This window comes from Comamonas sp. JNW, from assembly GCF_003105075.1.
Classification (GTDB): domain Bacteria; phylum Pseudomonadota; class Gammaproteobacteria; order Burkholderiales; family Burkholderiaceae_C; genus Comamonas; species Comamonas squillarum.
Genome location: NZ_QETI01000010.1, coordinates 1 through 57,671 on the forward strand (window position 1 = coordinate 1; position 57,671 = coordinate 57,671).

Here is a 57,671-nt window from a genome sequence, read left to right on the forward strand (position 1 = left end):
CGGCGCCCAGGGCCACCAGCGCATCGCCGTTGGCGGCACGCGGGCGAGCACCAGGTGGCTGGCATTGCGCTCGCGCGCAAAATCGACCAGCGCCGCGGCGACCTGGGCGCCGGGTATCGTTGCGGTATCGGCCCCCAGGCGCGCGGCCAGCGCCAAGGTTTTGAGCACGGCCTGCTGCGACTGCGCCGAGCGGTGCTGGCGCGCGGGCGCATCCACATAGACCACCATCCAGTCGGCCTCCAGCCGCCGGGCCAGGCGCGCTACCTGGCGCACAAGCGCGTCGTCCCCCGCCTGACCGCCTACTGCAACCAGCAGACGCTCGCGCGTGGGCCAGACATCGCCGATGGAGCGCTCGCGCCGGTAGTCGCGCATGTCCTCATCGACCCGGTCGGCCGTGCGGCGCAGCGCCAGCTCGCGCAGGGCCAGCAGGTTGCCCAGGCGGAAGAAATGGTGCGAGGCCCGCTCGGCCTGCTCCAGCGGGTAGATCTTGCCGGCCTTGAGGCGCTTGAGCAGCTCCTCGGGCGGCAGGTCAACGACGATCACTTCGCTGGCATCGTCAAAGATGTGGTCGGGCACGGTCTCATGCACCTGGATGCCGACAATGCCGCCCACCACATCGTTGAGGCTCTCCAGGTGCTGCACATTGAGCGTGGTCCAAACATCGATGCCGGCATCGAGCAGCTCCTGCACATCCTGCCAGCGCTTGGGGTGGCGCGAGCCGGGCGCATTGCTGTGGGCCAGCTCGTCGAGCAGCAGCACCTGCGGGTGGCGCGCCAGCGCGGCATCCAGGTCAAAGGCCTCGCGCTGGCGGCCCTGGTGGGGCAACAGGCGGCGCGGCAGCAGCTCCAGGCCATGGAGCTGTTGCACGGTCTCGGCCCGGCCATGGGTCTCCACCAGGCCCACCAGCACCTGGCGGCCGGCCTGGCGCTCGCGCTGCGCCGCTGCCAGCATCGCATAGGTCTTGCCCACCCCGGCATTGGAGCCAAAGTAGATGCGCAGCTTGCCGCGGGCCGCTTGCTGCTGGTCGGCCTTGAGCTGGGCGACCAGTGCGTCCGGGTCGGGCCTGGCTGCAGGTACGCTGGGGGTGTTGCTGGGGTTGGGCATGGTGGCGCTATTGTGGGCCAAGCCCTTAGACCAAGCCAGTGGCGGTCAGCAGCATGTCGATCAGCTTGATGCCGGCAAACGGCACCAGCAAACCGCCCAGACCGTAGACCAGCAGATTGCGGCGCAGCAACGCAGCCGCGCCCACCGCCCGGTAGCGCACGCCACGCAAGGCCAGCGGCACCAGCGCGATGATGATCAGCGCGTTGAAGATGACAGCGCTCAGAATCGCTGAATCGGCGCTGTGCAAGCCCATGATGTTGAGCGAGGCCAGCTGCGGGTAGGTGGCGACAAAGGCAGCCGGGATGATCGCAAAGTACTTGGCCACATCGTTGGCAATGCTGAAGGTGGTGAGCGCGCCGCGCGTCATCAGCATCTGCTTGCCGGTCTCCACCACCTCGATGAGCTTGGTGGGGTTGCTGTCCAGGTCGACCATGTTGGCAGCTTCCTTGGCCGCTTGCGTGCCACTGTTCATCGCGACCGCCACATCGGCCTGGGCCAGCGCGGGCGCATCGTTGGTGCCGTCTCCCGTCATGGCCACCAGGCGGCCAGCGGCCTGGTGGCTGCGGATCAGCTGCAGTTTGTCCTCGGGCCGGGCCTCGGCCAGGTAGTCGTCCACCCCCGCCTCGGCGGCAATGGCAGCAGCGGTCAGCGGGTTGTCGCCGGTCACCATCACGGTCTGGATGCCCATGCGGCGCAGCTGCGCAAAGCGCTCGCGCATGCCGGGTTTGACGACATCCTTGAGCTCGATCACGCCGAGCACCCGCGCGCCATCGGCGACGACCAGCGGCGTGCTGCCCTTGCGCGAGACGCTCTCCACCGCCAGCTGCACCGCCTGCGGAAACTGCCCGCCCAGCGCCTCGACATGGCGGCGCAGCGCATCGGCCGCGCCCTTGCGCAGGCTGCGCGGGCCTTGGGCTGTGGCGATGTCCAGGCCGCTCATGCGGGTCTGGGCGGTAAAGGGCACCGGCTGGGCCTGGGCGGGATCGAGAGCCGCGGGGCTCAGCCCATGGCGCTCCTGGGCCAGCGCCACCACACTGCGGCCTTCCGGGGTGTCGTCGGCCAGTGACGAGAGCTGGGCGGCCTCGGCCAGCTGCGTGGCGCTCACGCCAGGCGCTGGTAAAAATTCGCTCGCCTGGCGGTTGCCCAAGGTGATGGTGCCAGTTTTGTCCAGCAGCAGCACATCCACGTCACCGGCGGCCTCCACCGCGCGGCCCGAGGTGGCAATCACATTGGCCTGCATCATGCGCCCCATGCCGGCCACGCCAATCGCAGACAGCAGGCCGCCGATGGTGGTGGGGATGAGGCAGACCAGCAGCGCCACCAACACGGCCACGCTGACGGCGCTGCCACTGCCCGATTGCGCCACGGCAAACACCGAGAACGGCCAGAGCGTGACGATGACCATCAGGAACACCAAGGTGAGCCCCACCAGCAGGATGCCCAGTGCCAGCTCGTTGGGCGTCTTCTGGCGCTTGGCCGATTCGACCATCGAGATCATGCGGTCCAGAAACGACTCGCCCGGGTTCACCGTGACCTCGACCACCAGCCAGTCGGACAGCACACGCGTGCCACCGGTCACCGACGAGAAATCGCCACCGGCCTCGCGCACCACCGGGGCCGATTCGCCGGTGATGGCACTCTCATCGACCGAGGCCACGCCTTCGACCACGGTGCCATCGAGCGCAATCACATCGCCCGCTTCCACCAGCAAGAACGTGCCCTTGGTCAGGCTGCTGGCGGGCTGGGCCGTCCAGGCGGCACCATGCTGCGCTTGCTGCAGCACCTTGGCGACGGTGTCGCGCTTCATGCCGCGCAGGCTGGCCGCTTGCGCGCGGCTGCGCCCTTCGGCCAGCGCCTCGGCAAAGTTGGCAAACAGCACGGTGAACCAGAGCCAACCGGCAATGGCCAACGTAAACCCGCTGTTGCCCTGTGCCGTCAGCAGATTCTGCAGCCACAGCAGACTGGTGAGCCAGGCGCCCAGGTAGACCACAAACATCACCGGATTGGTCCATTGCAGGCGGGGCGAGAGCTTGCGCAGCGCATCCCAGGCGGCGGCCTGCAGCAGCGCCAGATCACCCAGTCCGGCCGAGGCCGTCAGTTTTTTCGTGTTCATGGTTGGCTCCGGGTTGGCGGCGCATCGAGCGCCATATTGAGCGCCAGGACGTTCACGCGCGGCTCACTGAGCAAGTAGCCGGTGCGCTGCTGCGTGGCCTGGTCCAGCAACTGCTGCACCTGGGCGGGGGGCAACTGCCGCTCGCGCGCCACACGGGCCAGTTGCAAGTTGGCATTGGCCACCGAGATATGCGGATCCAGGCCCGATGCCGAGGCGGTTACCGCATCGACCGGCACGGCGGCATCGGCAGCCAGGCCATTGGTCGTGCGGTACTGCGCCACACGTTCGGCCACGCTATCGGCCAGCCCCTGGCTGCTGGCGCCCTGGTTGCTGGCGCCAGACAGGCCCGCGTTATAGGGCGCAGCGATGCTGGCACCCTCCTGATTGGGATCGGGCGCCGTCGTGGCGCTGGGCCGGCCATGGAAGTAGCGGGCGCTGTCAAAGTACTGGCCGATCAGGGCCGAGCCCACGATCTGCCCATCGCGCAGCACCAGCGAGCCATTGGCGGCATGGGGCAGCAGCGCCTGGGCGACGCCGGTCGTGGCCAGCGGGTATGCCACGCCGCACAGCAGCAGCACCAGCACGGCGGCGCGGGCACTGCTGCCCAAAGTGCGGCCAAAAGTGCGGCCCCAGCCTGCGTCGGCGGGGGCGGCGGCCTGCTGCGCGCTGGGCGTAGGCAGGCGTTTATCGGAATCAAGGCTTGTCATGTTTTTCTCCTGCGGGCACGGCCTGGCCGTGCCCCGGTTCGCGTCAAATCAGTTGGGATATCAGGTCAAAGAGAGGGGGCTCAGGGGTAGAGCTGCCCAGCCAGCATCTGCAGGTGTTCGACCACCGGCCCCAGCGCCAGCGCTGGCAAAAAGGTGAGCCCGCCGACCACCAGCACCACAAACACCAGCAATCCGGTGAACAGCGGCGTGGCGGTGGGGAAGGTGCCGGCTCCGGCGGGCACACTGGCCTTGCTGGCCATGCTGCCGGCGACAGCCAGCAGCGGCAGCAGGGTCAGGTAGCGCCCCATCAGCATTGCCAGGCCCAAGGTGGTGTTGAAGAAGGGCGTGTTGGCATTGAGGCCGGCAAAGGCCGAGCCGTTGTTGGCGGTGGCCGAGGCATAGGCGTAGAGAATTTCCGAAAAGCCATGCGGGCCCCGGTTGTTCAGGCTGTCGGCCGCGCCCGGCCAGAGCATGGCCAGCGCCGTCCAGCCCAAAAGGCAGGCCGGGTGCGCCAGCACCGACAGCATCACCAGCTTCATCTCGCGCACCTCGATCTTCTTGCCCAGGAACTCTGGCGTGCGCCCGATCATCATGCCGGCCAGGAACACCGTCAGGATGGCGTACTGCAGCAGGTTGATGAGGCCAACGCCATCGCCGCCAAACACGCAGTTGAGCATCATCAGCGCCAGCGGTGTGATGCTGCCCAGCGGCGTGAGCGAGTCATGCATGGCATTGACCGAGCCGGTGGTGGCAGCCGTGGTGGTGGTGACAAACAAGGCGGTATCGGTAATGCCAAAGCGCAGCTCCTTGCCCTCCATATTGCCGCCCGCTTGCGTGGTGCTCCACTGCTGGTCGGCACCGGCGCGGGCCAGCAGGGCGCTGCCGTTTTGCTCGCCTGTCCAGACCAGCGCCAGAAAGCATAGGAAGATGATCAGGCTGGCGCCAAAGAACACCCAGCCCTGGCGGCGCTTGAGCAGCATCGATCCCAGCGCATAGGTCATGCCCGCCGGGATCAGCAGCATCGCCAGGATGTGCAGCATATTGGTGAGCGGCGTGGGGTTCTCAAAAGGATGGGCCGCATTCATGCTGAAAAATCCGCCCCCGTTCGTCCCCAGGTGCTTGATGCTCTCCAGACTCGCGACCGGCCCCATCAGCAGCTGCTGCGTGCGGCCGCCATCGATGGTATGGGCCAACACCTCGGTGCCCAGGGTCTGCGGCACGCCCTGCCAGACATAGACCAGCGCCAGCAGCAGTGACAGCGGCAGCAGCACACGCCAGAGCATGCGCACAAAATCTACCCAGTAGTTGCCAATGTCCTGGCTGCCCGCGCGGGCCAGCCCACGCACAAAGCCGGCAGCCGCAGCCAGGCCGGCGGCGGAGCCTGCAAACATCAGGCCGGTGATCACGACCATCTGCGTGGCATTGCTCAGGCTGCTCTCGCCCGCATAGGCCTGCCAGTTGGTGTTGGTGATGAAGGAGGCTGCGGTATTGAACGCCAGATCCGGCGTCTGCGCGGCGTTTTGCAGCGGATTGAGCGGCAGGCTGCCCTGCAGCCGCAACAGCAGGTAGCCCAGCAGCATCAGCAGGCCATTGCTCATCACCAGCACCGCGCCGTAGCGCTGCCAGCCCATGCGCTCTTGCGGATCCACGCCCATGGCGGCGTAGGTCCAGCGCTCCAACCGGCTGTCGTGCGCGCTGGTAAAGCAGCGTGCCAGCCACCATCCCATAGGGATGGTGAGCAGCACCAGCACCGCCACAAAGGCGGCATATTCGATCCAGACTAAACCCATGTCAGCCCCCGCTCAGATGCGCACCAAGGCGCGAACAAAGCCCAGCAGGCCGACAAAGCAGGCCAGCGTGAGCCCGACAAATACGAGGTCTTGCAGCATGTACATGGCCCTCTCCCCTTTTTTCAGAATTTTTCGGGCCGCAACAGCGCGTAACCCAGATAGACAAACAGCGCAGCACTGACCAGCGCGGCCAGCACCTCCACTCCATGGAACAACATCGCTCTCTCCTCTTGCGCCGCCGGGCCGCCCAATGCGGAGCGGCGGCGCGGTGGTGTTGCGCAGGCAAAACGCCTGCCGTAGAGCCAATGTAGGTTTGCGCGCATCAAGCAGGCGCTGAGAATGCGCGGGGGGATATCAAGATGGCATCAAGATGGTGTTGCGCAAAGGCAATGGGGACCCGCTAGGGCCATGTATAGTGGTGCCGCGCTCTCATCCGCCCCCCACCTATGCAGCCTTCCATGCCCCATCGCAGCAACTCTTTTGACATTCTTCGAATCTGCGCGGCGCTGGCGGTGATCTTTTGCCACCACTACTACATCAGCGGCCGTGAGGGCCCTGCCTGGATGAATGTGGGCATGATCGGCGGCGTGGCCGTGATGACGTTCTTCACAATCAGCGGCTACCTGGTCACCACCAGCTGGCTGCGTGAGCCGCATGTCGTCAAGTTCTGCGCCAAGCGCCTGCTGCGCCTGTGGCCGGGCATGATGGCTGCCGTCGTGCTGAATATCTATGTCTTTGGCGTGGCATTTACCGATCTGCCCGCACGCAGCTTCTTGACCCATGGGCAGACCTTGGAGTACTTCAAGAACCTGCTGCTCTACCGCGCCTACGTCAACCTGCCCGAGGTGTTTTCCAGCAATCCGCTGAGCAACTTGATGAACGGGCCGCTGTGGACCATTCCGATCGAGACCATGTGCTATGCCGCTTTGGCGGTTGCAGGGTTGGTAGGCGTTTTCCGCTACCGCTGGCTGGCCAGCCTGGTGCTGGTGGCCTACATCCTGCTGTTCATTGCGCGCTACAACGCCGACTTCACTGGCACGATGATGCATTGGTGGGAGTACCCGGCCTACTTTGCCTGCGGCGCGCTGATCGCGCTGCACCGGGATCGCTTTTTGGCCCATGGCGCTGCCATCACGTTCGGGCTGATTCCGGTGGCCCTGTTTTTCTGGCTGACGGGCTTACAGCATACGTCGGGCCTGGTGGTGCTGCCGGCTTTGCTGATCTTTCTGGGCAGCTGCAGTTCCAGCTTTTCAGGTGGAGTCAGCCGCCTGGGTGATCCCTCCTACGGGGTCTACCTCTCAGGCTGCCCGATCGCGCAGGCGGTGTTTGCCGTCTCGCCGGGCATGGACTTCTATGCCAGCATGGGGCTGTCGATGCTGCTGTCCATGCTGCTGGGCTATGCGCTGTGGCATTTGATCGAGTCGCCCGCGTTGCGCCTGAAGCGCTATCTGTAGCCCGCCCCCCCAAGCCCGGGTAAAACGCTTTCCGTTAAAATGCCCGCAGTCCCAGCCAGCACCTGCTGGCTTTGTTTTTTGGCAGCCCAGTCCCGGGTCTGCGCCCTTTGCTCTTCCGTACTGTGTCCTACGCTCCCGAAACCCAACGCCGCCGCACCTTTGCGATCATCTCCCACCCGGACGCGGGTAAGACCACCCTGACCGAAAAGCTGCTGCTGTTCTCCGGTGCGATCCAGATCGCAGGAGCGGTGAAGGGCCGCAAGGCCTCGCGGCACGCCACCTCGGACTGGATGGAGATTGAAAAGCAGCGCGGAATTTCGGTGGCATCGTCGGTGATGCAGATGAGCTACCGCGACCATGTCATCAACCTGCTCGACACCCCCGGCCACAAGGACTTCTCGGAAGACACCTACCGGGTGCTGACGGCCGTGGACTCGGCGCTGATGGTGATCGATGCGGCCAACGGTGTGGAATCGCAGACCCGCCGCCTGATCGAGGTCTGCCGCCAGCGCGATACGCCCATCATCACCTTCGTCAACAAGATGGACCGCGAAGTGCGCGATCCGCTGGACATCATGGATGAGGTCGAGCGCGAGCTGGGCATGCCCTGCTGCCCCATCACCTGGCCCGTCGGCCAAGGCAAGAGCTTTGGCGGCATCATCAACCTGCTGACCCAAAGCATGACCGTGTTCGCGCCAGGCAGCGACCGCGGCCCCAAGGACTTTGAAGTCATCCCGCTGAGCGAGGCCGACAAGCTGCGCAGCCGCTTTGGCCAGGCCTTTGACGATGCGCTCGACTCGATGGAACTCGCCCAGGGCGCCTCTGCCGAATGGAACCATGCGGATTTCCTGGCCGGCAAGCTGACCCCCGTGTTCTTCGGCTCCGGTGTGAACAACTTCGGTGTGATGGAAGTCCTGGACGCGGTGGTGGACATGTCGCCACCGCCCGGCCCGCGCATCGCCTACACCGAGGTCAACCGCAATCGCGAAGAAAAAACCATCCACCCGGAAGACAGCAGCTTCTCGGGCGTGGTGTTCAAGGTGCAGGCCAATATGGACAGCAACCACCGCGACCGCATCGCCTTTGTGCGCGTGGCCTCGGGCAAGTACACCCCCGGCATGAAGATGAAGGTGCAGCGCACCGCCAAGGAACTGCGCCCCACCAGCGTGGTGACCTTCATGAGCCAGCGCCGCGAAGCCGTGGACGAGGCCTATGCCGGCGACATCATCGGCTTTACCACGCACGGCGGCGTGCAGCTGGGCGACACCATCACCGATGGGCCCAACCTGCAGTTCACCGGCCTGCCGTTCTTCGCGCCAGAAATGTTCATGACCGTGGTGCTGAAGAACCCGCTGCGCACCAAGCAGCTGCAGCAAGGCCTGATGCAGCTGGGCGAAGAAGGCGCCATCCAGGTCTTCAAGCCCGATGCCGGCGGCAATATGCTGCTGGGCGCCGTGGGCCAGCTGCAGTTTGAAGTGGTGCAGCACCGCCTGAAGACCGAGTACGACTGCGAAGTCCGCCTGGAAGGCTGCCAGTACACCGGCGCCCGCTGGATCACCGCCGACACCCCCGCCGAGCTGCGGGAGTTTGAACACGCCTACCCGCTGCGCCTGGCGCATGATGCCGCCAATACCCTGGCGTATCTGTGCACCAGCCCGTATGACGTGCGCCTGGCGCAAGAGCGTTTTCCGAAGATCCACTTCCATCCGCTGCGCGAGCATGCGGGGTTGGAATTGCAGACCTCCTGATCGCGCCGGTACCAGATACCGATGGCCTACCGCCACGCCAGCCCCCAACTGCCTTTGCAAGCCTATGTCACCCGGCATAGCGACTTGCAGGCCTTGGAGGGTGGCCGACGGGTGACGAGAAGCCTGCCCCGATCAGGATGGCGCTGATCGGCTTTGTCCTTGGCCAGTACGCGCAGCTGCTGGTTTTCATAACTGCTTGCTGGGGACTTGGCACCCTGCTCTGGCCCGCCTCCGATCTGCCCACACGGCAGCCTTTGCGCATCGCGCTGGGTATGGGTTTGGTCATTTGTGCGCTGCAAGGGCTGGCCATTGCAGGCTTGCTCAACACCGCATCGGTGCTGCTCGTCATCGGCTGCGGGCTGGTGGCTGCTGCGCTGCAAATCTGTCAGATGGCCTGGCCCCGGCTTGCACCGGGATGGCCGCTGCTGCTCTTGCTGCTGGCCACGTTGCCAACCTTGTTCGCCCCGCTGCGCCCGCCCCTGGCCTGGGATGCGCTGATGTACCACCTGCCCCATGCGCGGGAGTGGGCGTTGACCGGACATCTGGGTGTGCACGAATGGCTGCGCTACCCCTGGTTCCCCTACAACTTTGACCTGCTGTTTGCCGCCGCGCTGGTGTTGGGCAACGATGTGCTGCCCCAGCTGATCCATGCGAGCACTGGCTGGGTAACAGCCTGGTTGCTCTACCGGCTGGCTATGCAATACCTGCCTGCGCCTGCTGGCGCCGCAGCTGCTCTTGCCACCGTGACCTCGCTGGTCACCAGCCGCAGCCACTACAGCGCCGCCTATGTGGACATGGCCGTGGCCATGTTTTTGACCGCTGCTTTCACCGCCATGCAGGTCAGCATCCGGCCCGCTGGCCGACGAGCAGTATGGCTGGCGGCATTTCTGCTAGGCGTAGCCGCTGGCAGCAAATACCAGGTGCTGGGGCTGCTGCCGCTGTTTGGTGCTGCGCTGCTGTGGCGCCACCGCATGCAAGGCCCTGGCTGGCGCATCCGCAGCGAATGGGACACCTGGCTGGTTACAGCCCTGTGCTTTGCGCTGCCATGTCTGTACTGGTATGCCCGCAACGCCTTGCTCACAGGCGATCCCTTCAACCCGCTGGGCGGGCGCCTGCTGGGCTTTACGGATTGGAATCTGGGCGACTACCTCTGGCAGCTGCAGGACCTGCGCAACCATGCGGGCTGGCCACATTGGGCACTATGGCCAGCCTTGGCCGCCCCCCTGCTGCCGTCTCTGCGACGCATTCCGGCGCTGCGCGCGGCTTGGCTGGTGGCGGCCTATATGGCGTTGGTCTGGCTGCTGAGCTCGCGCTACCCGCGCTACCTGCTGCCTGCCTATCCACTCATTAGCTTGCTGTCAGCAGCCGTTTGCGTGCGACTGTTGCATCAACTGCCTCCCAAGCTCTGCCAGCGCCTGGCAGCCTTGTTGGTTGGATTGTTGGTGCTGACACTGGGATTCATCGGTGCACGCAGTATCGCCAAATCCTGGCTCTTGATCGCCCCATCCTCTGAAGCACGCGATGCCGTGCTGCAACAGCAGGTCGCTGGCTACAAAGTCTGGCAGTACCTGCGGGAACACCCCGAAATCAAGCTGTATCAGATGGGCCTGGAAGACAGCCTGTACTATGCGCCACGTGCGACATGGGGCGATATCTTCGGCCCATGGCGCTACCGCGACTACCAAAGCCTGGCTGCGCAGCCACTGCACCATAAACTGAGGACCGAAGGCTTTAATGCTTTGGTGATCCACACTGGCCGGGTGCCGACTGTGGCACAACAGCCTGCATTTTTGCAATATTTTGAATTAGTGCTGGCTGATGGTGAGGTCAGGCTGTATCGTTTGAAGCTCTGAGCTGATTACACAAGCAGTACCTTCCCCAGATATTTTTGAGACATATTGATACACTCGCATGAAACATTTCAAAGCTGATACTGATTACCAGAAATAGCTTTAGTCACCGCGTGCTCAGCATAGATTCCTTTAGTGCCCATCGACATATTCAGGATATGCCCGATGGGCTGCACCCCAGGTCGGGCACAATGCAATAGCCGATTGAATGATAAAAATAATTTCTGACATGCCCGACATCTCATCCAGCGCTACAGCAACCAGCCCATCGCGGACGCATTCACCTGCCGCAACGAAGAGATGACAGTGTGCCGAGTGATAGACGCCCTCCAGATAGCCTTGCCAGAAGCGGAGACAACTTGTAGACCCATTTCTCGACCGATCGCATTGCCCACATACCCTCCAGGCCTCGCAATTGTGGAGATGCATTTCTGCTGTGCTTGGCACATGAAGCAGCCAGTGCCTTGCCGTATCGTTGCAGCAGCTAGTACGGGTGCGAATTTTGCTAGTGAGCTTTTATATGATCCACTTCCTTCTGCCGCCTGAGCATGCAGAACTTCGCTAGCACAAACTAGCGATACCTAATACTAGTAATGTCGTGAATAACTCAATATTTGTACTAATGCGAGGGAAACAATGAGTTCTATTAATTCAAAAATAAAAATATTTTTCCTATTATTTATTGCTGTTGGTTCAATTTATGTATTCAACACTTGGTCGCCCTCATCGTATGCACATGCTTTAAAAAATCATTTTGGCTATGAAAGCATTGAGCCCGATTTCGGGAAACCTAGAGCCGTTCGTAGCGACGAATGGGCCGTGGTTACACCACTGACACAAGCGGCAGTACGCAATGATTTCAAGAGATACAACGAAACTTCGCTTTACCGAGAAGATTTACGCATTAACTATGGAATTCCTATTGCGGACTGGGGAATTATTTTCAAACCAACGATGTGGCTCTACGGCCTTGTCAATCCCGCGTACGCATATTCAGCTCATTGGTTTTTGATATTCTCATTATTCATATTTGGCTACACCATTTTATTCAAGAAATTTGGCGCCACCTATACGCTTGCCATCGCCCTTTCATTCGGACTGTACTTCACAGGATTCAGCCAATTCTGGTGGAACGAAAAAGGGCCGCTATTTGCTATTTTCCCATGGGTGATTATTCCATTGATTTCAAACATGAAATTAATTTGGAAAGTTACTGCTTTCTATTACACCGCTGTCTTCTGGTTACTGACTAATCTCTACCCTCCCATTCAAATATCTTTGGCATTTGTCGGATTTATTATTATCCTGACACAACAACCCAAGATTTTTACATCAAGAAAAATTATATATATTCTCATTGCTGCAGCGCTAGCAGCTGGAACTGCTGGTTACTATCTCAAAGATTACCTCATGGCAACCAGCGCCACATTATATCCAGGCGGACGACATTCCATGGGTGGGGAGGTTCCATTCCGCTTCATCCTGTCGTGGTTCTTTCCAGGCTTTAACTTCACATGGAGCTACAACAGCCTGATTGGACTGAACATGTCGGAAATTGGTGTAGTAGGAATGTATTACTACATCGCCATTGCATTCTTCTTGAACTATAAGAATTTTCACAACATATGGCAAGACCCGCAACAGAAGAGGGTATTTCTTGCATTGGCAATCGGATTTAACCTTCAGCTAGCATGGATGGTACTCCCCATCCCTTCGCGTGTGGGCATGATTTTTCTTTGGGACAATGTCCAACCTTCCAGAATGCAGTTTGCCAGTGGCGTATTGCTAGCTCTTATTGCATCTTACACGGCAAATAAAATAGGACTGATATTTTCCCTAAAACGATTTGCGCTACTGGCCGTCTTCATCATTATCTCATGGTGGATCTTCAAGAAACCCTTCGGAGTCAAAAGGACCGAGGACTTGTTCTTTTTACCCATCCTATTTGTTGCGTATTTAATTTTCAAAAAATACCGCAACTCAGCCCACGAATTGGTTGCGATTTCTTCTTTGATCTTTGGAATCGCTCTTTTCGGCCGATTCAATCCTCTGCAATCTGCTTGGCCAATTTTCAATACTCCCAACAACCAAACTGTCCAATATTTACAAGAATTACAAAAATTCAATAACGGCACCCTAGTCTATCCGGGCTTGCCTGGAGCAATTGCCAATGGCATGGGATTTCGCTCCCTGAGCCATGTAACAGCAACGCCACACATGGACTTCTGGAGAAAAAATTTTCCCGAGTTGCCCAATAATGAACTTAACCACATATTCAATCGCTACTCCCATATCAATCCGACACTTGCCTTAAAACCGACCCTTCTGCAAGCAGATGCAGTTTTGGTACCCATGAGCAGGTTCACACAGAACAGCCGAGCAACTGAGATATCTCAGTACGAACATAATCTCTCTCAACATGGATTTTTCACTGTTGAAAAACAAAATGGAATTTTGCTTATTAATGGCTGGGGCGGATGGCCTAGAGATGCAAAAAGACATGATATTGAGATCATGTTTGACCATCGTATGAATCAAAAAATTGAGGTATCATCCATTCTTCGTCCAGACCTCCCAATCAATACCAACCAAAGGATTTCTGCGTTGAATGGATTTCAGATAATGATTCGAAGCGAGAATACTGAAATCCCAAGATGCATCACGGTGATTGCTGTTGACGATGCAGGGGGTGGGCGGACGATACTGAACAATCCGCCTAGCATCCCTCTATGCCAGTCGCCCTCGCCTTGACTGCAGAGAACAACTTCAAACATGAATCATTCGGATACAAGTATGCTTTACCGCAACCAGCGCATCGCCGTCATCCTCCCCTGCCACAACGAAGAGCTGACCGTACGCCCCGTGGTGGAAGGCTTTCGGCAAGCGTTGCCGGAGGCGGAGATCTACATCTTCAACAACCTCTCGACGGACCGCACCGCAGAGATCGCTGTTGAAGTGGGCGCACATCTGCGCAATGTCCATCTCAAGGGCAAAGGCAATGTCGTGCGCCGCATGTTTGCCGATGTGGATGCCGATATCTATGTGATGGCCGATGGCGATGCCACCTACCACGCACCATCGGCCCGCCAGCTCATCGACATGCTGATTGACCAGCAGCTGGACATGGTGGTGGGTGCGCGCGTCGAGGCTGAGCCCGAGCCCGGCGACACAGGTATCACCTACCGTCCCGGCCATCGCTGGGGCAACAAGCTGTTGACGGGTACGGTGCAGCAGATCTTTGGTGGCAGCTTTCGCGACATGCTCTCGGGCTACCGGGTGTTTTCGCGGCGCTATGTCAAATCCTTCCCTGCACATTCGCATGGCTTCGAGATCGAGACAGAGCTTAATGTCCACGCGCTGGAGTTGCGAATGCCATGCACCGAGGTCGATACGCCTTACGGCGCCCGGCCCGAAGGCTCGGCCAGCAAGCTGTCCACCTACCGCGATGGCTGGCGCATCCTCAAGACCATTGGCCGCCTGGTAGTCAGCGAAAAGCCCTTGCAGTTCTTCGGCTGGCTGGGCGCTGTGCTGGCGCTGGTCGCCATTGCACTGGCCGCTCCCATCGTCATGGAGTACAGCCACACGGGCATGGTGCGGCGCTTCCCGACCTTGGGCCTGGTGTCCGCCATGGTAGTGTGCGGTGGTGTGTCCTTTGTCACCGGACTGATCCTGCAAGCCATTACCTTGACGCGGCGCGAGATCAAGCAGATTGCTTATCTGGCTTCTGTGGCCAACACACCGAGCAAGTGATGCGGTTCAAGATCAAGCGCTCGGTGCTCTGGTTCCTGATTGCCGGCTCACTTGCCTTTGTCGTTGATGTCGTGGTGTTGACCTTGCTGCGGGATGCCCTGGGCGTGTATGCCGCACGGGCCGTGTCGTTCTGGCTGGCAGCCACCACGACCTGGCTGATCAACCGCAATATCTCCTTTGCGGGACGCAGCGCCAACGGCAGCTTGCTGACCGAGTACCTGCGCTATCTGGGTCTGATGCTGGGCGGCGGTGCCGTCAACATTGCGGTCTATTCGTTGCTGGCCTGGATCTTTCCCCAAGGCCCGCTGTGGCTGATGCTGTATGTGGCTGCAGGTACCTTGGTCGCGATGACGGTGAACTACCTCAGCATGACCCGGTTGCTGTACCGCCAGCGCCAAGAACATTGATACAGGCCGGGCGAGAACGCAAATGCGTGCGGCATGCGGGTATGGGACAAGACAAGAACGCAAGAGAAAATGAAACGCATGGAACCGCTACGCCTGCACCCCGTCAATAATTTTGACGCCCTGCGCTTGGCCGCCGCTTTGGCCGTGCTGTACAGCCACCAGTACCCGATCACCGGCACAACGCCCCCAGCCTGGATGAACGTGGCGATGGTCGGTGGTGTGGCTGTGATGGCTTTCTTTGTGATCAGCGGATATCTGGTCACTCTCAGCTGGTTCTATCAACCACGCCTGTGGGCCTTTTGTGCGAAACGTGCGCTGCGCATCTGGCCTGCGTTGCTGACGGTGGTATTACTGGCCACCTTGGTATTGGGCTCCAGCGTTACGACCCTGCCGCTTCCCGATTACTTCCGAAACCCTATGACCTGGGACTATCTGCACAACCTGTTGCTGCAGACGCGCTTCGGTCTGCCCGGGGTATTTACAGGCAATACCTTCCCCAATACCGTCAATGGCTCTTTATGGACCATTCCCATCGAGGTGAGTTGCTATGCGGTGCTGGCTGCAGCGGGAGCATGCGGGCTGCTGCGCTTTCGTTGGCTGTGGGCCGCGATCTGCGTTGCTTACCTGCTGTGGTTTCTCACCCATATGACCGTGGATTTGACGGGAGTGATGACGCACTGGGGGGAGTTTCCGGCGTACTTTGCGTTTGGCTCGTTGATTGCCTGTTTCAATCAGCAGTTTTTGCAGCGCCGTGCGCTGTTTGCGGTTGTTGCCAGTGCTTGTGCGCTGGCTGCCTATGCGTGCGGATTTTCCTACTCTGCGATCTTGCTGTTTCTGCCAGCAGTACTGCTGGCAGTGGGTACTGCCTCTTGGCCTGTGTTGTCTCAGGCAGGCAGGTTTGGCGATGTCTCCTATGGTACTTATCTGTATGCGTTTCCTATCCAGCAGACGATACGCTTGCTGGCGCCCGATCTGGGCTTCACCAGCAACCTGGCCATCGTGGTGATGCTGACTTTGGTGGCCGGCTGGCTGTCCTGGCGTTTGGTGGAACAGCCAGCACTGCGGCTCAAAACCCTTTGGCAATGAGTTGGCATGCAGTACAAAAAAGACATTGATGGCTTGCGCGCGATCGCCGTAGGCTCCGTCATCCTCTTCCATGCGGGCTTGGCCCAGCAGTTGCCGGGAGGATTCTTCGGTGTCGACATCTTTTTTGTCATCAGCGGTTTTTTGATTGGCCGCATTCTTTTCAGCGATATTGCCGAGGGACGCAACAGCCTGCTGCGTTTCTATGAGCGACGCGCTCGGCGCATTCTGCCGGCGCTGTTTTTTGTCTTGCTGCTCAGTTATGGCTTTGCACGCCTGCTGTTGACGCCACTGGCGTTCGCCGACTTTCGCAACAGCTTGTTTGCCACCTTGGGCTTTGCGTCCAACATCTATTTCTGGCTGCACAGCAGCTATTTCGAACCCGCCAGCGAGCTCAAGCCCCTGCTCCACACCTGGAGCCTGGGGGTCGAAGAGCAGTACTACATCCTCTTTCCGCTGCTGGCATTTGCATTGCGTAACTCACGCTGGCGCTGGGCAGCCATCGCACTGTGCGCTGCCGCGAGCTTCATCTGGGCGGTCGCTACCGTATCCGCCCAACCCAATGCCGCGTTCTACTTGCTGCCTGCACGGGCCTGGGAGCTTCTGCTAGGTGCGCTTGGTGCGCTCTGGGTGGCCAAGAACACATTAGCGCCCCAATCACGGGTCGCCCTTTCGGTGCTGGGAGTCGTCTTGATCCTGGTTGCGCTGCTGGGTCTGGATGCGCATCTGCCCCACCCCGGCGCCTACACCTTGATCCCCACGCTGGGCACGGCCTTGGTGCTGGTCGCACAAAGCCCTGGCGGCGTGGCTACCCGCTTGCTGCAATTGCCGCCGATGGTTTGGCTCGGTCAGATCAGCTACAGCGCCTATCTCTGGCACCAACCCCTGTTTGCTTTCTGGATCTACCGCTTTGGCAAGCCCTCTTTTGAACACTATGCCTTTGCCTTGATCGCTGGGACCTTGGTGTTGGCCTACCTCTCCTGGCGATTCATCGAAAACCCGGCCAGAAGCGCAGCACGGACATCCAACCAGCACTTTGCCTGGTACGGCGCAGCAGCGCTGGTATTGCTGGCGACGGCTTTGGTTCCGCAAACCTGGCTGCTCAGCCACCGCGCCAACGAGGCTTTGCAGCAGTTGGCCCGCATCGAGAACCTCTACGACCACTTTGAATTTCAGAAGAACATCCGCAACCAGGTCTGCCATTCGGTGTCGATGGCAGAGCGCGAGCGCAATGGCTGCCTGCACACCCGCAGCAAAAACATTGTGTTGTTGGGTGATTCCTACGCAGCAACGCTGTATCAGGGCTTGCTCCATGAGCGCAATACCAGGCATACCGACTACGGCATCATCCAACTCACCGATGGCAATGCACCACCTTTTTTCCAAGATGGGCAGATCGATGGTGGCGCACCACTTCGGGAGATCAATGAAGCCAAACTGCAGGCGATTGCTGCCTTGCAACCACAGAAGATCGTCATCAACTGGATGATCTATGGCAAAAACAGCAGCAATGATCCTCAAAAGGAGTTGGAGTCTTTGCAGGCCACCCTTGCCCGTTTGCGCGCTATTAGCCCGGCCAGCAGCATTATCGTCATTGGTCCTGTTCCCAACTGGTCGGTATCCCTGCAGAAAAATCTGATGGACTTCATCAACGACCAGGATGATTTTCCGCGTTACATGCAGCAGGGGCTGTCGGCCAATGAAGCGCAGTGGGATGCCTATTTCAGCAGCCATTTGCAAAAAACCAGAACCACTTACCTGTCCGCGCTGGACGTGTTCTGCACGGCCGCCGGGTGCCTGACCTCGGTTGATGGCACCATTGCGGGCATGACCGCGGTCGATTGGGGGCACCTGACCAAGGCCGGATCGCTGTATCTGGCCGAAAAAATCGCTCCCCGCATCTTTGATTAGTCTCTCTCGCCTCTGCAATGCTAGCTCTTGATACCTGGAACCCGTCCTCTCTTCCCATCCTCGGCCTGCTGACCGATATCGACGACACCCTGACAACAGAGGGCGCCGTCCCTGACAACGTGGTGCAGGCCATCGCTGCCCTCAAGGCCCAGGGTCTGGCGGTGATCCCCATCACCGGCCGCCCAGTGGGCTGGAGCGAGCCTTTTGCTGCTGCCTGGCCGGTCGACGCAATCGTGGCGGAGAACGGTGCCGTCGCGCTGCGCCGCAATGCCAGTGGCGGGCTCGACAAGCTCTACCAGCAGGACGAGGCCACGCGCATGGCCAACTTTGCCAGGATGCAGGCAGTGCTCACGCAGATCGAGCAAACGGTGCCGGGGGCGCAGCGCGCCACCGATTCGGCCGGGCGCGAATGCGATATCGCCGTGGACCACAGCGAGTTCACGCAAATGCCGCAGACCGATATCGACCGCTGCGTGGCGCTGATGCAGGCGGCCGGCATGAACGCCACCGTCAGCTCCATCCACATCAATGGCTGGTTTGGCGGGCACAACAAGCTCGAAGGCGCGCGCTGGATCGTCAAGACCTTGTTTGGGCGCAATCTCGACGCGGAAATCGGCCAGTGGTGCTATATCGGCGATTCCACCAACGACCAGCTGATGTTCCAGCACTTCGACAACAGCTTTGGCGTGGCCAATATCGCGCGCTTTGTGCCACAGCTGCAGCACCTGCCGCGCTATGTGACGCGCGGCGAGCGCGGCGCCGGCTTTATCGAGCTGGCCGAGCGCATCTGCGCGCTGAAGTAAACGATTGGGCGACGAACTGATCGCCCTCTACAACGCAAAAAACGCCCGCGGCACTTCAAGTGCAACGGGCGTTTTGTCGTGCAGAACGCGCGAAAGCGCGGTCTGTCTCAGGGCTTGAAGTCGAACTGCTGCTGCAGGATGACCTTCATCGGCTGGTTGTTCTTCATCGCGGGGCGGTACTTCCACTGGCGCACCGCGCGCTCCACCTCGGTGGCCATATCGCGGGAGGTGGTGGTCAAGGTCTTCACATCGCTCACCGCACCATCGGTGTTGACGACGAACTGCACGCGCACGCTGGCCGGTTGTGGCTGGGCGCCTGCGGGGTAGGGGAAGCGGGGCGATGCACCGGTCAACAGCTGGGGCGCCGAGTCGCAGGCATTGCCTGCGCAGCCGGCCGCTGCAGGGGCCGCGTTGGCGGCAGGGGCCGTGGTCGCAGCAGCGCCAGCATCAGGCGTGGGAGCCGGCGCATTGGTAGCGCACCCTGCCAGCAGTGCGGCAAGAACGGTGACAACGGCAGAACTGGTACGGATCAATGGCATGGTCTGAAGCTTCCAAAAGTCTCATGGTGGTGCGGCCCAGGCCGCCCTGGCGTGCACAGGGCGCGGCGCAACAACGCTGCCCGCGCGGCAAACCCCATGTTTTACCACGGGCCTGCGGCTCTATTGTGGAGAAATCCGGTACATGCCCGCCCCAGCATGTCGAAATTGCCGTGCGCGACTACGCACACCGGCACGAACGGTTAGGATTTACAGCTGTTCGCCCGCAGCCATCCATCGGCTGCCCGCGACGGCCCGACCACTGGATACCTCCAAGACACGCAAGGAAAAATGGCAATGACCACTGCATATCCGGATACCCGACTGCTGATCAACAACGAATGGTGCGATGCCTCCGACGGCAAGACCATCGATGTGGTGAACCCCGCCACGGGCAAGCCCATCGGCAAGGTGGCCCACGCTACCAAGAAAGACATGGACCGTGCACTGGAAGCCGCCCAGGCGGGTTTCCTGGTCTGGCGTGCCACCCCCGCGATCGAGCGCGCCAACATCATGCGCCGTGCCGCTGGCCTGCTGCGTGAGCGCGCCGAGCAGATCGGCCGCCTGCTGACCCAGGAGCAAGGCAAGCCCTTTGCCGAAGCCAAGGGTGAAGTGCTGGCTGGCGCCGGCATCATCGAGTGGTTTGCCGATGAAGGTCTGCGCGTCTATGGCCGCATCGTGCCCGCCCGCGTGCCCAATGTGCAGCAGCTGGTGATCAAGGAGCCGGTCGGCCCCATCGCCGCATTCACGCCCTGGAACTTCCCTGTCAACCAGGTGGTGCGCAAGTTGGGCGCGGCACTGGGCACCGGTTGCTCCTTCCTGGTGAAGGCCCCAGAAGAAACCCCCGCCTCGCCTGCTGCGCTGCTGCAGTGCTTTGTCGATGCCGGCCTACCCAAGGGCGTGCTGGGTCTGCTGTTTGGCTCGCCTTCGGAGATCTCCGAGTACCTGATCCCGCACCCGATCATCCGCAAGGTGACCTTCACCGGCTCGACCGTGGTGGGCAAGCAGCTGGCCGCGCTGGCCGGCGCCCACATGAAGCGCGTGACCATGGAGCTGGGCGGCCATGCCCCGGTGATCGTCGCCGACGACGCCGATGTGGAACTGGCCGTCAAGGCCACGGCAGCTGCCAAGTTCCGCAATGCCGGCCAGGTCTGCATCTCGCCCACCCGTTTCCTGGTGCACCGCGATGTGAAGGACGCCTTTGTCAGCGCCTTCGTCAAGCATGCCGAAAGCCTGAAGCTGGGTGATGGCCTGACGGACGGCACCACCCTGGGCCCGCTGGCCAATGCCCGCCGCCTGACCGCCATGGCCCAGGTCGTCGAAGACGCCGCTGCCAAGGGCGCCAAGGTTGCCACCGGTGGCGCACGTGTAGGCAGCGAAGGCAACTTCTTCGCGCCCACCATCCTGGCCGATGTGCCGATGAACGCCTCGGTGTTCAACGACGAGCCCTTTGGCCCGATCGCCGCGATCCGCACCTTCGACAAGCTTGAAGACGCGATCACCGAAGCCAACCGCCTGCCCTTTGGCCTGGCAGCTTACGCCTACACCCGTTCGTACAAGAACGTGCAGCTGCTGTCCAACCAGATCGAAGCGGGCATGGTCTGGATCAACCAGGCGGCCACGCCAACGGCCGAGTTCCCCTTTGGCGGTGTGAAGGACTCCGGCTACGGCAGCGAAGGCGGCCCCGAAGCCATGGAGGCTTACCTGAACTCCAAGGCCGTGTCGATCACTGCAGTCTAAAGATCGTCCCAAGGCCTGTGCGCAGGCCTTGGGTACAAAAAAAGCAAGTCTGCGGACTTGCTTTTTTCTTGGGCTCAAACATCAGGCCGCAGCCGATTCAGGATGCTGCATCCGCCTCGCGCTCGCGCCGGCTGGGCAGGCCAAAGGCGATGGCGCCCAGCGCGCCCTGCACCAGCGCATACACGCCATAGATCAGCCCCACGCCGACTGCCAAGGCCGCTGGCACGCCAAAGGGCGCCAAGGCCGCGGCACTGGCCGCTTCACGCGTGCCCCAGCCGCCCACGCTGACCGGCAAGGCCGCCATCAGAAAAATGGGCGCCATCGCAAAGGCCCAGGCGGCCAGGTCGAGATGAATGCCCAGCGCCAGCCCGCCCAGCGCCAGGGCAGCGGCAGACAGCAGCTGCACCAGCGCAGAAGAGCCCGCCTGTACCAGCATCTGGCGGTTGAAGTCCGGCCGCGCAGCGGCCTGCAGCAAGGGCTGCAACCAGCCCGGCAGGCTGGCCGCCTGGCGCCGGCCCAGCCACCACAGCAGCAGCCAGGGCAGAGCGATCCAGACGATGGTGCCCAGCAGCATCAAAGCCTGCAGCGCCGCTGGAGAAATATGCAGTACGGGCGCCAAGGCGTTGGCGGAGAGCGCCGCGCCGATGGCACCGATGGCGCAGAGCATCCACAGGCCGCTGAAACGGTCCAGTAGGACCGACAGCGAAGCGGCGGCCTTGCCCTGGCCACTGCGCTGCAGCACCACGGCGCGGTAGACATCGCCACCCACCACAGCGCCGGGCAGCAGCGCATTGAGGCCAATGGCCTGGAAATACCAGCGCAGCGCATCGGGCCAGTGCATCGGCGCGCCCAGCCACTGCGCCAGCGCGCGCCAGCGCCAGGCAGAGACCACGTTCGATGCGATGGCCGCCGCCAGCCCCGCCAGCAGCCAGCGCCCATCGGCCGCACGCAGCCGGGCCCAGAGAGCAGCAGGGTCGGCAAAGTAGGCCACGGCGCCGAGCAACGCGGCGCCACACAAGGCCTTGATGCAGGCTTTTTGTGTACGGTTCACACCAGGGGCGCTTAAAGACTCGGAGCGGCAGCGGGCTGCACGCTTGGCATACGGCCGGCATGGGCGTCCAGGCGCACCATGCGGGGGGCGTCGCCCGTCTCGTCGATCACATAGTCGTCCGCATAGTACTGGCGGCCACCGCCCGACTCGTAGTAGATGCGCGTCAGCAGCTCCCCGATCAGGCCGGCAGCAACAAAGGTCATGCCCATCAGCACCAGCATCACGCCAATGATCAGCAAGGGCCGCCCGCCAATGCTCTCACCCATCAGCTTGACGATGAACAAATAGGCCAGGATCAGAAAACCTGGCGTGGCCAGCCACAGGCCCAGGCCGCCAAAGGCGTGCAGCGGACGCTGGCGGTAGCGCATCAGGAACACCATCAGGATCAAATCCAGAATCACGCGGAAGGTGCGGTCAATGCCGTACTTGGAAACCCCCGCCGTGCGGGCATGGTGGCGCACCGGCACCTCGGTGATGCGGGCACCGGCATCGCGCGCCAGCGACGGGATGAAGCGGTGCAGCTCGCCGTAGAGGTGCACGCGGTCAATGATGTGGCGGCGGTAGGCCTTGAGCGCGCAGCCATAGTCGTGCAGCTGCACGCCGGTGGCGTTGGAGATCAAACGGTTGGCAATCTTGGAGGGCAGCTTGCGCGAGATGGCCGCATCCTGGCGGTCCTTGCGCCAGCCCGAGACCATGTCCACGCTCGGGTCGGTCTCCAGGCGGTTGAGCAGCAGGGGGATGTCATCGGGCTCGTTTTGCAGGTCGGCATCCAGGGTCACCACATAGCGGCCCTGCACGCGGTCAAAACCGGCCTGCAGCGCGCTGGACTGACCGTAGTTGCGCGCCAGGATCACCGGGCGCAGCCAGGGGCGCGTGGCAGCCAGCTCCAGCAGGCGCTTGGCGCTGTCGTCCTTGGAGCCATCGTCCACGGCAATCAGCTCATAGCTCAGCGGCTGCGAGCGCATGGCCGCGTCAATCCGGTCGACCAGGGCGATCAGATTGTCGAACTCGTTGTAGATGGGGACGACGATGGAAACAGCAGGAGACATAGAGGGCACATTGCAAAAAGCCGCTCAAACAGGCGGCTGGACCGAGACCGGAACCGGCATGCGGCGCAGCCCAACCGGGGTTGGCGACTCTTGTGGCATTGGTAAAACAGTGGTCGCCTATACTACCTGATCCGCTCTTTCCTCTGCTGCTGATGCGACAGGCTGGTGCCGCGCCTCAGGGCTGCGGGCCCTGTATGCACCCGCATTTCGTGTTTCTGCCATGACGTCTGCGTCCCCCTCCTCCGCCAAAGATTGGCAGTCCCAGCTCTACCGCCACCCCTTGGCCTGGGTGCTGGTGCTGGCCTGTGCACATGTCCTCTCGCGCGTGGCCATCTCGGACGGCATGAAATGGGACGAATCCGAACAAATCCTCTGGTCCCAGCAGTTCCTGCTGGGCTATGGCGCCCAGCCTCCTGCTTACAGCTGGCTGCAATGGCTGGTGGGCCAGCTGCTCGGGCCCACGGTGCTGTCGCTGTCGCTGGTCAAGCACAGCCTGATCGTGCTGACCTATGTGCTGGCCTGGCAAACCGGCCGCGCGCTGCTGCCGGCCAAGGGCGCCTTCTGGGTCGCCGGCGGCCTGCTGCTGATGCTGCCCTTTGGCTGGGACAGCGTGCGCGACCAGACCCACACCATCCTGGTCACCGCGATGGCCTTTGGCGCCTGGTGGATGGCCTTGCGCCAGGTGCGCGCGCCAGATTTGGTCAATTTTGTCGGCCTGGGCATTTTCTGTGGCGTCGGCATGCTGGCCAAGTACAGCTTTGCGATGCTGATCGGCGTGTTTGCCGTAGCCGCCTTCAGCGTGCCCCAGGTGCGCCGCGCGCTGCTGGGCCGGGGCTGGTGGCTCGCGCCGCTGATTGGCCTGCTGATCTTTGCGCCGCACGGCTTTTGGCTGCTGCAGCACTGGCGTGAGGCCACCACCGAGACGATCCACAAGATGGACATCTCCACCCAGGTCTCCCACCTCAAGGGCCTGGGCGCGCTGGCGACGGCTGTGTTCTCCACGCTGGGTCTGTGGCTGCTGGTCAGCCTGGCCAGCTACCGCAGCCGCTTGTGGAAGGCTGACCCCACCCCATTGCCCGCCGCAGATCTAGCTCTACCTGAATGGCGCATCTGGGCCTGGCCGCTGCTGTGGCGCTACCTGGCGCTGGTGTTTGCCATCCTTGTGGCCATGGTGCTGGTGGGCGATGTCGGCAGCTTCAAGCAGCGCTGGGTGCTGCCGCTGACGGCCGTGGCGCCGCTGGCCCTGTATGTCTGGCGCCCGCGCCTGCTGGCCGATGGCGTGGGCCGGGGCTACACCACCACGGTGCTGGTGTTTGCGTTGGTCTTTCTGACCTTGGCAACGGTGCGCCCCTGGCAGTCCAACCTGCGCAAGGATCCCGACGAGCTCAACCACCCCGTCGCGCAGCTGAGCGCGTCGCTGGCGGCTGCGGGCTATGACGGCCAAGGCGTCATCGTTGGCTCGGACAACATGGTTGCCGCCATGCTGCGCTCGCGCAACCCCGGGGCCTATGCCACGGCCTGCACGGCCGAGTTTGGCCGCATGGCCGACTGCCTCGCTCAAGCCCGCGCCAAGGCCGCGCAAACCGGCCGCGGCCTGCTGTACATTGCCCGCATGGACAAGGCCACACCCGCCTGGTGGGAGCCGGTGCTGGCTGCGGCGCCCGGCGCGTCCGTGCAAGATCTGACCCTTCCGTTTTCCCATATGCGTGCCAGCACGCCACCCATGCACTACCAATTTGTGTGGCTGCCCGCACCCATCACACCATGAAACCTGTTCTCGTCACCGGCGCTGCCGGTTTTATCGGCATGCACTGCGCGCTGCGCCTGCTCGAGCGCGGCCTGCCCGTGGTTGGCATCGACAACCTCAACAGTTACTACGATGTTGCGCTCAAAGAGGCGCGGCTCGCGCAGCTGCAAAGCCATCCCCACTTCCGCTTCATCCAGCTCGATCTGGCCGACCGCGCCGGCATGGCCGCGCTGTTTGATGAGGTCCAGCCCCGGCGCGTGCTGCACCTGGCCGCCCAGGCAGGGGTGCGCTACTCGATCGACCAGCCCGACGACTACACGGATGCCAACCTGCTGGGCTTTGGCCATGTGCTGCAGGGCTGCCGCAAGCACAAGGTCGCGCACCTGGTCTATGCCAGCAGCTCCAGCGTCTACGGCGGCAATGCCAAGATGCCTTATGCCGAGAGCGATGCCGTCGACCACCCGATCAGCTACTACGCGGCCACCAAGAAGGCCAACGAGCTGATGGCCCACACCTACTCGCACCTCTACCAGATGCCCACCACCGGCCTGCGCTTTTTCACGGTCTACGGGCCCTGGGGCCGGCCGGACATGGCCTTGTTCAAGTTCACCAAGGCGATCCTGGCGGGCGAGACCATCGACGTCTATGGCAATGGCCAGCTGGTGCGCGATTTCACCTTCATCGACGACATCGTCGAAGGCATTTTGCGCGTGCTGGACAAACCGGCCACGCCAGATAGCCACTATGACGCGCTGCAGCCCAACCCGGGCACCAGCACGGCGCCCTACCGCATCTTCAACATCGGCAACAGCCAGCCCACCGTGCTGATGGACTACATCGCCGCGCTGGAGTCGGCGCTGGGTATGCAGGCCCACAAGCGCATGCTGCCCATCCAGCCGGGCGACATGCACAGCACCTCGGCCGACACCCGGGCCTTGCAGGCCTGGGTGCAGTTCGCCCCTTCTTTCACTGTCACAGACGGAATCCAGCGCTTTGTCGACTGGTACCGCTCGTTCTACCGCGTATGAAAGTCACTGTTTTTGGAACCGGCTATGTCGGTCTTGTTCAAGGCGCCGTGCTGGCCGATGTCGGCCACCAGGTGCTCTGTGTCGATGTCGATGCCGCCAAGGTCGCCGCGCTGCAGGCCGGCCAGATCCCCATCCATGAGCCGGGCCTGGACAAGCTCGTCACCAGCAACCATGCCAACGGCCGCTTGCGCTTTACCACCGATGCAGCCCAGGGCGTGGCGCACAGCGAGGTCATCTTTTTAGCAGTGGGCACGCCCCCTGACGAAGACGGCAGCGCCGACTTGCAGTACGTGCTGGCCGTGGCCCGCACCATTGCCCAGCACATGGATGGCCCGCGCATCGTCATCAACAAATCCACCGTGCCAGTGGGCACGGCCGACAAGGTGCGCGCGGTGATCGCCGAGGGCCTGGCAGCTCGCGGCGCCAGCCACGGCTTCGACGTGGTCTCCAACCCGGAATTCCTCAAGGAAGGCGCCGCCGTGGCCGACTGCCAGCGGCCGGACCGCATCATCATTGGCACCAGCAACCCCGCATCCGAGGCGCGGCTGCGCGAGCTGTATGCGCCCTTCAACCGCAACCACGACAAGATCGTGGTGATGGATGTGAAGAGTGCCGAGCTGACCAAGTACGCCGCCAACGCCATGCTGGCCACCAAGATCAGCTTCATGAACGAGATCGCCAACCTGGCCGAACGCCTGGGCGCCAATGTGGAGGCGGTGCGCCGCGGCATTGGCAGCGATCCGCGCATTGGCTACCACTTCATCTACCCCGGTGTGGGTTATGGCGGCAGCTGCTTCCCCAAGGATGTGAAGGCCCTGGTGCGCACGGCCGAGGAGATCGGCTTCGATCCCCTGCTGCTCAACGCCGTCGAAGCCCGCAATGAGGCCCAGCGCAATGTGCTGTTCGAGCGCATCAGCGCCTTTTATGGCGGCCAGTTGCAGGGCAAGACGATTGCGCTGTGGGGCCTGGCCTTCAAGCCCAATACCGATGACATGCGCGAGGCGCCCAGCCGTAACCTGCTTGAATCGCTGTGGGCCGCTGGCGCCCGCGTGCAGGCCTATGACCCCGTCGCGATGCAGGAAGCCCGGCGCATCTATGGCGAACGCAGCGACCTGGTGCTCGCTGCCGACCCCGAGGCCTGCTTGCAAGGCGCCGACTGCCTGGCCATCGTCACCGAGTGGCAGATCTTCCGCGCGCCCGATTTTGGCCAGCTGGCCCAGAGCCTGCGCGACCGCATGGTCTTTGACGGCCGCAACCTCTATGACCCGGCCTTGGTAGCCGGTTATGGCCTGGGCTATGTGTCGATTGGCCGCCAACCGGTGCCACGCAGCGAATAAGGCCGCTGGCGATCAACCACAAAAAAAGCGAGTCCTCCGACTCGCTTTTTGCTGCATGGGGGGCCACTGCTGCAGCCCGCGCCCCGCTTATTTGTCGCCCACCACCTGGCCATCAAAGCGCATATCGGCATAGGCCACGGTGCGGCTGCCTTTGGCCCAGCGGTAGCCCCACCAGATCAGCAGAAACACCGGCAGGCCGATATAGGTGGCCACCACGCCGCCCCAGTCGATATGGTCCTTCAAGAAGGCCTCGTAGTTCTGACCCAGCGTGATGACCAGGCACAGCACAAACGCAAAGATGGGGCCAAACGGGAACCAGGGCGAGACATAGGGCAGCTGCGACACATCATGGCCCTGCGCCAAAAAGCCCTTGCGGAAGCGGTAGTGGCTGATCGCAATGCCCAGCCAGGCGATAAAGCCGGTCATGCCCGAGAGGTTGAGCAGCCACAGGTAGACGGTCTGCGGGCTGAACAGAAAGCTGAAAAAGCACAGCCCGGCCATCACCGTTGTCGCCAGCAAGGCCATCACCGGCACGCCATGGCGCGAGAGGCGGCCAAAAATGCGCGGCGCCATGCCCTGGCAGGCCAGCGTGTAGAGCATGCGGGTGGAGGCATACATGCCCGAGTTGCCCGCTGACAGCACGGAAGTCAGCACCACCGCATTCATGATCACCGCAGCGGACAGCAGGCCCGCCTTCTGGAACACCAGCGTGAAGGGGCTGACGCTGATATCGCCGATGTCATTGCGCAGCAGATGCGGGTCGGTGTAGCTCACCAGCGAGCCGATCACCGCAATGGCCAGGACATAGAACAGCAGGATGCGCCAGAACACCTGGCGCACCGCGCGCGGTATGTTCTTGGCGGGGTTCTCGGATTCAGCTGCTGCAATGCCAATGAGCTCGGTGCCCTGGAAGGAAAAGCCCACGATCATCGCCACACCGATCAAGGCCGCAAAGCCTCCGGCAAAGGGCGCATCGGCCACCTGCCAGTTGGCGATGGCGCCCCAGACGCCGTCGGTAGGCCCGCCTTTCAGAATGCCAAAAATCATCGCCACGCCCAGCGCGATGAAAACCAGCACCGTCGTCACCTTGATCGCGGCAAACCAGTACTCGGCCTCGCCAAAACCGCGCACCGAGATGGCATTGAGGGCCACCATCAGCAGCAGGAACAGCGCGCTCCACCAGTAGCCCGGCACATCGGGGAACCAGTAGGCCATCACCAGCTGCGAGGCCACCAGATCGACCGCAATCGTGATGGCCCAGTTGTACCAGTAGTTCCAGCCCAGCGCGAAGCCAAAGCCCTCGTCCACATAGCGCGCGCCATAGGTGGCAAACGAGCCCGACACCGGCATGAAGGCCGCCAGCTCGCCCAGGCTGGTCATCAAAAAATAGACCATCAGGCCGATGACGCCATAGGCCAGCAGCGCGCCACCGGGCCCCGCCTGCGCAATGGTGGCGCCCGAGGCCACAAACAGCCCCGTGCCGATGGAGCCGCCAATGGCAATCATCGACAGATGGCGCGCCTTGAGATCACGGCGCAGTTCATTGACTGGCGCGGAAGAAGATGAAGACCCAGAACCCGGCATACACAAAAAAGCATGGCCACAAGCGCCATGCCGACAATGACAAGGCCGCCATTATCGGGTTTTCCCCTGCTCTGCGGTAGTGTCCGCCCACAATTCCGCCACAGGGCGCGTGTTTCCTTGAGGGCGCGTTGGCGTCAGCCCAAGGTCAAGGTCTGGCTGATCGACCATGGCTGGCCCGGAGCCAGCTGCACCGGCGTGTCGATGCTGGCCGCCTCCACACACAGCATCTGGCGCCAGCCATCATCGGGCATATCGGCCAGGCTGTGGCTCAGCAGCAAGCCCGGGTTCCAGACCACCACCTCGCTGGCCGTGCTGCTGTGGGCAATCTCCAGCCTGCGGCCGGACGGCACCTCGGGCTGGCGCAGCTGCAGCGCCGTGCCCGCTGCGTCCGGTGTGGAAAACACCCGGTCAAAGCCCTGCTCGGTGGTCGTGGCAAAACCCACATCGCCTGGCGGCTGCACAAAGCGGGTATCGGCCAGTGCATCCCAGCAGGCCAGGCCCTGCAGGCCGGACAACCGCGTTTGCGCCACATCGTCCACCTGCAGGTAGCAGTGCAGCGCGCAGGTCATGGACCAGGCGACCTGGTCGGTGTTCTGCACATCCAGGCGAATGGAGAGGCTGCCCGCCTGCACGCCAATGCGCAGCCGCGCATCAAAGGCATGGGGCCAGTAAGCGCGCGTGGCCTCGCTGTCCGTCAACTGCATCACGATGCCGGCTTCATCGCCCTCCCGCATCTGCCAGGGCAGGTTGCGTGCAAAGCCATGCTTGGGCAGCGGCCCGCGCGTGTTGAACTGTGGAAAGCAGACCGGCACACCGCCGCGAATCGCCGCCTGGCCATCGCGCAGGCTGGCCGGGCTCAGATACAGGTGCTCACGGCCATCGGCCGTTTTCCAGGACAGCAGCTGCGCGCCCTGCTCGGCCACCACGGCTGATGACCCGTCGGGCCACTGGGCACACCAGGCGGCAAAGCCTTCGTAGCTGATTCGGGTCCACGCATGCGCCATCTTCTTTGCTCCTGTGAATGCAGCGATTGTGACATTGGCAGCGGCCCCCGCTGCCGCTGGCGAGCAACGCAGTGGACAGAAAAAAGGACAGCGCTTGCTGTCCTTTGGTATGCGCGATGGGGTTGCGCATTGTCGAAGCAGGTGCCCAGCCTCAGCCGGGCACGCTGGCGATCAATATTCCCAGAAAATGCGCTGGATTTCCTTGGGGTCGTTGGTCTTGGTCAGCGCCAGCGCTGCCAGCAGGCGGGCTTTTTCCGGGCGCAGGTCATGCGCGACCACCCAGTCGTACTTGTCATCGGGCTGCTCGGCATTGCGCAGCACAAAGCCATAAGGCACGCGTGCCGAGCGGATCACCTGCACGCCCTTGCTGCGCGCTTCCTGCAGCGCGGGGACGATGCGGTCCGCCACCGAGCCATTGCCGGTGCCGGCATGCACGATCGCCTTGGCGCCGGTGCCGACAAATGCATCAATCGCAGTGCGCGGCACATTGCCGTAGCTGTAGACCACTTCGACGGCAGGCAGGCTGGATATGGTGTCGATGTTGAACTCGGACTGCATCGTGTGGCGCTTGATTGGCGCACGGAACCAGTAGTTCTTGCCTTCCACCACCATGCCCAACGGGCCCCACTGGCTTTGGAACGCGCTGGTCTTGATGTTCACATCCTTGTTCACATCACGCGCGGTCTGGATCTCGTCGTTCATCGTCACAACCACGCCCTTGCCTTCGGCATCCTTGGACGCTGCCACGCTCACGGCGTTGACCAGGTTCAGAGCGCCATCGGCCGACAGCGCGGTGCCTGGGCGCATCGAGCCCACGACCACGATGGGCTTGTTGGTGTGCACCGTCAGGCTCAGGAAATAGGCCGTCTCGGCCAGCGTGTCGGTGCCGTGGGTGATGACCACGCCATCCACATCGGGCTGCTTGACCAGCGCAGAGACGCGCTTGGCCAGCACCAGCAGGTTGTCGTTGGTAAAGCTCTCGGAGGCAATCTGGAAGACCTGCTCACCGCGCACCTGGGCGACCTTGGACAGCTCAGGCAGGCCGGCGAGCAGCTTGTCCACCGGCACCTTGGCGGCGCTGTAGGTGGCGCTGTTCATTGCCGATGCACCGGCGCCGGCAATCGTGCCGCCGGTGGCCAGCACGACCACATTGCGCTGGCCTTGCTGGGCCACCTGAGGCGCAGCCGCTGGCGCTGCAGCAGGTGCGGCGGCAACGGCAGGGGCCGCCGCAGCGGCTTGGGTGTTTTGGGGGCCGCTGGCGCAAGCGCCCAGGCTCAGCGTGACCGCCAGGGTCACAGCACTCAGTGCGGGAAACCGCCAGCGGGCCGCTTGGGACACCTGCAGCATTGTTGTCGATTTGTGTGGCATCAGTAGCACCTCGTGTCAAAAGCCGCTATCTTAGAAACAGTGTGCGGGCTGCGCATTGGTGAACACACCTATGGTTTTTTGCAAGCCCATAGGTTGAAAGATTGACGCCCAGGCGACGGTTCGCCGACACAAAGACACCCGCCCCTCTAGGGCTATGTTGGCCGCCCGCCAAGGGGGTCGCGGGCGCCGCTAGACTTGCCGGATCGGGGTTGTTACCACTGTTAATATCAACAGCTGCTTACCATGCAGCGCCAGGGCTGGCACAGACCCAGCGCCCCAGCCCTATTGCAGGAGATCAGTGCATGTTTTCGTTTTTCGAGCGGCGGGTGCCGCCCTATCCCAGTGCCGAACCCCAGGTTCCACCCAAGGGGTTTTTTGCTTTCATGTGGGCCTGTACGCAAGGCATGCGGGGCTGGATCGGCTTGCTCACGGCCACCTCGGCCCTGCTGGCCGTCTATGAGGCCTTGCTGTTTGCCGTCATGGGCCATGTGGTCGATTGGCTGGCGACCCTGTCGCCCAACAACTTCTGGGCCGAGCAGGGCGGCACTGCGCTGGGCATCGCCGGCGTGCTGCTGGGCAGTGTGCTGCTGCTGGGCCTGCACACGCAGGTGATGCACCAGGTGCTAGCCATCAACTTCCCGATGCGGCTGCGCTGGGTGTTCCACCGCCTGATGCTGGGCCAGAGCATGTCCTTCTACGCCGACGAGTTTGCCGGCCGCATCACCACCAAGATCATGCAGACGGCACTGTCCGTGCGCGAAGTGGTGTTCATGATTGTTGATGTGCTGGTAGGCGTGAGCGTCTACATGATCGGCATCCTGATCCTGGCGGCCAGCTTCGAGTGGCGGCTGATGCTTCCTTTCCTGCTGTGGCTGCTCGCCTATATCGGCGCCTGCTTCTACTTTGTGCCGCGCCTGGGCAAGATCGGCAAGGCCCAGGCCGATGCGCGCTCGATGATGACCGGCCGCGTGACCGACGCCTATACCAATATCGCCACCGTCAAGCTGTTCGCCCACACCAGGCGTGAGGCCGACTACGCCCGCAGCGCGATGGAAGCCTTCAAGCAGACCGGCCATGCACAGATGCGCCTGGTCAGCCTGTTCGAGATCACCAACCACCTGATGATCACGCTGCTGCTGCTGGGCGCATCGGGCACGGCGCTGTACCTGTGGATGAATGGCCAGGCCAGCGCCGGTGTGGTCGCCGCCGTGATCGCGATGGCCCTGCGCCTGATGGGCTACTCGCACTGGGTGATGTGGCAGATGACGGGCCTGTTCGAGAACGTCGGCACCATCCAGGACGGTATCAACACCTTGACCAAGCCGCGCAGCATCGTCGATGCCAGCGGCGCCAAGCCCCTGGTGGTGCAGCAAGGCCGCATCGAGTTCGACAACGTCAGCTTTGCCTACAAGGATGCGGGCCGCCCGGTCATCGACCAGCTCAACCTGACCATCCACCCCGGCGAGCGCATTGGCCTCATTGGCCGCTCGGGCGCCGGCAAGTCGACCCTGGTCAACCTGCTGCTGCGCTTCCACGACCTGGCCGGCGGCCAGATCCGCATCGATGGCCAGGACATTGCCAAGGTCACGCAAGACAGCCTGCGCAGCAATATCGGCATGGTGACGCAAGACACCTCGCTGCTGCACCGCTCGATGCGCGACAACATCCTCTATGGCCGCCCCGACGCCAGCGAAGAAGACATGCGCCGCGCCACCGAGCGTGCCGAGGCATCCGACTTTATCGCCACACTGAGTGACCGTTTTGGCCGCACCGGCTACGACGCCCAGGTGGGTGAGCGCGGCGTCAAGCTCTCGGGCGGCCAGCGCCAGCGCGTGGCCATTGCCCGCGTGATGCTCAAAGACGCCCCTATCCTGCTGCTGGACGAAGCTACCAGCGCGCTCGACAGCGAGGTCGAGGCTGCCATCCAGGAGAGCCTGGACAGCCTCATGCATGGCAAGACCGTCATCGCCATTGCGCACCGCCTGTCCACCATCGCCGCGATGGACCGCCTGATCGTCATGGACAAGGGCCAGATCATCGAGCAAGGCAGCCACCAGCAGCTGCTGGCCCAAGGCGGCATCTATGCCAAGCTCTGGGCCCACCAGAGCGGCGGCTTCCTGGCCGAGCCGGTCGATGGACCTCTGTAAATCTGCATATGGCTATTGAACTCAAAAAGGACGTGCACGACCGTGCCGTCCAATCCATCGAACGCTACTTCGAGCAGACCCAGGGCGAGCGCATCGGCAATATGACCGCCGCCGCGCTGCTTGGCTTCTTCCTGAAGGAAATCGGCCCCAGCCTCTACAACCAGGGTGTGGCCGACGCCCAGGCCCGCATGCACGAGCGCCTGCAGGAGCTCGACTATGAGGTGCATGAGGACGAGTTTGGCTACTGGAACAAGGCCAGCGGCAAGCGAGAATCACGGGACTAGCCGCTGCGCGCAGCGGCCTGCCGCACGCCGCTCAGATCGTCCCCCATAGGAGCACAACGATGTCCGCCATGACTTCCGATTCCGATCTCACCGCAGCCGGGGTGCAGCGGCTGGTGGCGTTCTACGAGTCCCTCGCGCCAGAGAGCCTCCAGCAGCTGGGCAGCTACTACGCAGCGGATGCTTTTTTCAAGGACCCGTTCAACGAGGTACGCGGTGTGCCGGCCATTGCCGCCATTTTTGCGCATATGTTTGAGACGCTGCATGAGCCGCGCTTTATCGTCACCCAGCAGCTGGTGCAGGGCGAGCGGGCGTCCCTGGAGTGGGAGTTCCGCTTTCGCTTTCGGCGCTGGAACGCGCAAGCGTCCCAGTGCATCTACGGCGCTTCACTGTTGCGCTTCGATGCGCAAGGGCGCGTGTCCCACCACCGCGACTACTGGGACGCCGCAGAAGAGCTGTACGAGAAATTACCGGCGATTGGCGCCCTGATGCGCTGGCTGCGGCGCAACGCCTCGGTCAAGCGCTAGGAGCCGCACCGGGCGCCGCCGCCGGCCCGGCCAGGCCGTGAAAGGTGGTGCCCGTCACCCAGTCGATGATCTGGTCATCGCTGTACTGGCCCGAGTCCTTGAGCAGACCCAGCACCGGATCGCAGGCCCGGGCAAACAAGGTGTAGAGCACCAGCTCAGCCGGCGACGCCGCTGGCAGCTGGCCGCGGGTCTGGGCCTCGGTGATCCAGATGCTCAGCCGGTTGCTCAGCGCAATCAGCCGGTCCATATAGGCATCGTTGGACTGCAGCGAGGCGCTGAGGTTGGAGTTTTGCGCGGGCAGCGACGGCATCTGCCCTTCTAGCTGGGTGCGCATGGCCCAGCGCACCACCGCCTTCAACTGCTCCAGCGCCGCGATGGGCTGGCCTGCCTCTGCCGCCGCCTGGGCCGCATTGCGCAAGTCATCAACAAAACCCAAGGCGCGATCCAGCACCCCCACCATGGCGGCGCCAGCCAATTCTTCCTTCGACGTGAACAGCTTGTAAAGGCTGGCCTTGGCCATGCCCGCCTCCGCCGCCACCTCATCGACCGTCATCGCGTCGTAGCCCTTGGTCGCGAGAAGGCGGTTTACCGCCGTCACGATGGCCTCTTCACGCACACGTTGTATTTGTTCCTTGATGGCGGACCGAGCATTCATGCCGCTATTTTATGACGTAGCAGGTCATGAAGAAGACTAAATGGTGCATTTTTGACATTTGTGGTTTATAGTGTGAACTCATCAGTTCAACAATTGATCTACAAGGTTCAAACGTTTGACTGTGGCATCTACAGGGGGCCTTTCATGCAACGCATCGCTGTCATCGGATCGGGGATTTCTGGGCTGGCTGCTGCCACCCACTTGGCCCGTTCGCAGGCATCGCACCGGGTCAGCCTGCTGGAAGCTGGCAGCCATTTCGGCGGCCATGCCAACACAGTGGACCTGAGCCTGAACGGCATCACGCACGGCGTCGATACCGGTTTTCTGGTGTTCAACCACCGCACCTACCCCTTGCTGACCCAGCTCTTCCAAGACCTCCAGGTCGATACGGTGGCCTCCGAGATGTCGTTCTCCGTCCAGGTGCCCGGTGCCAACGGGGCATCTGCGCTGGAATGGAGCGGCCGGTCCCTGGCCAGCGTGTTTGCCCAAAAACGCAATCTGCTGCGCCCGCGCTTTTGGGGCATGCTGCGGGACATCGCCCGCTTCAACCGCCTGACCACCGAGATCGCCGAGCGCCAGGCTGAGGCCGAGATGACGGCCTCGATCGCTGCATTCCTGGACCAGCACCATTTCTCTGCCGCATTCCGCAGCGACTATCTGCTGCCGATGCTGGGCTGCATCTGGTCCTGCCCCACGGACCAAATGCTGCACTTCCCCGTCGCCACGATGATTCGCTTCTGCCACAACCACGGCCTGATCCAGGTGCGCGACCGGCCGCAGTGGTACAGCGTGCGCGGAGGCTCACGCCAGTACGTGCGCCGCCTGCTGGCCCGTTTGACGCAGGATGGCCGCCACGAGGCGCGCCTGAACACGCCGGTGCTCGGCCTGCAGCGCCACCCGCAAGGCGTGATGGTGCAGATGGCGCAGGGCGCCGAATGGTTTGATGCCGTGGTTCTGGCCTGCCACAGCGACCAGGCCTTGCAGCTATTGGGCAATGGCGCCACGGCCGCTGAACGCGCGGTGCTGGGAAGCATCCGCTACCAGCCCAATGAGGCGGTATTGCATACCGACAGCAGCGTGCTGCCCCAGCGCCAGGCGGCCTGGGCCGCGTGGAACTACGAGCGCGCAGCGGCATCCAGCGCCGAGCAAGCGGGCGTCTGCCTGCACTACCTGATCAACCGGCTCCAGCCCTTGCCTTGGCAGCAGCCGGTGGTGGTATCGCTCAACCCAGCGCGCCCGATTGCGGCAGACCAGGTACATGCCCGCATCCAGTACAGCCACCCCGTTTTTGACCAGGCAGCCATCGACGCCCAGCGCCTGCTGCCCCAGCTGCAGGGCCAGCTGCGCACCTGGTTTTGCGGCGCCTGGTGCGGCTATGGCTTCCATGAGGACGGGCTGCGGTCCGGCCTGGCCGCTGCCGCTAGCCTGTGCCAGTCGCTGGAGGGCGCCGCGCCGCTCGCGCAGGCGCCGGCACTGGAGGAGGCCGCATGACCAGCCCCTCACTGATCGGCTTTGGCCACATCTGGCACCAGCGCTTGCGCCCGGTGGTGCATGCCTTCCGCTACCCCGGGTATTTCTTGCTGCTGCCCCTGCGCAGCTTGCGTGACCAGCCCGATGCGGTGCTGCGCCGCAACCGGCGCGGCCTGATCAGCTTTTATGACTGCGACCATGGCGAGGGCAGCGCCGACTGCCTGGCCTGGTTTGACCAGCTGCTGCAGCAAGAAGGTATCGACGACGCGGTCGGCGAGGTCTGGCTGCACACTTTCCCACGTGTGCTGGGCTATGCCTTCAAGCCGGTCAGCTTCTGGTATGCGCACCGCGCAGATGGCTCGCTGGCCGCCGTGCTGGCCGAGGTCAATAACACCTTTGGCGAACGCCATGCCTACCTGCTGGCCGGGCCCGATCTGGCCTGGGGCACGGAACAGGTGGCGGCCAAATGCTTCCATGTGTCGCCGTTTTGCAATGTGCAGGGCGAATACCGCTTCCGCTTTGTGCGCAGCGACAGCCGTAACCAGGTGCAGGTCGACCTGCATGACGAGGCCGGCGCGCTGCTGCGCACCGGCGTCGCAGGCACGCTGCAGCCCTTGACCCGTGCCACTGTGCGGCGCGCATTCTGGGGCATGCCGCTGATGACGCTGGGTGTCGTGTTCCGCATCCACTGGCAGGCGCTGCGCCTGTGGTTCAAGCGCCTGCCCTTCCATCGCAAACCCACCGCGCCCAAGCGCTTCGTCACACGATGAACTCCACCACCGCCTCCCTGCCGAGCCCGTCCGCCAAAGCCGGGCAATCCATCCCCCGCGGCGCGCGCCAGGTGCTGCAGCTGCTGGAGCACCTGCCCTGCGGTCAGCTCGATATGCAGCTGCCCGATGGGCAACTGCGGCATTTCAGCCAACAGCCCGCAGCGCAGGCCGATGCGCGCTGTGCCATCCAGGATTGGGAGGCGCTGGAACGCGTGCAGCGCTCGGGCGATATCGGCCTGGCCGAAGGCTATATCGAGGGCCAGTGGGACAGCCCCGATCTGAGCGCACTGCTGCGCCTGTGCATCAGCAACCGCGACCACATGGAGCAGCTGGTATATGGCAGCTGGTGGGGGCGGCTGGGTTTTCGCTTGCGCCACCTGCTCAACCGCAACACCCGCTCGGGCAGCGCGCGCAACATCCATGCCCACTACGACCTGGGCAATGACTTTTACCGCCTCTTTCTCGACCCGAGCATGAACTACAGCGCGGCCTGGTTTGAGGGGCGCAGCGGCGATGCGCTGGCCCAGGCCGATCTGCAGCAGGCCCAGCAGGCCAAGATGCGCAGAGCCTTGCAAGAAACCGGGCTGCAAGCCGGCGAACGTCTGCTGGAAATTGGTTGCGGCTGGGGTGCACTGGCGCAGACGGCCGCCACCGAGTTTGGCGCCCAGGTGACCGGGGTGACCTTGTCGCGCGAGCAGCGCCAATGGGGTCTGGAGCGCATCGCCCAAGCGGGCCTGCAAGCCCAGGTCGATCTGCGCTACCAGGACTACCGGGACCTGGCAGCCCAGCACCAGTCGCAGCCCTTCGATGCCATCGTGTCCATTGAGATGTTTGAAGCGGTGGGGCATGAATACTGGCGTAGCTATTTCCAGACGCTGCGCCAGTGCCTCAAGCCCGGTGGCTATGCCTGTGTGCAATCGATCACCTTGCGCGACGACTTGTTTGCGCGCTACCTGCGCTCGACCGATTTCATCCAGCAGTACATCTTCCCGGGCGGCTTGCTGCCGAGCGTCCAGGCCTTTGAGCACGAAGCACGCCAGGCGGGTTTGACCGTGGATAAGAAGCTGCATTTTGGCAGCGACTACGCCGAGACGCTGCGGCGCTGGCGCCAGGCCTTCGAGCAGCAGATCGATGCTGTCCGCGAACAGGGCTTTGATGAACGCTTTGTGCGCATCTGGCGCTTCTACCTCGCCTACTGCGAGGCCTCGTTCGACATGGGCAATACCGATGTGGTCCAGTTCACACTGCGCAGGCCCGACCATGCCTGAAATTCGCCGTCGCCAAGCCCTGGGCTGGGGCGCCAGCCTTCTTGCTCTCTCCATGACTGCCATGACCCACAACCTCCTCGCTGCCACGCCTGCCTCCCCTGCCCCTCCCGCTGAGCTGGGCACGGCCTTGCCAGGCGCCCGCCTGGTGGGCACCGGAGTGCTGCGGTTTTTTGGGCTGCGGGTGTATGAGGCGCGCCTGTGGGCGGCTGCCGGCTTCAACCCGCTGGACTATGCGCGCCAGCCCTTTGCGCTGGAGCTGGTCTATGACCGCAAGCTCGAGGGCGAGGCCATCGCTGAGCGCTCCATCGCCGAGATGCGCCGGGTGGCGCCCTTCTCCGAAGACCAGGGCCGCCAGTGGCTGCGCATGATGAAGCAGGCCTTTCCCGATGTGGTGGCGCAGGACCGCCTGCTGGGTTTGAACGACGGTGCGGGCAAGGTCGTTTTCTTGCACAACGGGCGCGAGACTGCAGCCATTGACGACGCGCTGTACGCGCGCCTGTTCTTTGGCATCTGGCTGTCGGAGCAAACCTCCGCACCGGCGCTGCGCGCTGCACTGCTGGGCCAGGGCTGAGGACTGCCTGCCATGCGTGCCCCCCTTGTGCAGCAAACGCTTTCCTGGCGCACCGGGCTCGCCTATGGCGCGCTGGCTGCACCGCTGGCCTTTGTCTCGCTGCCCTTGTACGTCACCCTGCCCCATTACTATGCGGCTGTGGCCGGCGCGCCGCTGGCCGGCCTTGGGGTCGTGTTGCTCGCCACCCGGGCCTTCGATGCGCTGCTGGACCCGGCGCTGGGCCGCCTGGCGGATCGCTTGCTGCAGCGCGGGCGGCGTGCCGCCTGGCTCGCTGCGGCGCTGGGCAGCCTGGCCATGGCCCTGGGGTTTTATGCGCTCTGGCACCCGCCCACCGGCAACCCGCTCCAAATGCTGGGCTGGCTCGCCGGCTGCCTGCTGCTGAGCACCTTGGCCTACAGCGCGGTCGCGATCCTGCACCAGACCTGGGGCACCCGCTGGGGTGGCCAGGCAGCCTGGCGCACGCAGGTAACGGCCTGGCGCGAGGGCGCGACCTTGGTTGGCGTGCTCACGGCCAGCGTCTTGCCCAGCCTGCTGGGCATGGATGCGACCAGTGCGGTGCTGCTGGCCGCGCTGGGTCTGGGTTTGCTGGGCTTATACCGGCTGCGCGATCCGCGCGCGGAAGCTTTGCATGCAGGCACAGGGGCTGCGCAGCGCGATGCACTGCCCCAGGCCTCACCCTGGCGTGATGCCGCCTTTCGCCGGCTGCTGGCGGTCTTCATGCTCAACGGCATTGCGGCGGCGATACCGGCGACGCTCTTGCCCTTCTTTGTCGTCGACCGGCTCCAGGCGCCCGAGCTGCTGCCGCTGTTTTTGCTGTGCTACTTTGCCGCTGCCGCGCTGGGCCTGCCGCTGTGGGTGAGGGCCGTGGCCCGCTGGGGCCTGGCGCCCAGTTGGCGCGCCGGCATGCTCGCCAGCGTTATCGCCTTTTTTTCCGCATCTTTGCTGGGTGCGGGGGATGCCTGGGCCTTCGCGGCCATCTGCATCGCCAGCGGCCTGGCGCTGGGCGCCGACCTGGCGGTGCCCGGCGCGCTGCTGACCGGCGTGATCCACGAATCGGGCCATGGGGGATCCGGCGACGGGCGCTACCTGGGCTGGTGGGCCTGTGCCACCAAGCTCAACCTGGCCCTTGCCGCCGGGCTCTGCCTGCCGCTGCTCGCCGTTGCGGGCTACCACAGCGGCAGCACCGCCCCTGCCGGTCTGCAGGCGCTGGCCTGGGCCTATGGCGGCCTGCCCTGCCTGCTCAAGTTGTTGGCCCTGGCCTCTCTCTGGCGCGCCGAGCGTCTGCAACCCTCCTGGAGGTAGATATGAAACCACTGCACCTTCCCCGTCCTTCCCTGACCCTGCGGCGCGCGGGGATCGGTCTGGCCTTGGTCGGCACGCTGGCCTTGCTCAGCGCTTGCGCCGGCCCCTCGGTCGAAGAATATGCGCAGGAACGCCCGCAGCTGGACCTGCGCCAGTATTTCAACGGCCCGCTCACGGCGCAGGGCATGTTCACCGACCGCCAGGGCAAGGTGGTCAAGCGCTTTACCGTGCACATGACCGGCACGTGGACGGGCAATGACGGCGTGCTGGAAGAGCACTTTGTCTACAGCGACGGCACGACGCAGGAACGCACCTGGCACATCCAGTACCTGGGTGATGGCCGCTACAGCGGCCAGGCAGGGGATGTGGTCGGCCCCGCCACCGGCCAGGCCGCCGGCAACGCCCTGCACTGGAACTATGTGCTGGCCTTGCCGGTGAACGGCCGGGTCTGGAATGTGCGGATGGACGACTGGATGTACCTGATGGACGGGCGCACCATGCTCAACCGCACGGCGATGAGCAAGTTCGGCATCCACCTGGGCGATCTGACCATCTCCTTCACCAAAGGGTCGGAGTGATGCCGCTGCTGCAAGCCAAGCTCAATCAGCCGATGCGCGACTGGCAGGGCCGATCCGTCTGGATCATTGGCGCCTCCACCGGCATTGGCCGGGCCACGGCTGAAGCGCTGCGGGCCAAGGGCGCGCGCGTCATCGTATCGGCCCGGGACAGCGCTGCACTGCAGGACTTTGCCAACAGCCCCCCTGGCTGCCTGGCACTACCGCTGGATGTGAGCGAGCCCGGCACAGTGGCGGCTGCCGCACAAGCGGTGCATACCGCCCTGGGTGCTGCGCCCGACCTGGTGCTGTATTGTGCCGGCTACTACCGGCCGCTGCGCGCCACCGCCTTCGACCTGCCAGAGATGCAAAAACATCTGGCGGTCAACTATGTCGGCGTGCTCCTTGTGCTCGATGCCGTGCTCCCGATGCTGCTGCAGGCAGGCCGGGGCCATATCGCGCTGGTCGGCAGTGTTGCGGGCTACCGGGGGCTGCCCATGTCGCTCGCCTACGGCCCCACCAAGGCCGCGCTCAACAACCTGGCTGAAAACCTCTACCTGGATCTGCACCCCCAAGGGCTGGGCGTATCCATCATCAACCCAGGCTTTGTCGAGACACCCCTGACCGCCCAGAACCATTTCAAGATGCCCGCGCTGATCAGCCCCGCCGAAGCGGCGCAGCACATCTTGCAGGGCTGGGCGCGCGGACAGTTCGAGATGAACTTCCCCCGCCGCTTTACCCGCTGGATGCGCCTGCTGCGCTGCCTGCCCGACCGCTGGTACTTTGCCAGCGTACGGCGTATCACCAAGGCCTGATGCCTGCGCCCGGACGACGGCGGTACGGCATCTGCGCCTATGACGATGGGTCCAAAAACAGTCAATCCTGAACACCAGTCCGTTCATTCACCGACCGCCCAAGACCAAAAAGGAAATCTACGATGCCTTTCTCTGCAAACGCTCTCATCCGCGCCACCGCTATGGCGGTAGCAATCACCGGTGCCGCAGTCGCCTTGCCCGGCTGCGCCGTCTCTGTCCCCCAAGGGGTGCAACCGGTCAGCGGCTTTGACGCCAGCAAGTACATGGGCACCTGGTATGAGCTGGCGCGCATCGACCACCGTTTTGAAAAAGGCCTGACCCAGGTGACGGCCAGCTACAGCTTGAATGCCGATGGCAGCGTGACCGTAGTGAACCGCGGCTATGACCCCGCCAAGCAACAGTGGCGTGAAGCGCAAGGCAAGGCACGCTTCCTGCGCCAAGCCAATGAGGCTGCGTTGAAGGTCTCGTTCTTTGGCCCGTTTTACGGTGGCTACAACGTGGTCAGCCTCGATGAGCATTACCAGACCGCCCTCGTGATTGGCAGCAGCACGGACTACATGTGGATCCTGTCCCGCAGCAAGACCATTCCGGAGCCCCAGCGGCAAGCCCTGCTGGAGAAAGCACAGTCTTTGGGTGTCGATTTGGCTCAGGTGATTCGGGTGGAGCAATAGCCTTGTGTGGACGGATGGGGATGAATTGCAACGGGAGAAAACAGCAAGCCCTCACCCGAAGTTTGAAGCCCGACGCTTGGGGGCCCATCCAAGGCGCCCATAAAAAAACGCAGCCACCCAGGCTGCGTTCTCACATTCAAAAGCCCCAGGCCACCACCCAAGCAGCGGCGCGCGAGCTTCTCTATCAGCAGTCGCCCACGCGCTTGCTGCTCACCGTGGTGGTCATGCCCTGGCCGGCCATGTCCATGGTGCTGGTAACGGTGTTCTCGGTGGGCGAGACATAGACCGCTTCGAGGACCATGCTCATCTTGCCTTCACCGCAGCTGAAGCGCATCGATTCCTTGTTGCCATCGGTCTTGACGTCAGCCGGGCTGCAGCCTGGCATGTTCTTGAGCTGCGAATCGGCCAGCGATTGCAAGGTCTTGCCGGCCATCTCGGGCGTGATGCACATCTCTTGCACCAGCTTGCCGCCTTCGATCTTGGCGTTATCCAGGTTGGCGGCCTTCTTCTGCTCGGGCGTCATGGTCTTGAAGGCCTGCTCCATACCGGCCAGTGCCTGCTGGCCCATGGGGCCGCTCATCTCGGTGACCGCCTGCCACTTGCCGGGCTGCACTTTTTGTGCGGCAGCGGCGGGTGCTGGCGCCGGTGCTGCTGCGGGCGCAGGGGCCGGCGCGGCGGCGGCCGGTGGGCTGCTGGGCGTCTCTTCCTTCTTGCTGCAACCCATCAGACCGGCACATGCGACCACGGCGGCTACGGCGAATCCTGTTAGTTTTTCCATTTTTTCTCCTCGTTGCGGCACGGCACAGGGCTTGCAGCGTGCAACGCCTTGCCCTCCCTATGAGCACAAGCGCGTGGCCGCAGTGTAGCGATCTGGCATGCAGAAATGGTTACCAATTGCGTTTCCAACGCCGCCCCATTTCGGTCGCAAAATGGGCTCAATGACGTGATTTAGCACTTCTTTCACACTGGTCGACTGGGCCAGTACAGAATGTAAACAAGCTTAAAATGGCGCGAATAATTCTTATTCATAACATTCCATGCGCTCCACACTCAGCTGGACACTGGCCCTTGTGGCCGGTTTGGCCGGTTTGCTCAGCGGCCCTGCCCTGGCCCAAACGCCCGCTACGGCGCCCTCCACCACCGCTTCCAACTCTGCTTCCGCCACGCAAGCCACGGACGCGCGCCAGCTCTGGCAGCTGCTGGACTATGTCGCCGTGGACTACGGCGGCGCCGTCGAGAACGGCCAGGTCGCGAGCGAAGGCGAATATACCGAGATGCTGGACTTCAGCGCCAATGCGCTGCAGCAGGCCCAGGCCCTGCCCGCCCATGCCGACAAGGCCAAGGTGGTGAGCTTGGTGACCCAGTTGCGCGCAGCGGTGCAGGCCAAGGCCACGGCCGATGCAGTCGCCCAGCTGGCCCACCAGGCGGCCCAGTTGCTGGTGGCGGCCTACCCGATGCCGGTCGCGCCTGCCAAGGCCCCCGATATAACCAAAGGCTCTCAACTCTTTCAACAAATCTGTGCCAGTTGCCATGGCGCTACCGGCGGCGGCGATGGCCCGGCTGCGCAAGGCCTGGATCCGCAGCCGATTGCCTTCAGCGATGCGCAGCGTGCGAATGCGCGCAGCCTGATGGCCCTCTACCAGGTGACCTCGCAAGGCGTGGAGGGCACCTCGATGGTGTCCTTTGGCGCGCTGCCCGAAGACGACCGCTGGGCGCTGGCCTATTTTGTTGGCGGCCTGTCGTACAACGATGAGCTGCGCGCCACCGGCAAGGCGCTGTGGCAGAGCGATGCCGGCTTGCGTGCACGCTTTGGTGACCTGGCCGCGCTCAGCACCACCACCGCACAAAGCCTGACCCCCGCCATGCCGATCGAGCAGGCCCGCGCGGTGCTCGCTTACCTGCGCGCCAACCCCGAGGTCATCAGCGAAGGCAAGGCCAGCGGCGTGGCCCTGTCGCGCCAGCGCCTGGCGCAAAGCCTGGCTGCGCTCCAGGCGGGCGACCGCAACCAGGCGATGAAGCTGGCCCTGTCGGCCTACCTCGATGGCTTTGAGCCGCTGGAGCCCACCATCGCTGCGCGCAACAAGGCCTTGATGACGCAGGTCGAATCGGCCATGGTGCAGTACCGCGCCACAGTAGCCAGCGGCACGCTGCAAGAGGCCGAGGCCGCCGCCCAGCAGCTGCAGGCGATGTTTGGCCAGGTCGAGGCCGAGCTGAACGCGGGCGCCTCCGCCGCCACCGCCACCTTTGTCGGCGCGCTCACCATCTTGCTGCGCGAAGGGCTGGAGGCCTTGCTGATCGTCATCGGCATGGTCGCGCTGCTGCGCAAGGCCGGCCGCCAGGATGCACTGCGCTATGTGCATGCAGGCTGGAGCTCGGCCCTGGTCGCCGGCGGCATGACCTGGGCGATTGCGACCTATCTGGTCGAGATCAGCGGCGCCAGCCGCGAGGTGACCGAGGGCCTGGGCTCGGTGGTCGCCGCGCTGGTGCTGCTGAGCGTGGGCCTGTGGATGCACAGCAAGAGCAGCGCCGGCCGCTGGCAAAGCTATTTGAGCGAAAAGCTCTCGGCCAGCATGGGCCAGGGCTCGATGTGGGGCCTGTTCGCACTGGCCTTTGTCTCTGTCTACCGCGAGGTGTTCGAGACCGTGCTGTTCTTCTCGGCGCTGGCCTCGGACGGCCACCATGGCGCGCTGCTGGGCGGCGGCCTGGCGGCCGTAGCCATCCTGGGGGTCATTGCCTGGGTGCTGCTGCGCACCAGCGCCCGCATGCCCGTGGGCCGCTTCTTCTCGGCCACCTCGATCCTGGTGGCCGTGCTGGCGGTCGTGCTGGTGGGCAAGGGCGTGTCCTCGCTGCAAGAGGCCGGCTGGGTCAGCGCCACGCCGCTAGCGGCGCCGCGCATCGAGCTGCTGGGCATGTTCCCCACGATGGAGACCTTGCTGGCCCAGGCCCTGGTGCTGGCGCTGGTGGTGTTTGGCTTTGCTTACAACCGCGCGGCAGCGCGCAGGGCAGTGAGCGCCCCGCAGTAAGCACCGCCTTGTCGGCTGCCAGACCTCGCCCGGGTGCTGACCCTGGCGAGGTCTTTTTCTTTGACCGGCGCTGCGCCCAGCGACTACCATCGACAGGGTTCCCGCGATCTATCCATCCCCCTCCCCCGACCATGCGCATCATTCACACCTCGGACTGGCACCTGGGCCAGCATTTCATGGGCCAAAGCCGCCAGGCAGAGCACAGCGCGCTGATCGACTGGCTGCTGGAACAGGTGGCGGCGCAAGCCGCCGATGCGGTGCTGATCGCTGGCGATATTTTTGACACCGGCGCGCCCCCCAGCTACGCGCGCGAGCTCTACAACCGCCTCATCGCCCGCCTGCACCAGGCCGGTGTGGCGCTGTTGGTGCTGGGCGGCAACCATGATTCGGTTGCGGTGCTGGAAGAAAGCCAGGGCCTGCTGCAGCACCTGGGCACCCAGGTGATTGCCGCGACCGGCACGCCCGCGCAGCATGTGCGCATCCTGCCGCTGCGCGATGGCACGCCTGGCTGCATCGTCTGCGCGCTGCCTTTTATCCGCCCCCGCGATGTGCTGCAAAGCCAGGCCGAGCAAAGCGCGCAAGACAAGCAGCTGGCGCTGCAGCAGGCCATCCAGGCGACCTACCAGCAGGTGTATGCAGCAGCACTGCAGCAGCAGGCTGCCCTGCAGGCCAGCCTGGGGCGGCAGTTGCCCATCATCGCCACCGGCCACCTCACCACCGTCGGCGCCAGCAGCAGCGAATCGGTGCGCGAGATCTATGTCGGCGCGCTGGAGGCTTTCCCGACCCAGGCCTTTCCCCCTGTGGACTACATCGCTCTGGGCCATATTCACCAGCCGCAAAAGGTGGGCGGGCTGGCGCACATCCGCTACAGCGGCTCGCCGATCGCGCTGGGCTTTGACGAGACGCGCCAGCCCAAGCAGATGCTGTTGGTCGAGTTGGGAGAGCCCGGCTTGCAGGCCGTCACCGCCCTGCCGGTGCCGGTCTTCCAGCCCATGGCGGCGCTGCGCAGCAGCCTGGCGGCCTTGCCCGCTGCGCTGCAGCAGGCCAGTGCACTAGTCCAGGCCGACAAAAAGGTCTGGCTGGACATCATGATCGAAGAAGACGACTACCTGGCAGACCTGCCGCTGCGCGTGCAGGCACTTGCCGAAGGTTTGCCATTGCAGCTGCTGCGGGTCAAACGGCTGCGCTGTCGGGCGGCCGCGCAGTGGAGCGGGCCTGCCATCGAAGCACTGGATGCGCTGACACCGGCCCAGGTGTTTGAGCGCCGCCTGGCGCTGGAGACGATAGACGCCGAGCTGCAGCAGGCACTGACCGCGCGCTACCAGGCCGTGCTGCAGTCGCTCTCCAACCCCAGCGGGGAGGCGCCATGAAGATACGCAGCCTGCGACTTAAAAACCTGAACTCGCTCAAAGGCGAATGGCGCATTGACTTCACAGCCGCGCCCTTTGCCGATAACAGCCTGTTTGCGATCACCGGCCCCACGGGCGCGGGCAAATCAACCTTGCTCGATGCGATTTGCCTGGCGCTCTACCACCAGACACCCCGGCTGGCGACCCTCAGCGCCAGCAGCAATGACCTGATGACGCGCCACACGGCAGATTGCATGGCCGAGGTGGTGTTCGAGGTCAAGGGCATCCTCTACCGCGCCTTCTGGAGCCAGCGCCGCGCCCGCGACAGGGCCAGCGGCGCGCTGCAGGCGCCCCGGGTGGAGCTGGCGCGCGTGGCCGATGGCGTAATCCTGAGCACGCATAGCAACGACAAGCTGCGCCAGATGGCCGAGATCACCGGGCTGGATTTTCCGCGCTTTACCAAATCGATGCTGCTGGCCCAGGGCGGGTTTGCCGCGTTTTTGGAGGCCAAGGCGAATGAACGCGCCGAGCTGCTCGAAGAGCTGACCGGCACCGACATCTACAGCCAGATATCGCAAGCCGTGTTTGAGCGCGCCCGCGATGCCCGCCAGGCGCTGGAGCGCGACCAGGCGCAGGCCGGCGGCATGCAGCTGCTGCCCGAGGCCGAGCGCGCGCAGCTGCAGGCCGAGGCCCAGCAACTGCAAGAGACCTTGGCCACTTTGCAGACGCGCCATGCCGCGCTGCAAGGCCTGCAGCACTGGCAGCAGCACACCGCGCAAGCGGCGCAGGCGCAGCACCAGGCCCAGGAACGCCTGCAGCAGGCCCAGCAAGCGCTGCAGGCTGCCGCCCCCGATCTGCAACGCCTGCAGGCCCATGGCCCGGCACAGGCGATTGCCCCGCTGCATACGGGCTGGCAGCAGGCGCAAGCGGCCGCTGCAGCAAGCCAGGCACAGCAGACCCAATTGCAGGGCCGCCTGGCCGATGCCCAGCGCCAGCAGTGGCAGCTGCAGCAGCATGCCAGCGCGCTGGCGCAGCAGGCCCAGCAGCAAGCCGAGCAGGCTGTGCACCAGTTGCACACCCAGCAGAGCGATCTGCAGCACTGGCTGCAGCAGCACCCAGCGCATGCCAGGTTGGGCGACCAGCTGAGCGGCTGGCGCGAGCAGCTGGCACAGCGCCAGCAGCAGCGGCGGCAGTGGGCGCAAGAACAAGCCGCACTACAGCAAGCCAGCGAACAAGGCCAATCGCTGCAGCAGCAGATAGCGCGACAGGCCACCGAGTTGCAGCAGGCCCAGGCCGCGCAGCAGCAGGCCGATGCTGCGGCGCGCGAGCTGCAGCACGCGCAGCACACCCGCCTGGCCCCGCATGGCGGCAGCCTGGGCCAGTTGCGCGCCCACTGGCAGACGGCCCAGCAGCACCAGCAAGCCTGGCAGCAATTGCTGCAGCATGCCGAGCAACGCCAGCCGCTGGCGCGCGATGCGCAGCAACTGGGCGATGCCTTGCAGGCCTGCTCGGCACCGCTGGCCCAGCAGCAGGCCACGCTGGCCGCGCTGCGCAGCCAGTACAAGGCGCAGAAAGAGCGCGTGGCCGACAAACAGCGCCTGCTGGCGCAGGAAGAGCGCATCCAAAGCCTGGAAGCGCACCGCCACGCGCTGCAGCCCGGCGAGGCCTGCCCCCTTTGTGGTTCGCAGGAGCACCCTGCCATTGCCGCCTATGCCGCGCTGGATGTGTCGGCCACCGCCGCCGCGCTGCAAGCGGCCCAGGCCGAGCTGGAGGCGCTGCAGCAGCAGGGCGAACAGCTGGGCGCCGCGCATGCGGCGGCCCTGAGCCAGCAGTCCAGCCTGCAGGCCCAATTGACAGCAGCCGAGCAGCGGCTGGACGCCTGGCAACAGCGCTGGCAGACACTCTGCGCAGCCATGGCCCAACCCGTCGCCGCATCTGCCTGGCAGCAGCCGCACACATTGGCCGAGGCCCAGCAAGCCAGCGCCGCGCAAGCGGCGCAGTTGCAACAGGCCCTGGCGGCAGCCGAGGCCGCTGAGCAAGCGCTGCAAGCTGCCAAAGATGCCGCGCATGCAGCAGCCCAGACCCTGCAGGACGCCCAGCATGCGCAAGCGCGCCTGCAGCAAGCCCTGCATGACAACAGCAGCCTGCAGCAACGCCTGGTGCAGGCCGTGCAAGCGCTGCAGGCCCAGGCAGACGCAGCCGAGGCCGCCTTGCAATCCAGCCTGGCCCCGCTGGGCCTGGTTATTCCGCCCGCCGATGGCCACGATGCCTGGCTGCAGACCCGCCAGCAGGAATGGCAGCAGTGGCAGCAGCACAGCGCGCAGCTGCAAACCACCGCCCAGCAACTGGCACTGCAGCAGCAGCAGGCCCAGCAGTGCGCGCAAGAGGCCCAGCAATGGCAGCAGCGCCTGGCGCAACTGCCGGCACCGTCACCAGCACAAACCGGTGCTGCGACCATCGCACTGCCCGCCACCCTGGCGGATTGCGCGGCATTGCTGGAACAGACCCGCCAAGAACTCGCCAGCCTGCAAGGCCAAGCCCAGCAAGCGGGCCAGCAACTGGCCGAGCGGCAGTGGGCCCTGGAGCAGGCCCAGGCCGCCTGGAACCAGGGCTTGGAGGCCAGCCCCTTTGCCGATGCACAGGCTTTTGCGCATGCGCTGTTGCCAGCGGACGCGCTGGAGCGGCTCAGCCAGCAGCGCGATGGCCTGCAGTTGGCATTGCAGCGCGCCAGCACGGTGGCCGAGGAAACGGCGCAGCAGCACCAACACCTGCAGGCCCAGGCCTTGACGGAGGAGGCACCCGAGGCGCTCGCGGCGCAATTGCGGGCGCTGGAGGACGAGCGCAACCAGACGGCAGAGCGCATGGGCGCCCAGCGCGCGCGCCTGGCCGATGACGACCAGCGCCGCGCGGGGCAGCAGGATTTGCTCGCGCAGATTGCGGCGCAGGAGCGCGACAGCGCGTTGTGGCAGCGGCTCGATGGCCTGATCGGATCGGCCAAGGGCGACAAGTTCCGCAAGTTTGCCCAGGGCCTGACCCTGGACCATTTGCTGGCCTTGGCCAACGGCCATCTGGCCAGGCTGCATGGCCGCTACCTGCTGCAGCGCAAGACCACTGGCGAGCTCGAGCTCGATATCGTCGACAGCTGGCAAGGCGATGTCGCGCGCGACACCCGCACCTTGTCGGGGGGCGAGGCCTTTTTGGTCAGTCTGGCGCTGGCGCTCGCGCTGTCGGACCTGGTCAGCAGCAAGACCTCGATCGATTCGCTGTTCCTGGACGAAGGCTTTGGCACCTTGGACGGCGACACCCTGGAGATCGCGTTGACAGCGCTCGATACGCTGAATGCCAGCGGCAAGATGATCGGCATCATCAGCCATGTAGAGGCGCTCAAGGAGCGCATCCCGGCGCAGATCCGGGTGGAGAAGGGGGCGGGAATCGGATATTCGCGTTTAGAGCTGCAAGGCTGAAGCGCAGAACCCTTGCTATGCTTTTTACCTTAGGGCGCCATGGGGATGCGCCCTGCCCGGCCGCGCTGCAGCGGCCATATCGGCTACCATCCATGCCCTTGCTTGATAGGTACAAGCCATGATCCGGATCGCAGAACTCAAACTCCCCCTCTCGGCGGTGCCTTACCACCCCGACAACCACACCGAATACGCGCCCCAAGAGGCGCTCACCCAGCTCGCAGCGCAGCGCCTGGGCCTGCAGCCCGCAGCCATTGCCCAGCTGCAGGTGCACAAGCGCAGCTTCGATGCGCGCAAGTCCGAACTGCTGGCAGTCTACATCGTCGATGTGGCCTTGGCAGATCCCGCGCAGGAAGCGGCCTTGCTCGCGCACTTCGCGGCAGACTCGCATGTGAACCTAACGCCCGACATGTCCTGGCACCCGGTGGGCCAGGCGCCTGCCGATATGCAGGATCGCCCGGTGGTGGTGGGCTTTGGGCCCTGCGGCATTTTTGCAGCGCTGGTGCTGGCGCAGATGGGCTTCAAGCCCATCGTGCTGGAGCGCGGCAAGACCGTGCGCCAGCGCACCAAGGACACCTGGGGCCTGTGGCGCAAGCGCCGCTTGACGCCCGAATCGAATGTGCAGTTTGGTGAAGGGGGCGCCGGCACCTTCTCGGACGGCAAGCTCTACAGCCAGATCAAGGACCCGCGCCACCTGGGCCGCAAGGTAATGCAGGAGTTCGTCACCTACGGCGCGCCGCCGGAGATCCTGTTCACCGCCCACCCGCACATCGGCACCTTCAAGCTGGTCAAGGTGGTCGAGGGCATCCGCGAGGAGATCGTGCGCCTGGGCGGTGAGATCCGCTTTGAGCAAAAGGTCACTGATGTGCTGGTCGAAGGCGATACGCGCCAGCTGGTGGGCCTGCAGGTGCACAACCTGGCCAGTGGGGAGAGTTACACCCTGCCCACGCGCCACGCGGTGATGGCACTGGGCCACAGCTCGCGCGACACCTTTGCGATGTTCTACGAGCGCGGTGTGGCGATGGAGGCCAAGCCCTTCTCGGTGGGCTTTCGCATCGAGCACCCGCAAAGCGTCATCGACCGCGCGCGTTGGGGCAAGGATGCCGGCCACCCGCTCTTGGGCGCGGCCGACTACAAGCTGGTGCACCACGCCAGGAATGGCCGCGCCGTCTACAGCTTTTGCATGTGCCCGGGTGGCACCGTGGTGGCCGCCACCAGCGAGCCCGAGCGCGTCGTGACCAATGGCATGAGCCAGTACTCGCGCGCCGAGCGCAATGCCAATGCTGGCATGGTCTGCGCGATCAGCCCCGAAGACTACCCGCAAGATGCCGAAAGCTTTGCCTGGGCCTTTGGCGGCAAGACCTATGGCGTGGAGACGCAGGCGCCGGGCGCTTTCCATCCGCTCTCGGGCATCGTGCTGCAGCGCCAGCTGGAGTCCAAAGCCTATCTGCTGGGCGGCCAGAACTACAGCGCGCCCGGCCAGCTGGTGGGCGATTTTGTCGCAGGCACGCCGTCCACTACCTTTGGCACCGTAGAGCCCTCGTACAAACCCGGCATCACGCTGGGCGACCTGCACCAGGCCCTGCCGGCCTACGCAATTGAGGCGATGCGCGAGGCCCTGCCCGCCTTTGGCAAGAAGATCCGCGGCTATGACATGCGCGATGCCATCCTGACGGGGGTCGAGACCCGCACCTCCTCGCCCGTGAAGATCGGCCGGGGTGCCGATTTTCAGAGCGACAACACGCGCGGCCTGTACCCGGCCGGGGAAGGCGCCAGCTACGCGGGCGGCATTCTGTCAGCCGGCGTCGATGGCATCAAGGTGGGTGAGGCGGTGGCCTGCGCCATTTTGGGGCTGGCCGTGCCGTCGTCGGGCTCGCGCGGCTCGGGCGGCGCACTGTAGTGTTCAAGGCGTTGGTAGCGATTCGGGCATGGCTACGGCGCCGTGTTGGCGTGGCGGTCTTCGACCTCGGCGGACAGCGCAGGTTCCGCCAAAATCCGGCAAAAACACTTAAGAACAACTTAACAAACCGCATCTTGGTTCGTTGAGGCCTATACGCTACAAACGCAGCTATCCTTTCTCAGCGCATCCTAGAATTTTGGATTGTTCTGCCGATATTGCTGAAGGAGGGAGCCCCATGTCCGTACCGATCCACCCCGCGCTGAGCGCCTGCCTGGGCGCGGCCTTGTGCTTGAGCTGCGCGATGGCCGGGGCCTCCAGCCATGACAGCCAGACCCCCAGCAACCCATCTGCACTGTCGGGCTGGAGCGTTGGCTATTCACCCTATACCTACCACTACTCCAACGCCAAGAAGCAACGTGATTTCGAGCCCGATGACGAGCGGCACAAATATGTGTGGCTGATCAATGCCGAGAAAAAGCTCGACGACCACCAGCTGGCCGGCTTCGCCTATTTCAGCAATTCCTTTGGCCAGCCCAGCCAGTACGCCTATTACGGCTGGCAGTTCCAGCCGCTGTCCAGCTCGCCGCAGCTGTTTGTCAAGCTGACCGGCGGAGTGATCCACGGCTACCGCTTCCCCTACCACCGCAAGATCCCGCTCAACAACAAGAACGGCTGGGGCGTCACCGCCATCCCTGCGGTGGGCTGGAACTACAACGAACACTGGGGCGGCCAGCTCAATGTGCTGGGCAAGTCCGCACTGATGTTTCAGCTGAACTACACGATGCGCTGACCGGCGCAGCGGCCCAGGCCCCAAGCGGGACTCAGGCAGGCAAGGGATAGAGGGGGCAGGAGACCGGGGGCCAGCCACGCGGCCCCAGCGCCTCAGCGGCGTTCCCAGTGCCCGCCCCGCGCTTGCCAGCCGTGGGGGCCGCGCACCCATTCGCGGGGCACCCAGCGGTCTCCATGGTGAGGCGGCGCAGCCCAGCGGCCTTCACGCCAGACATAGCGGCCACCGCTCCAGTCCCAGAAGCCGCCAATCCAGACCTGGGTCGCGATCGGCGCCACCGCAACCGGGGCGGCCTCATAGCGCAGGGGCGGTGGCGCTTCGCTGGACACGACCACGGCCCCGCTATTGCCATAGGCATAGGGCTCGGCCGGTGCGACAACGCAGCCGGTCACCAAGGTGGCGACCGCCAGGGCGCCAGCACACAAAGCGGCCGAACGCTTAGGGATGCGCTGCAAAACCCTCGCCAAGCGGGATGGACGCGGATCGGGATGAGACGCAAGGCGTCTTTTGCAGTCAATAGCCGTAGCTATTGACAAGGAAGACAACGCAGCGGATCGCCCGAGACCGCGTTCAGACCACGGCAGGGAGTTTTGCAGAGGGTCTCTAGAGCTGGGAGTGTGCGACATGGTGTATCTCCAGTCATTGCAAGAACTCCATTGAAGGCGCGCCAGCTTAACGCCCGGTGAGCGGCGCGTAAATCAGCGGTAAAAGCGGGTTCAACCATGCCAGTGAAACGCCGGCCAGCCGCCCATCGCCCACAAAAAAAGCACTGCCGAGGCAGTGCTTTGGTGAGGCGGCCAACCGGGCCTTATTGCACCGGGTTGTTTTGCAGCGCGGCCACACGCTCTTCGATCGGTGGGTGCGAGCTGAACAGCTTGCCCAGGCCGCCGGTGATGCCCATGGCCTGCATGCTTTGCGGCAAGGTGCCAGGGTGCATGCCACCCAGGCGGTGCAGCGCATTGATCATCGGCTGCTTACGGCCCATCAGGCGGGCGGCACCGGCATCGGCGCGGAACTCGCGCTGGCGCGAGAACCAGGCCACGATGATGGCGGCCAGGAAGCCAAAGACGATATCGAGCACGATGGTGGTGATCATGTAGCCAATGCCAGGGCCCGAGCTTTGCTCGTCATTGCGGCGCAGAAAGGAATCGACCGCATAGCCGATGACGCGCGAGAGGAAGACCACAAAGGTGTTCATCACGCCCTGGATCAGCGCCATGGTGACCATGTCACCATTGGCCACGTGGGCCACCTCGTGGCCGATGACAGCCTCGACCTCTTCACGGGTCATGCCTTGCAGCAGCCCAGTCGAGACGGCCACCAGGGCCGAGTTCTTGAAAGCGCCGGTCGCAAACGCGTTGGCCTCGCCCTCATAGATACCGACCTCGGGCATCTGGATGCCGGCCTGGTCGGAGAAGCGACGCACGGTCTCGACAATCCAGGCCTCGTCAGCGCTTTGGGGCTGGTTGATGATCTTGACGCCCATGCTCATCTTGGCGATGGGCTTGCTCATGAGCAAGGAGATGATGGCGCCGCCAAAACCCATGATGAAGGCAAAGCCGAGCAGCGCCCCGAGGTTCAGGCCATTGGCAGTCAGGTAGCGGTTGACACCGAGCAGGCTGGCAACAATGCCCAGCACCACAACCACGGCGATGTTGGTCGCCAGAAAAAGGAACATTCGTTTCATGGGGTCGATTCTCCAAGGAGGGGAACACAGTGCTCGATAGCTGGGGGCAATGTCTTGCGAATTCAAGACCTTACCTCCACTTTATGGCGACGGCGGGTGCTTATGATATTTGTGGCCGTCGGGCCGAGCGAAATACGTCTGGGTCATCGTAGAAGGAAACATGCTGGTTTTCCTGGCACCATCCCGGAACGCCCAGCACCGGCAAGGGCGCGAAGGGCTTGCCCGCCAGGTGCGCAGCGTCCAGAGAATCGGCGATGACCGCGTCGATATTGTCCACCATCGGCCAAGGCTGCGGGGGGCAAAAAACATGCGCGGTGATTGGTTTTCTGGGGCTGATGAGCTTTTCCAGCAGCGCATGGCCGATGACGAGGAGCTGCGCCTGCTGCCACAGTGGCCGCAGCTCGACAAAGAGCCGCTGCCATTGGCGCTGCTGCAGCGCCTGCCACAGCGCTGCGGGCGCCAGCAGCACGGCGCCGTTTTCATCGAACAAGGTCAAGGCATCACGCAAGGGTCCCCGGCTGGCCCCGACGCCGCCCGCTTGCGCAATGGCCTGGGCCTGCAAGGCATTGAGCCGTGCCTTGGTGCGCGCAAAGCGCTGCCAGACCAGGCCGTTGAGCCCGTCATGCATGTGTTCGCGGGTGGGCACGCAGCCGCTGCGGGCGATAAAGCTTTCATAGGCCTCGCTCGCAGGCAGCGCCGACTGCGGCACAAAGCGCCGGCCGCAATCGCCCAGGCGGTTGAGCAGATCGGGCATGGCCAGGCCCTGACCATCCAGCGCGCGGATCTGCAGGCCCAGCGCCCGGTAGGGCTGCAGCCAGGGCGCCTGCCAGTCCAGCGAGGACCAGCCCGGCGCGGGCCGATCCTGTGCAGTGGCCTCGCGGTTATCCACGCATTAAATGATAAAAACGCTCAGTCTGCCAGCTTCCAGGGCAGCGCTTCACCCGAGCGCAGCGGCTTCAAATCCGCCTGGCCAAAGGGGTAGGACTCGGGCGGGGTCCAGGACTCGCGCACCAGCGTGATGCGGTCGGTATTGCGCGGCAGGTTGTAGAAATCCGCGCCATGCAGGCTGGCAAAGCCTTCGAGCTTGTCCAGCGCCCCGACCTTGTCAAAGGCCTCGGCATACATCTCGATAGCGGCATGGGCGCTGTAGCAGCCGGCGCAGCCGGTGGCGTGTTCCTTGAGCTGGGCGGCATGCGGCGCGCTGTCGGTGCCCAGGAAGAACTTGGGGTTGCCGCTGGTGGCCGCCTGCACCAGCGCCAGGCGGTGCTCCTCGCGCTTGAGCACGGGCAGGCAGTAGTAGTGCGGTCGAATGCCACCGGTAAAGATCGCGTTGCGGTTGAACAGCAGATGCTGGGGCGTGATGGTGGCGCCGACAAAGCGGTCGCTCTCGGTCACATACTGGGCCGCTTCGCGCGTGGTGATGTGCTCGAACACGATTTTCAGCTCGGGGAAATCGCGGCGCAGCGGCACCATGTGCTGGTCGATAAAGGCCGCCTCGCGGTCGAACAGGTCCACATCGCTGCCGGTCACCTCACCGTGCACCAAGAGCAACATGCCTTCGCGCTGCATCGCCTCCAGGGTCGGGTAGATCTTGCGGATATCGGTCACGCCATGGTCGCTGTTGGTGGTGGCACCAGCGGGGTAGAGCTTGCAGGCCACAACGCCGGCAGCCTTGGCGCGCACGATCTCCTCGGGGGCGAGTTTGTCCGTCAGGTACAGGGTCATCAGCGGCTCGAACTTCAGGCCCTGGGGGATGGCCGCCACAATGCGCACCTTGTAGGCCTGGGCCAGCTCGGCGGTCGTGACCGGGGGCTTGAGGTTGGGCATGACGATGGCACGGGCAAATTGCCGCGCGGCATGGGCCACGGTGGTGGCTAAGGCGGCGTCATCGCGCAGATGGATGTGCCAGTCGTCGGGTCGGATGATGCTGATGGAAGAGGGTGCGGTGCTCATCCCGCCATTGTCGCACCGGTCATGCCGGCGTCATCACAGTCCACGAGCATTGGATAAAGGTAACTCAATGTTAAGGGTAGGTGCCCATAGAGTACACAGTCTCTATGCGTATCATAGACAGCTGTAGGAATTCTTAATCAAGGACTGTGCAACATGTGGCTAAACCATATTTTTCGCGGCGCTGTGCTGCTGTGCCTTGCCAGCAGCAGCCTGGCTCAGACCCCTTTGCCCGACAGCTGGGACAAGATCCGGGAGGCACAGCGCATCACCGTGGGCTACCGCCCCGACGGCCTGCCTTTTGCCTACGAGATGGGCGAGACCAAGAAACCAGTGGGCTACGCCATCGACATCTGCCAGGCGCTGATTGCCAAGCTCCAGCAGAGCATGGGCCTGGCCAAGCTCGATATCCAGTACCGCGCCATCAATGGCCAGACCCGCTTTACCGACCTGTCCAGCGGCGCCATTGATGTCGATTGCAGCAACACCACCAACACCAAGGACCGGCGCGAGAGCAAGCATGTGTCCTTCAGCCTGCCCTATTACATCGCTGGCGTGCGCATGCTGGTCAAGTCTGACAGCGGCATCAACGAAGTCGATGACCTCTCGGGCAAGCGCGTGATCACCACCAAGGGCACCACGTCGCTGCAGGTGCTCGAGCGCCGCGTGGCCATCAATGGCCTCAAGATCCAGCACAGCGAGTGCCTCACCCATGACGCCTGCTTCAAGGCCGTGCAAGCGGGCACGGCCGATGTCTGGCTGATGGACGACATCCTGCTGGCGGCCCACCGCGCGCAGTCAGACAAGCCCGAGCAGGTCAAGCTGATTGGCAAGCTGATGTCGATCGAGCCGCTGTCGCTGATGATGCGCGACACCGACGTGCGCATGAAGAAGGTCTTCGACGCCGAGATGCGCGTGCTGTCGCAGAACTACGAAATCACGCGCCTGTACAAGAAGTGGTTCGAGTCGCCGCTGCCGGGCAAGAGCTTTGCACTGAACGTGCCGATGTCCTACCTGCTCACCGACATGCTGCGCTTCCCCAGCGACAAGTTCGACAACTGACCGTTCGGGGGCCGCGTTCTGCGGCCCCTGCCCTCCCACCAGCTGCTGAGCCACGGCGCTCACCGCCAAGCCTCCCAGCATGCGTCTGTCCACGGGAGGCCAGCCCCCTCCCCCCATTAACTTTGCCGATAAAAAATGGCCGCATAAGCGGCCATGGTTGGGTGCGAGCTGCGCTGCAATCAGTGCTGCAGGATCTTGCCCAGGAAGTCCTTGGTGCGGGGCTGGCGCGCATCGGGGTTGCCGAAGAAGTCTTCCTT

At 63.7% G+C, this 57,671-nt stretch carries 47 protein-coding genes and 1 pseudogene (1 of these 48 running past the window's edge); 30 read left to right on the forward strand and 18 right to left on the reverse strand.

Annotation, left to right across the window (positions count from 1 at the left end; translation table 11 throughout):
- From DCO45_RS14900 to kdpF, 5 genes and pseudogenes are all read right to left on the reverse strand, one after another.
- Window positions 1-1,104, reverse strand: a pseudogene (locus DCO45_RS14900) (two-component system sensor histidine kinase KdbD); the annotation flags it as partial.
- Between the two features lie 25 nt (window positions 1,105-1,129).
- Window positions 1,130-3,217: a potassium-transporting ATPase subunit KdpB gene (kdpB, locus tag DCO45_RS14905; RefSeq protein ID WP_116926570.1), complete on the reverse strand. Its 2,088-nt coding sequence runs from the start codon at window positions 3,215-3,217 to the stop codon at window positions 1,130-1,132.
- Window positions 3,214-3,924, reverse strand: a complete 711-nt coding sequence (gene kdpC / locus DCO45_RS14910; RefSeq protein ID WP_116926571.1) for a potassium-transporting ATPase subunit KdpC — start codon at window positions 3,922-3,924, stop codon at window positions 3,214-3,216. Before kdpC ends, kdpB begins: the two co-directional genes overlap by 4 nt.
- An 80-nt stretch (window positions 3,925-4,004) precedes the next feature.
- A complete protein-coding gene (gene kdpA / locus DCO45_RS14915; protein ID WP_116926572.1) occupies window positions 4,005-5,714 on the reverse strand; it encodes a potassium-transporting ATPase subunit KdpA in 1,710 nt (569 codons plus the stop codon).
- Window positions 5,715-5,836: 122 nt separating this feature from the next.
- Complete coding sequence (gene kdpF, locus DCO45_RS14920) at window positions 5,837-5,932, reverse strand: K(+)-transporting ATPase subunit F (RefSeq protein WP_116926573.1); 96 nt, start codon at window positions 5,930-5,932, stop codon at window positions 5,837-5,839.
- A 240-nt stretch (window positions 5,933-6,172) separates the two neighbouring features.
- On the opposite strand from kdpF, the gene DCO45_RS14925 reads away from it, so the two are divergent.
- The 9 genes from DCO45_RS14925 (at window position 6,173) to DCO45_RS14960 (ending at window position 18,720) form a co-directional block, all read left to right on the forward strand.
- Complete coding sequence (locus tag DCO45_RS14925; protein WP_243419368.1) at window positions 6,173-7,168, forward strand: acyltransferase; 996 nt, start codon at window positions 6,173-6,175, stop codon at window positions 7,166-7,168.
- A gap of 122 nt (window positions 7,169-7,290) precedes the next feature.
- Window positions 7,291-8,916 carry a peptide chain release factor 3 gene (locus DCO45_RS14930; RefSeq protein ID WP_116926707.1) on the forward strand — a complete coding sequence of 542 codons (1,626 nt, stop codon included), beginning with the start codon at window positions 7,291-7,293 and terminating at the stop codon, window positions 8,914-8,916.
- 272 nt (window positions 8,917-9,188) lie between these two features.
- Window positions 9,189-10,769, forward strand: a complete 1,581-nt coding sequence (locus tag DCO45_RS14935; protein ID WP_133248165.1) for a hypothetical protein — start codon at window positions 9,189-9,191, stop codon at window positions 10,767-10,769.
- Window positions 10,770-11,402: 633 nt separating this feature from the next.
- On the forward strand, window positions 11,403-13,517 hold the full coding sequence (locus DCO45_RS22735; protein ID WP_133248166.1) for a hypothetical protein: 2,115 nt from the start codon (window positions 11,403-11,405) through the stop codon (window positions 13,515-13,517).
- Window positions 13,518-13,559: 42 nt separating this feature from the next.
- Window positions 13,560-14,516 carry a glycosyltransferase family 2 protein gene (locus DCO45_RS14940; RefSeq protein ID WP_116926576.1) on the forward strand — a complete coding sequence of 319 codons (957 nt, stop codon included), beginning with the start codon at window positions 13,560-13,562 and terminating at the stop codon, window positions 14,514-14,516.
- Complete coding sequence (locus DCO45_RS14945) at window positions 14,516-14,923, forward strand: GtrA family protein (protein ID WP_116926577.1); 408 nt, start codon at window positions 14,516-14,518, stop codon at window positions 14,921-14,923. The genes DCO45_RS14940 and DCO45_RS14945 overlap by 1 nt, the downstream gene beginning before the upstream one ends.
- Before the next feature lie 69 nt (window positions 14,924-14,992).
- A complete protein-coding gene (locus tag DCO45_RS14950) occupies window positions 14,993-16,009 on the forward strand; it encodes an acyltransferase (protein ID WP_243419369.1) in 1,017 nt (338 codons plus the stop codon).
- A gap of 6 nt (window positions 16,010-16,015) precedes the next feature.
- Window positions 16,016-17,917 carry an acyltransferase family protein gene (locus tag DCO45_RS14955; protein ID WP_116926578.1) on the forward strand — a complete coding sequence of 634 codons (1,902 nt, stop codon included), beginning with the start codon at window positions 16,016-16,018 and terminating at the stop codon, window positions 17,915-17,917.
- A gap of 17 nt (window positions 17,918-17,934) precedes the next feature.
- The gene (locus DCO45_RS14960) at window positions 17,935-18,720 is read left to right on the forward strand and encodes an HAD-IIB family hydrolase (RefSeq protein WP_116926579.1); all 786 of its coding nucleotides are present in this window, start codon (window positions 17,935-17,937) and stop codon (window positions 18,718-18,720) included.
- A 107-nt stretch (window positions 18,721-18,827) separates the two neighbouring features.
- On the opposite strand, the gene DCO45_RS14965 is transcribed toward DCO45_RS14960, so the two are convergent.
- Window positions 18,828-19,259: a TonB family protein gene (locus DCO45_RS14965; protein ID WP_084635804.1), complete on the reverse strand. Its 432-nt coding sequence runs from the start codon at window positions 19,257-19,259 to the stop codon at window positions 18,828-18,830.
- A 288-nt stretch (window positions 19,260-19,547) separates the two neighbouring features.
- On the opposite strand from DCO45_RS14965, the gene DCO45_RS14970 reads away from it, so the two are divergent.
- Complete coding sequence (locus tag DCO45_RS14970; RefSeq protein WP_182344931.1) at window positions 19,548-20,996, forward strand: NAD-dependent succinate-semialdehyde dehydrogenase; 1,449 nt, start codon at window positions 19,548-19,550, stop codon at window positions 20,994-20,996.
- Between the two features lie 97 nt (window positions 20,997-21,093).
- Here the strand turns inward: DCO45_RS14970 and DCO45_RS14975 are convergent, their stop codons facing one another.
- Entirely contained in the window at window positions 21,094-22,047 is a 954-nt protein-coding gene (locus DCO45_RS14975) for a lysylphosphatidylglycerol synthase transmembrane domain-containing protein (RefSeq protein WP_116926581.1), read from the reverse strand.
- Window positions 22,048-22,058: 11 nt separating this feature from the next.
- A complete protein-coding gene (locus tag DCO45_RS14980; protein WP_116926582.1) occupies window positions 22,059-23,096 on the reverse strand; it encodes a glycosyltransferase family 2 protein in 1,038 nt (345 codons plus the stop codon).
- Between the two features lie 220 nt (window positions 23,097-23,316).
- On the opposite strand from DCO45_RS14980, the gene DCO45_RS14985 reads away from it, so the two are divergent.
- From DCO45_RS14985 to DCO45_RS14995, 3 genes are read left to right on the forward strand one after another with little or no spacing between them, the layout of a single operon-like run.
- Window positions 23,317-24,864, forward strand: a complete 1,548-nt coding sequence (locus tag DCO45_RS14985) for a glycosyltransferase family 39 protein (RefSeq protein ID WP_207788086.1) — start codon at window positions 23,317-23,319, stop codon at window positions 24,862-24,864.
- Complete coding sequence (locus tag DCO45_RS14990; protein ID WP_116926583.1) at window positions 24,861-25,871, forward strand: NAD-dependent epimerase; 1,011 nt, start codon at window positions 24,861-24,863, stop codon at window positions 25,869-25,871. The genes DCO45_RS14985 and DCO45_RS14990 overlap by 4 nt, the downstream gene beginning before the upstream one ends.
- Window positions 25,868-27,208 carry a UDP-glucose/GDP-mannose dehydrogenase family protein gene (locus tag DCO45_RS14995; RefSeq protein ID WP_116926584.1) on the forward strand — a complete coding sequence of 447 codons (1,341 nt, stop codon included), beginning with the start codon at window positions 25,868-25,870 and terminating at the stop codon, window positions 27,206-27,208. Before DCO45_RS14990 ends, DCO45_RS14995 begins: the two co-directional genes overlap by 4 nt.
- Before the next feature lie 87 nt (window positions 27,209-27,295).
- On the opposite strand, the gene DCO45_RS15000 is transcribed toward DCO45_RS14995, so the two are convergent.
- The 3 genes from DCO45_RS15000 to DCO45_RS15010 all read right to left on the reverse strand — a co-directional run bounded on the left by DCO45_RS15000 (window position 27,296) and on the right by DCO45_RS15010 (window position 31,143).
- Complete coding sequence (locus DCO45_RS15000) at window positions 27,296-28,792, reverse strand: amino acid permease (RefSeq protein ID WP_116926585.1); 1,497 nt, start codon at window positions 28,790-28,792, stop codon at window positions 27,296-27,298.
- A 134-nt stretch (window positions 28,793-28,926) separates the two neighbouring features.
- Window positions 28,927-29,796: a D-hexose-6-phosphate mutarotase gene (locus DCO45_RS15005; protein ID WP_116926586.1), complete on the reverse strand. Its 870-nt coding sequence runs from the start codon at window positions 29,794-29,796 to the stop codon at window positions 28,927-28,929.
- Between the two features lie 171 nt (window positions 29,797-29,967).
- Entirely contained in the window at window positions 29,968-31,143 is a 1,176-nt protein-coding gene (locus DCO45_RS15010; RefSeq protein ID WP_207788088.1) for a type II asparaginase, read from the reverse strand.
- A gap of 323 nt (window positions 31,144-31,466) precedes the next feature.
- On the opposite strand from DCO45_RS15010, the gene DCO45_RS15015 reads away from it, so the two are divergent.
- The 3 genes from DCO45_RS15015 to DCO45_RS15025 are packed head-to-tail and all read left to right on the forward strand — an operon-like array spanning window position 31,467 to window position 34,119.
- Window positions 31,467-33,311 carry an ABC transporter ATP-binding protein gene (locus DCO45_RS15015; protein WP_116926587.1) on the forward strand — a complete coding sequence of 615 codons (1,845 nt, stop codon included), beginning with the start codon at window positions 31,467-31,469 and terminating at the stop codon, window positions 33,309-33,311.
- Window positions 33,312-33,319: 8 nt separating this feature from the next.
- Complete coding sequence (locus tag DCO45_RS15020) at window positions 33,320-33,595, forward strand: DUF2164 domain-containing protein (RefSeq protein ID WP_116926588.1); 276 nt, start codon at window positions 33,320-33,322, stop codon at window positions 33,593-33,595.
- A gap of 59 nt (window positions 33,596-33,654) precedes the next feature.
- Window positions 33,655-34,119 carry a nuclear transport factor 2 family protein gene (locus DCO45_RS15025; protein WP_116926589.1) on the forward strand — a complete coding sequence of 155 codons (465 nt, stop codon included), beginning with the start codon at window positions 33,655-33,657 and terminating at the stop codon, window positions 34,117-34,119.
- Here the strand turns inward: DCO45_RS15025 and DCO45_RS15030 are convergent.
- Window positions 34,109-34,774, reverse strand: a complete 666-nt coding sequence (locus tag DCO45_RS15030; RefSeq protein ID WP_116926590.1) for a helix-turn-helix domain-containing protein — start codon at window positions 34,772-34,774, stop codon at window positions 34,109-34,111. The two genes, DCO45_RS15025 and DCO45_RS15030, sit on opposite strands and share 11 nt — an antisense overlap.
- Window positions 34,775-34,918: 144 nt before the next feature.
- Here DCO45_RS15030 and DCO45_RS15035 point away from each other — a divergent pair, with 144 nt between their 5' ends.
- The 8 genes from DCO45_RS15035 (at window position 34,919) to DCO45_RS15070 (ending at window position 42,195) form a co-directional block, all read left to right on the forward strand.
- Complete coding sequence (locus DCO45_RS15035; RefSeq protein WP_116926591.1) at window positions 34,919-36,265, forward strand: FAD-dependent oxidoreductase; 1,347 nt, start codon at window positions 34,919-34,921, stop codon at window positions 36,263-36,265.
- A complete protein-coding gene (locus DCO45_RS15040; protein WP_116926592.1) occupies window positions 36,262-37,014 on the forward strand; it encodes a DUF1365 domain-containing protein in 753 nt (250 codons plus the stop codon). The genes DCO45_RS15035 and DCO45_RS15040 overlap by 4 nt, the downstream gene beginning before the upstream one ends.
- Window positions 37,011-38,282, forward strand: coding sequence for a cyclopropane-fatty-acyl-phospholipid synthase family protein (locus DCO45_RS15045; RefSeq protein WP_116926593.1), 1,272 nt, complete (start codon window positions 37,011-37,013; stop codon window positions 38,280-38,282). The genes DCO45_RS15040 and DCO45_RS15045 overlap by 4 nt, the downstream gene beginning before the upstream one ends.
- Window positions 38,275-38,853 (forward strand): chalcone isomerase family protein, encoded by a 579-nt coding sequence (locus tag DCO45_RS15050; RefSeq protein WP_207788087.1) that lies wholly within the window; start codon window positions 38,275-38,277, stop codon window positions 38,851-38,853. The genes DCO45_RS15045 and DCO45_RS15050 overlap by 8 nt, the downstream gene beginning before the upstream one ends.
- A 12-nt stretch (window positions 38,854-38,865) precedes the next feature.
- A complete protein-coding gene (locus DCO45_RS15055) occupies window positions 38,866-40,155 on the forward strand; it encodes an MFS transporter (protein ID WP_116926594.1) in 1,290 nt (429 codons plus the stop codon).
- Between the two features lie 2 nt (window positions 40,156-40,157).
- Window positions 40,158-40,733: a DUF3833 domain-containing protein gene (locus DCO45_RS15060; protein ID WP_116926595.1), complete on the forward strand. Its 576-nt coding sequence runs from the start codon at window positions 40,158-40,160 to the stop codon at window positions 40,731-40,733.
- The gene (locus tag DCO45_RS15065) at window positions 40,733-41,524 is read left to right on the forward strand and encodes an SDR family NAD(P)-dependent oxidoreductase (protein WP_116926596.1); all 792 of its coding nucleotides are present in this window, start codon (window positions 40,733-40,735) and stop codon (window positions 41,522-41,524) included. The genes DCO45_RS15060 and DCO45_RS15065 overlap by 1 nt, the downstream gene beginning before the upstream one ends.
- 227 nt (window positions 41,525-41,751) lie before the next feature.
- Complete coding sequence (locus DCO45_RS15070; RefSeq protein ID WP_116926712.1) at window positions 41,752-42,195, forward strand: lipocalin family protein; 444 nt, start codon at window positions 41,752-41,754, stop codon at window positions 42,193-42,195.
- Window positions 42,196-42,379: 184 nt separating this feature from the next.
- Here DCO45_RS15070 and DCO45_RS15075 read toward each other — a convergent pair whose 3' ends face one another.
- Entirely contained in the window at window positions 42,380-42,973 is a 594-nt protein-coding gene (locus tag DCO45_RS15075) for a DUF3617 family protein (RefSeq protein ID WP_116926597.1), read from the reverse strand.
- 259 nt (window positions 42,974-43,232) lie between these two features.
- Here DCO45_RS15075 and DCO45_RS15080 point away from each other — a divergent pair, with 259 nt between their 5' ends.
- The 5 genes from DCO45_RS15080 (at window position 43,233) to DCO45_RS15100 (ending at window position 52,718) form a co-directional block, all read left to right on the forward strand.
- The gene (locus DCO45_RS15080) at window positions 43,233-45,218 is read left to right on the forward strand and encodes a cytochrome c/FTR1 family iron permease (protein ID WP_116926598.1); all 1,986 of its coding nucleotides are present in this window, start codon (window positions 43,233-43,235) and stop codon (window positions 45,216-45,218) included.
- A 131-nt stretch (window positions 45,219-45,349) separates the two neighbouring features.
- Window positions 45,350-46,588: an exonuclease subunit SbcD gene (sbcD, locus tag DCO45_RS15085; RefSeq protein WP_116926599.1), complete on the forward strand. Its 1,239-nt coding sequence runs from the start codon at window positions 45,350-45,352 to the stop codon at window positions 46,586-46,588.
- The gene (locus tag DCO45_RS15090) at window positions 46,585-50,031 is read left to right on the forward strand and encodes an AAA family ATPase (protein WP_116926600.1); all 3,447 of its coding nucleotides are present in this window, start codon (window positions 46,585-46,587) and stop codon (window positions 50,029-50,031) included. Before sbcD ends, DCO45_RS15090 begins: the two co-directional genes overlap by 4 nt.
- 118 nt (window positions 50,032-50,149) lie before the next feature.
- A complete protein-coding gene (locus DCO45_RS15095; RefSeq protein ID WP_116926601.1) occupies window positions 50,150-51,928 on the forward strand; it encodes an NAD(P)/FAD-dependent oxidoreductase in 1,779 nt (592 codons plus the stop codon).
- Window positions 51,929-52,163: 235 nt separating this feature from the next.
- The gene (locus tag DCO45_RS15100) at window positions 52,164-52,718 is read left to right on the forward strand and encodes a hypothetical protein (RefSeq protein WP_116926602.1); all 555 of its coding nucleotides are present in this window, start codon (window positions 52,164-52,166) and stop codon (window positions 52,716-52,718) included.
- Window positions 52,719-52,810: 92 nt separating this feature from the next.
- Here the strand turns inward: DCO45_RS15100 and DCO45_RS15105 are convergent, their stop codons facing one another.
- The 4 genes from DCO45_RS15105 to pyrC all read right to left on the reverse strand — a co-directional run bounded on the left by DCO45_RS15105 (window position 52,811) and on the right by pyrC (window position 56,355).
- Window positions 52,811-53,161, reverse strand: a complete 351-nt coding sequence (locus DCO45_RS15105) for a hypothetical protein (protein WP_243419378.1) — start codon at window positions 53,159-53,161, stop codon at window positions 52,811-52,813.
- A 362-nt stretch (window positions 53,162-53,523) separates the two neighbouring features.
- Entirely contained in the window at window positions 53,524-54,402 is an 879-nt protein-coding gene (htpX, locus tag DCO45_RS15110) for a protease HtpX (protein WP_116926604.1), read from the reverse strand.
- A gap of 100 nt (window positions 54,403-54,502) precedes the next feature.
- Window positions 54,503-55,291 (reverse strand): DUF3025 domain-containing protein, encoded by a 789-nt coding sequence (locus DCO45_RS15115; RefSeq protein WP_232539520.1) that lies wholly within the window; start codon window positions 55,289-55,291, stop codon window positions 54,503-54,505.
- Window positions 55,292-55,311: 20 nt separating this feature from the next.
- Complete coding sequence (gene pyrC / locus DCO45_RS15120; RefSeq protein WP_116926605.1) at window positions 55,312-56,355, reverse strand: dihydroorotase; 1,044 nt, start codon at window positions 56,353-56,355, stop codon at window positions 55,312-55,314.
- Window positions 56,356-56,508: 153 nt separating this feature from the next.
- On the opposite strand from pyrC, the gene DCO45_RS15125 reads away from it, so the two are divergent.
- Entirely contained in the window at window positions 56,509-57,414 is a 906-nt protein-coding gene (locus DCO45_RS15125; RefSeq protein WP_116926606.1) for an amino acid ABC transporter substrate-binding protein, read from the forward strand.
- A gap of 179 nt (window positions 57,415-57,593) precedes the next feature.
- Here DCO45_RS15125 and DCO45_RS15130 read toward each other — a convergent pair whose 3' ends face one another.
- Window positions 57,594-57,671: the 3' end of an amino acid ABC transporter ATP-binding protein gene (locus DCO45_RS15130; protein WP_021026656.1), read on the reverse strand. It continues 660 nt past the right edge of the window; the window shows 78 of its 738 coding nt (coding positions 661-738); its start codon lies beyond the right edge, outside the window; its stop codon occupies window positions 57,594-57,596.

Bases quoted from the DNA above. Each gene is read 5' to 3' on its own strand.
- DCO45_RS15050 (WP_207788087.1), top strand. From the start codon at position 38,275: ATGCCTGAAATTCGCCGTCGCCAAGCCCTGGGCTGGGGCGCCAGCCTT.
- DCO45_RS14980 (WP_116926582.1), bottom strand. From the start codon at position 23,096: ATGTCTCCTGCTGTTTCCATCGTCGTCCCCATCTACAACGAGTTCGAC.
- kdpF (WP_116926573.1), bottom strand. From the start codon at position 5,932: ATGTTGTTCCATGGAGTGGAGGTGCTGGCCGCGCTGGTCAGTGCTGCG.
- DCO45_RS15020 (WP_116926588.1), top strand. From the start codon at position 33,320: ATGGCTATTGAACTCAAAAAGGACGTGCACGACCGTGCCGTCCAATCC.
- DCO45_RS14925 (WP_243419368.1), top strand. From the start codon at position 6,173: ATGCCCCATCGCAGCAACTCTTTTGACATTCTTCGAATCTGCGCGGCG.
- DCO45_RS15060 (WP_116926595.1), top strand. From the start codon at position 40,158: ATGAAACCACTGCACCTTCCCCGTCCTTCCCTGACCCTGCGGCGCGCG.
- DCO45_RS15100 (WP_116926602.1), top strand. From the start codon at position 52,164: ATGTCCGTACCGATCCACCCCGCGCTGAGCGCCTGCCTGGGCGCGGCC.
- sbcD (WP_116926599.1), top strand. From the start codon at position 45,350: ATGCGCATCATTCACACCTCGGACTGGCACCTGGGCCAGCATTTCATG.
- DCO45_RS15035 (WP_116926591.1), top strand. From the start codon at position 34,919: ATGCAACGCATCGCTGTCATCGGATCGGGGATTTCTGGGCTGGCTGCT.
- DCO45_RS14985 (WP_207788086.1), top strand. From the start codon at position 23,317: ATGACGTCTGCGTCCCCCTCCTCCGCCAAAGATTGGCAGTCCCAGCTC.
- DCO45_RS14950 (WP_243419369.1), top strand. From the start codon at position 14,993: ATGAAACGCATGGAACCGCTACGCCTGCACCCCGTCAATAATTTTGAC.
- DCO45_RS15025 (WP_116926589.1), top strand. From the start codon at position 33,655: ATGTCCGCCATGACTTCCGATTCCGATCTCACCGCAGCCGGGGTGCAG.
- DCO45_RS15055 (WP_116926594.1), top strand. From the start codon at position 38,866: ATGCGTGCCCCCCTTGTGCAGCAAACGCTTTCCTGGCGCACCGGGCTC.
- DCO45_RS15015 (WP_116926587.1), top strand. From the start codon at position 31,467: ATGTTTTCGTTTTTCGAGCGGCGGGTGCCGCCCTATCCCAGTGCCGAA.
- DCO45_RS15090 (WP_116926600.1), top strand. From the start codon at position 46,585: ATGAAGATACGCAGCCTGCGACTTAAAAACCTGAACTCGCTCAAAGGC.
- pyrC (WP_116926605.1), bottom strand. From the start codon at position 56,355: ATGAGCACCGCACCCTCTTCCATCAGCATCATCCGACCCGACGACTGG.
- kdpC (WP_116926571.1), bottom strand. From the start codon at position 3,924: ATGACAAGCCTTGATTCCGATAAACGCCTGCCTACGCCCAGCGCGCAG.
- DCO45_RS14970 (WP_182344931.1), top strand. From the start codon at position 19,548: ATGGCAATGACCACTGCATATCCGGATACCCGACTGCTGATCAACAAC.
- kdpA (WP_116926572.1), bottom strand. From the start codon at position 5,714: ATGGGTTTAGTCTGGATCGAATATGCCGCCTTTGTGGCGGTGCTGGTG.
- DCO45_RS22735 (WP_133248166.1), top strand. From the start codon at position 11,403: ATGAGTTCTATTAATTCAAAAATAAAAATATTTTTCCTATTATTTATT.
- DCO45_RS15005 (WP_116926586.1), bottom strand. From the start codon at position 29,796: ATGGCGCATGCGTGGACCCGAATCAGCTACGAAGGCTTTGCCGCCTGG.
- DCO45_RS15030 (WP_116926590.1), bottom strand. From the start codon at position 34,774: ATGAATGCTCGGTCCGCCATCAAGGAACAAATACAACGTGTGCGTGAA.
- DCO45_RS14940 (WP_116926576.1), top strand. From the start codon at position 13,560: ATGCTTTACCGCAACCAGCGCATCGCCGTCATCCTCCCCTGCCACAAC.
- DCO45_RS14945 (WP_116926577.1), top strand. From the start codon at position 14,516: ATGCGGTTCAAGATCAAGCGCTCGGTGCTCTGGTTCCTGATTGCCGGC.
- htpX (WP_116926604.1), bottom strand. From the start codon at position 54,402: ATGAAACGAATGTTCCTTTTTCTGGCGACCAACATCGCCGTGGTTGTG.
- DCO45_RS15040 (WP_116926592.1), top strand. From the start codon at position 36,262: ATGACCAGCCCCTCACTGATCGGCTTTGGCCACATCTGGCACCAGCGC.
- DCO45_RS14935 (WP_133248165.1), top strand. From the start codon at position 9,189: ATGGGTTTGGTCATTTGTGCGCTGCAAGGGCTGGCCATTGCAGGCTTG.
- DCO45_RS15045 (WP_116926593.1), top strand. From the start codon at position 37,011: ATGAACTCCACCACCGCCTCCCTGCCGAGCCCGTCCGCCAAAGCCGGG.
- kdpB (WP_116926570.1), bottom strand. From the start codon at position 3,217: ATGAACACGAAAAAACTGACGGCCTCGGCCGGACTGGGTGATCTGGCG.
- DCO45_RS14965 (WP_084635804.1), bottom strand. From the start codon at position 19,259: ATGCCATTGATCCGTACCAGTTCTGCCGTTGTCACCGTTCTTGCCGCA.
- DCO45_RS15125 (WP_116926606.1), top strand. From the start codon at position 56,509: ATGTGGCTAAACCATATTTTTCGCGGCGCTGTGCTGCTGTGCCTTGCC.
- DCO45_RS15010 (WP_207788088.1), bottom strand. From the start codon at position 31,143: ATGCTGCAGGTGTCCCAAGCGGCCCGCTGGCGGTTTCCCGCACTGAGT.
- DCO45_RS15000 (WP_116926585.1), bottom strand. From the start codon at position 28,792: ATGCCGGGTTCTGGGTCTTCATCTTCTTCCGCGCCAGTCAATGAACTG.
- DCO45_RS15095 (WP_116926601.1), top strand. From the start codon at position 50,150: ATGATCCGGATCGCAGAACTCAAACTCCCCCTCTCGGCGGTGCCTTAC.
- DCO45_RS14960 (WP_116926579.1), top strand. From the start codon at position 17,935: ATGCTAGCTCTTGATACCTGGAACCCGTCCTCTCTTCCCATCCTCGGC.
- DCO45_RS14990 (WP_116926583.1), top strand. From the start codon at position 24,861: ATGAAACCTGTTCTCGTCACCGGCGCTGCCGGTTTTATCGGCATGCAC.
- DCO45_RS15065 (WP_116926596.1), top strand. From the start codon at position 40,733: ATGCCGCTGCTGCAAGCCAAGCTCAATCAGCCGATGCGCGACTGGCAG.
- DCO45_RS14955 (WP_116926578.1), top strand. From the start codon at position 16,016: ATGCAGTACAAAAAAGACATTGATGGCTTGCGCGCGATCGCCGTAGGC.
- DCO45_RS15080 (WP_116926598.1), top strand. From the start codon at position 43,233: ATGCGCTCCACACTCAGCTGGACACTGGCCCTTGTGGCCGGTTTGGCC.
- DCO45_RS14995 (WP_116926584.1), top strand. From the start codon at position 25,868: ATGAAAGTCACTGTTTTTGGAACCGGCTATGTCGGTCTTGTTCAAGGC.
- DCO45_RS15075 (WP_116926597.1), bottom strand. From the start codon at position 42,973: ATGGAAAAACTAACAGGATTCGCCGTAGCCGCCGTGGTCGCATGTGCC.